The organism is Ruegeria sp. CL5, from assembly GCF_056536485.1.
In genome coordinates this window covers 675,012-731,146 of the sequence record NZ_JBQFPS010000001.1, presented here as the reverse complement: position 1 = coordinate 731,146, position 56,135 = coordinate 675,012, and the positions used below count along the sequence as shown (strand labels likewise).

At 57.5% G+C, this 56,135-nt stretch carries 56 protein-coding genes (2 of these 56 cut by a window edge); 17 read left to right on the top strand and 39 right to left on the bottom strand.

The window, feature by feature from the left end; translation table 11 throughout:
• A protein-coding gene (locus ACR0IU_RS03600) for an NADP-dependent malic enzyme (protein ID WP_480715276.1) crosses the window boundary here: on the bottom strand, positions 1-1,429 show its 5' portion. The gene continues 845 nt to the left of window position 1, outside the view; 1,429 of the gene's 2,274 nt are visible here — the first part of the coding sequence; it begins with the start codon at positions 1,427-1,429; its stop codon lies beyond the left edge, outside the window.
• 196 nt (positions 1,430-1,625) lie between these two features.
• Here ACR0IU_RS03600 and ACR0IU_RS03595 point away from each other — a divergent pair, with 196 nt between their 5' ends.
• The 7 genes from ACR0IU_RS03595 (at position 1,626) to upp (ending at position 8,018) form a co-directional block, all read left to right on the top strand.
• On the top strand, positions 1,626-2,330 hold the full coding sequence (locus ACR0IU_RS03595) for a hypothetical protein (RefSeq protein ID WP_480715275.1): 705 nt from the start codon (positions 1,626-1,628) through the stop codon (positions 2,328-2,330).
• Positions 2,293-3,396 (top strand): cupin domain-containing protein, encoded by a 1,104-nt coding sequence (locus ACR0IU_RS03590; protein WP_480715274.1) that lies wholly within the window; start codon positions 2,293-2,295, stop codon positions 3,394-3,396. Before ACR0IU_RS03595 ends, ACR0IU_RS03590 begins: the two co-directional genes overlap by 38 nt.
• A gap of 97 nt (positions 3,397-3,493) precedes the next feature.
• A complete protein-coding gene (locus ACR0IU_RS03585) occupies positions 3,494-3,886 on the top strand; it encodes a cytidine deaminase (protein ID WP_480715273.1) in 393 nt (130 codons plus the stop codon).
• Positions 3,887-3,890: 4 nt separating this feature from the next.
• Positions 3,891-5,198, top strand: coding sequence for a thymidine phosphorylase (locus ACR0IU_RS03580; protein ID WP_480715272.1), 1,308 nt, complete (start codon positions 3,891-3,893; stop codon positions 5,196-5,198).
• On the top strand, positions 5,195-6,406 hold the full coding sequence (locus tag ACR0IU_RS03575) for a phosphopentomutase (RefSeq protein ID WP_480715271.1): 1,212 nt from the start codon (positions 5,195-5,197) through the stop codon (positions 6,404-6,406). The genes ACR0IU_RS03580 and ACR0IU_RS03575 overlap by 4 nt, the downstream gene beginning before the upstream one ends.
• Positions 6,403-7,389 (top strand): adenosine deaminase, encoded by a 987-nt coding sequence (locus ACR0IU_RS03570; protein ID WP_480715270.1) that lies wholly within the window; start codon positions 6,403-6,405, stop codon positions 7,387-7,389. Before ACR0IU_RS03575 ends, ACR0IU_RS03570 begins: the two co-directional genes overlap by 4 nt.
• The gene (gene upp / locus ACR0IU_RS03565) at positions 7,386-8,018 is read left to right on the top strand and encodes a uracil phosphoribosyltransferase (RefSeq protein ID WP_010438870.1); all 633 of its coding nucleotides are present in this window, start codon (positions 7,386-7,388) and stop codon (positions 8,016-8,018) included. Before ACR0IU_RS03570 ends, upp begins: the two co-directional genes overlap by 4 nt.
• A gap of 3 nt (positions 8,019-8,021) precedes the next feature.
• Here the strand turns inward: upp and ACR0IU_RS03560 are convergent, their stop codons facing one another.
• The gene (locus ACR0IU_RS03560) at positions 8,022-9,035 is read right to left on the bottom strand and encodes a hypothetical protein (RefSeq protein ID WP_480650481.1); all 1,014 of its coding nucleotides are present in this window, start codon (positions 9,033-9,035) and stop codon (positions 8,022-8,024) included.
• A 148-nt stretch (positions 9,036-9,183) separates the two neighbouring features.
• Here ACR0IU_RS03560 and ACR0IU_RS03555 point away from each other — a divergent pair, with 148 nt between their 5' ends.
• Positions 9,184-10,128 (top strand): DMT family transporter, encoded by a 945-nt coding sequence (locus ACR0IU_RS03555; protein WP_480715269.1) that lies wholly within the window; start codon positions 9,184-9,186, stop codon positions 10,126-10,128.
• Positions 10,129-10,343: 215 nt separating this feature from the next.
• Positions 10,344-11,102, top strand: a complete 759-nt coding sequence (locus tag ACR0IU_RS03550; RefSeq protein ID WP_480715268.1) for a Hint domain-containing protein — start codon at positions 10,344-10,346, stop codon at positions 11,100-11,102.
• Between the two features lie 44 nt (positions 11,103-11,146).
• Here the strand turns inward: ACR0IU_RS03550 and ACR0IU_RS03545 are convergent, their stop codons facing one another.
• From ACR0IU_RS03545 to ACR0IU_RS03510, 8 genes are all read right to left on the bottom strand, one after another.
• Positions 11,147-13,348, bottom strand: a complete 2,202-nt coding sequence (locus ACR0IU_RS03545) for a 3-hydroxyacyl-CoA dehydrogenase NAD-binding domain-containing protein (protein WP_480715267.1) — start codon at positions 13,346-13,348, stop codon at positions 11,147-11,149.
• Positions 13,341-13,829, bottom strand: a complete 489-nt coding sequence (locus ACR0IU_RS03540) for a cupin domain-containing protein (protein ID WP_319546778.1) — start codon at positions 13,827-13,829, stop codon at positions 13,341-13,343. The genes ACR0IU_RS03545 and ACR0IU_RS03540 overlap by 8 nt, the downstream gene beginning before the upstream one ends.
• A complete protein-coding gene (locus ACR0IU_RS03535) occupies positions 13,829-15,040 on the bottom strand; it encodes an acetyl-CoA C-acetyltransferase (RefSeq protein ID WP_480715266.1) in 1,212 nt (403 codons plus the stop codon). The genes ACR0IU_RS03540 and ACR0IU_RS03535 overlap by 1 nt, the downstream gene beginning before the upstream one ends.
• 12 nt (positions 15,041-15,052) lie before the next feature.
• Positions 15,053-15,691 carry a glutathione S-transferase family protein gene (locus ACR0IU_RS03530; protein WP_480715265.1) on the bottom strand — a complete coding sequence of 213 codons (639 nt, stop codon included), beginning with the start codon at positions 15,689-15,691 and terminating at the stop codon, positions 15,053-15,055.
• Positions 15,692-15,757: 66 nt separating this feature from the next.
• Positions 15,758-15,970, bottom strand: a complete 213-nt coding sequence (locus ACR0IU_RS03525) for a hypothetical protein (RefSeq protein WP_010438892.1) — start codon at positions 15,968-15,970, stop codon at positions 15,758-15,760.
• Between the two features lie 53 nt (positions 15,971-16,023).
• Positions 16,024-17,805 carry an acyl-CoA dehydrogenase C-terminal domain-containing protein gene (locus ACR0IU_RS03520; protein WP_480715264.1) on the bottom strand — a complete coding sequence of 594 codons (1,782 nt, stop codon included), beginning with the start codon at positions 17,803-17,805 and terminating at the stop codon, positions 16,024-16,026.
• 37 nt (positions 17,806-17,842) lie between these two features.
• Positions 17,843-18,244, bottom strand: coding sequence for a MerR family transcriptional regulator (locus ACR0IU_RS03515; RefSeq protein ID WP_039536426.1), 402 nt, complete (start codon positions 18,242-18,244; stop codon positions 17,843-17,845).
• A gap of 174 nt (positions 18,245-18,418) precedes the next feature.
• Positions 18,419-18,787: a MerR family transcriptional regulator gene (locus ACR0IU_RS03510; protein WP_480714695.1), complete on the bottom strand. Its 369-nt coding sequence runs from the start codon at positions 18,785-18,787 to the stop codon at positions 18,419-18,421.
• 117 nt (positions 18,788-18,904) lie between these two features.
• Between ACR0IU_RS03510 and ACR0IU_RS03505 the strand changes: the two genes are divergently transcribed.
• From ACR0IU_RS03505 to ACR0IU_RS03495, 3 genes are read left to right on the top strand one after another with little or no spacing between them, the layout of a single operon-like run.
• The gene (locus tag ACR0IU_RS03505; RefSeq protein ID WP_010438901.1) at positions 18,905-19,324 is read left to right on the top strand and encodes a PaaI family thioesterase; all 420 of its coding nucleotides are present in this window, start codon (positions 18,905-18,907) and stop codon (positions 19,322-19,324) included.
• 1 nt (position 19,325) lies between these two features.
• Positions 19,326-19,841 (top strand): PaaI family thioesterase, encoded by a 516-nt coding sequence (locus ACR0IU_RS03500; protein ID WP_480715263.1) that lies wholly within the window; start codon positions 19,326-19,328, stop codon positions 19,839-19,841.
• Positions 19,842-19,843: 2 nt separating this feature from the next.
• Entirely contained in the window at positions 19,844-21,160 is a 1,317-nt protein-coding gene (locus tag ACR0IU_RS03495; RefSeq protein WP_480715287.1) for an MATE family efflux transporter, read from the top strand.
• Here the strand turns inward: ACR0IU_RS03495 and arsC are convergent.
• Genes arsC through ACR0IU_RS03475 form a run of 4 tightly spaced genes read right to left on the bottom strand, consistent with a single transcriptional unit; the run spans position 21,157 to position 23,316 of the window.
• Positions 21,157-21,498, bottom strand: a complete 342-nt coding sequence (arsC, locus tag ACR0IU_RS03490) for an arsenate reductase (glutaredoxin) (protein ID WP_480715262.1) — start codon at positions 21,496-21,498, stop codon at positions 21,157-21,159. The two genes, ACR0IU_RS03495 and arsC, sit on opposite strands and share 4 nt — an antisense overlap.
• On the bottom strand, positions 21,495-22,553 hold the full coding sequence (locus tag ACR0IU_RS03485; protein WP_170770120.1) for a quinone-dependent dihydroorotate dehydrogenase: 1,059 nt from the start codon (positions 22,551-22,553) through the stop codon (positions 21,495-21,497). The genes arsC and ACR0IU_RS03485 overlap by 4 nt, the downstream gene beginning before the upstream one ends.
• Positions 22,550-22,981, bottom strand: a complete 432-nt coding sequence (locus ACR0IU_RS03480; RefSeq protein WP_480715261.1) for a DUF1330 domain-containing protein — start codon at positions 22,979-22,981, stop codon at positions 22,550-22,552. Before ACR0IU_RS03480 ends, ACR0IU_RS03485 begins: the two co-directional genes overlap by 4 nt.
• On the bottom strand, positions 22,978-23,316 hold the full coding sequence (locus ACR0IU_RS03475) for a DUF952 domain-containing protein (protein ID WP_170468820.1): 339 nt from the start codon (positions 23,314-23,316) through the stop codon (positions 22,978-22,980). Before ACR0IU_RS03475 ends, ACR0IU_RS03480 begins: the two co-directional genes overlap by 4 nt.
• Positions 23,317-23,425: 109 nt before the next feature.
• Here ACR0IU_RS03475 and ACR0IU_RS03470 point away from each other — a divergent pair, with 109 nt between their 5' ends.
• Positions 23,426-25,009 (top strand): bifunctional metallophosphatase/5'-nucleotidase, encoded by a 1,584-nt coding sequence (locus ACR0IU_RS03470; RefSeq protein ID WP_480715260.1) that lies wholly within the window; start codon positions 23,426-23,428, stop codon positions 25,007-25,009.
• Positions 25,010-25,059: 50 nt separating this feature from the next.
• Here the strand turns inward: ACR0IU_RS03470 and ACR0IU_RS03465 are convergent, their stop codons facing one another.
• Positions 25,060-26,712, bottom strand: a complete 1,653-nt coding sequence (locus tag ACR0IU_RS03465; RefSeq protein WP_480715259.1) for a tetratricopeptide repeat-containing sulfotransferase family protein — start codon at positions 26,710-26,712, stop codon at positions 25,060-25,062.
• A 147-nt stretch (positions 26,713-26,859) separates the two neighbouring features.
• Here ACR0IU_RS03465 and mnmH point away from each other — a divergent pair, with 147 nt between their 5' ends.
• Positions 26,860-27,912 (top strand): tRNA 2-selenouridine(34) synthase MnmH, encoded by a 1,053-nt coding sequence (gene mnmH, locus ACR0IU_RS03460; protein WP_480715258.1) that lies wholly within the window; start codon positions 26,860-26,862, stop codon positions 27,910-27,912.
• Here mnmH and selD read toward each other — a convergent pair.
• From selD to ACR0IU_RS03425, 7 genes are read right to left on the bottom strand one after another with little or no spacing between them, the layout of a single operon-like run.
• Positions 27,903-30,062: a selenide, water dikinase SelD gene (gene selD / locus ACR0IU_RS03455; RefSeq protein ID WP_480715257.1), complete on the bottom strand. Its 2,160-nt coding sequence runs from the start codon at positions 30,060-30,062 to the stop codon at positions 27,903-27,905. The two genes, mnmH and selD, sit on opposite strands and share 10 nt — an antisense overlap.
• A gap of 5 nt (positions 30,063-30,067) precedes the next feature.
• On the bottom strand, positions 30,068-30,454 hold the full coding sequence (locus ACR0IU_RS03450; protein ID WP_480715256.1) for a Na+/H+ antiporter subunit G: 387 nt from the start codon (positions 30,452-30,454) through the stop codon (positions 30,068-30,070).
• A 7-nt stretch (positions 30,455-30,461) separates the two neighbouring features.
• On the bottom strand, positions 30,462-30,731 hold the full coding sequence (locus tag ACR0IU_RS03445) for a K+/H+ antiporter subunit F (protein WP_010438928.1): 270 nt from the start codon (positions 30,729-30,731) through the stop codon (positions 30,462-30,464).
• Positions 30,728-31,225 (bottom strand): Na+/H+ antiporter subunit E, encoded by a 498-nt coding sequence (locus ACR0IU_RS03440; protein WP_319547302.1) that lies wholly within the window; start codon positions 31,223-31,225, stop codon positions 30,728-30,730. Before ACR0IU_RS03440 ends, ACR0IU_RS03445 begins: the two co-directional genes overlap by 4 nt.
• Complete coding sequence (locus tag ACR0IU_RS03435; protein WP_480715255.1) at positions 31,225-32,772, bottom strand: monovalent cation/H+ antiporter subunit D; 1,548 nt, start codon at positions 32,770-32,772, stop codon at positions 31,225-31,227. The genes ACR0IU_RS03440 and ACR0IU_RS03435 overlap by 1 nt, the downstream gene beginning before the upstream one ends.
• Entirely contained in the window at positions 32,769-33,128 is a 360-nt protein-coding gene (locus ACR0IU_RS03430; RefSeq protein ID WP_010438934.1) for a Na+/H+ antiporter subunit C, read from the bottom strand. The genes ACR0IU_RS03435 and ACR0IU_RS03430 overlap by 4 nt, the downstream gene beginning before the upstream one ends.
• Entirely contained in the window at positions 33,128-35,998 is a 2,871-nt protein-coding gene (locus tag ACR0IU_RS03425) for a monovalent cation/H+ antiporter subunit A (protein WP_480715254.1), read from the bottom strand. Before ACR0IU_RS03425 ends, ACR0IU_RS03430 begins: the two co-directional genes overlap by 1 nt.
• 212 nt (positions 35,999-36,210) lie before the next feature.
• On the opposite strand from ACR0IU_RS03425, the gene ACR0IU_RS03420 reads away from it, so the two are divergent.
• Both ACR0IU_RS03420 and ACR0IU_RS03415 read left to right on the top strand, forming a co-directional pair.
• On the top strand, positions 36,211-36,681 hold the full coding sequence (locus ACR0IU_RS03420) for a rhodanese-like domain-containing protein (RefSeq protein WP_480715253.1): 471 nt from the start codon (positions 36,211-36,213) through the stop codon (positions 36,679-36,681).
• The gene (locus tag ACR0IU_RS03415) at positions 36,681-37,496 is read left to right on the top strand and encodes a CE1 family esterase (protein ID WP_480715252.1); all 816 of its coding nucleotides are present in this window, start codon (positions 36,681-36,683) and stop codon (positions 37,494-37,496) included. The genes ACR0IU_RS03420 and ACR0IU_RS03415 overlap by 1 nt, the downstream gene beginning before the upstream one ends.
• On the opposite strand, the gene mdoH is transcribed toward ACR0IU_RS03415, so the two are convergent.
• The 13 genes from mdoH to cbiE form a co-directional block, all read right to left on the bottom strand.
• Entirely contained in the window at positions 37,497-39,368 is a 1,872-nt protein-coding gene (gene mdoH / locus ACR0IU_RS03410; protein ID WP_480715251.1) for a glucans biosynthesis glucosyltransferase MdoH, read from the bottom strand. It abuts the gene before it with no gap.
• Positions 39,365-40,864 carry an OpgD/OpgG family glucan biosynthesis protein gene (locus tag ACR0IU_RS03405; protein WP_480715250.1) on the bottom strand — a complete coding sequence of 500 codons (1,500 nt, stop codon included), beginning with the start codon at positions 40,862-40,864 and terminating at the stop codon, positions 39,365-39,367. Before ACR0IU_RS03405 ends, mdoH begins: the two co-directional genes overlap by 4 nt.
• Complete coding sequence (locus tag ACR0IU_RS03400) at positions 40,861-42,078, bottom strand: OpgC family protein (protein ID WP_480715249.1); 1,218 nt, start codon at positions 42,076-42,078, stop codon at positions 40,861-40,863. Before ACR0IU_RS03400 ends, ACR0IU_RS03405 begins: the two co-directional genes overlap by 4 nt.
• Positions 42,079-42,113: 35 nt before the next feature.
• Positions 42,114-43,484: a tetratricopeptide repeat protein gene (locus ACR0IU_RS03395; RefSeq protein ID WP_480715248.1), complete on the bottom strand. Its 1,371-nt coding sequence runs from the start codon at positions 43,482-43,484 to the stop codon at positions 42,114-42,116.
• A gap of 180 nt (positions 43,485-43,664) precedes the next feature.
• On the bottom strand, positions 43,665-44,849 hold the full coding sequence (locus tag ACR0IU_RS03390) for a CaiB/BaiF CoA transferase family protein (RefSeq protein ID WP_480715247.1): 1,185 nt from the start codon (positions 44,847-44,849) through the stop codon (positions 43,665-43,667).
• Positions 44,836-46,455 (bottom strand): thiamine pyrophosphate-binding protein, encoded by a 1,620-nt coding sequence (locus ACR0IU_RS03385; RefSeq protein WP_480715246.1) that lies wholly within the window; start codon positions 46,453-46,455, stop codon positions 44,836-44,838. The genes ACR0IU_RS03390 and ACR0IU_RS03385 overlap by 14 nt, the downstream gene beginning before the upstream one ends.
• Before the next feature lie 79 nt (positions 46,456-46,534).
• Complete coding sequence (locus tag ACR0IU_RS03380) at positions 46,535-46,999, bottom strand: DUF302 domain-containing protein (RefSeq protein WP_480715245.1); 465 nt, start codon at positions 46,997-46,999, stop codon at positions 46,535-46,537.
• 76 nt (positions 47,000-47,075) lie between these two features.
• Positions 47,076-47,819 carry a precorrin-6A synthase (deacetylating) gene (gene cobF, locus ACR0IU_RS03375; protein ID WP_010438958.1) on the bottom strand — a complete coding sequence of 248 codons (744 nt, stop codon included), beginning with the start codon at positions 47,817-47,819 and terminating at the stop codon, positions 47,076-47,078.
• Positions 47,812-48,540 carry a uroporphyrinogen-III C-methyltransferase gene (gene cobA / locus ACR0IU_RS03370; RefSeq protein ID WP_010438961.1) on the bottom strand — a complete coding sequence of 243 codons (729 nt, stop codon included), beginning with the start codon at positions 48,538-48,540 and terminating at the stop codon, positions 47,812-47,814. Before cobA ends, cobF begins: the two co-directional genes overlap by 8 nt.
• A complete protein-coding gene (locus ACR0IU_RS03365; protein WP_480715244.1) occupies positions 48,537-49,859 on the bottom strand; it encodes a cobyrinic acid a,c-diamide synthase CobB in 1,323 nt (440 codons plus the stop codon). The genes cobA and ACR0IU_RS03365 overlap by 4 nt, the downstream gene beginning before the upstream one ends.
• On the bottom strand, positions 49,846-50,640 hold the full coding sequence (cobM, locus tag ACR0IU_RS03360; protein ID WP_480715243.1) for a precorrin-4 C(11)-methyltransferase: 795 nt from the start codon (positions 50,638-50,640) through the stop codon (positions 49,846-49,848). The genes ACR0IU_RS03365 and cobM overlap by 14 nt, the downstream gene beginning before the upstream one ends.
• Positions 50,637-51,005 (bottom strand): cobalamin biosynthesis protein, encoded by a 369-nt coding sequence (locus ACR0IU_RS03355; protein ID WP_480715242.1) that lies wholly within the window; start codon positions 51,003-51,005, stop codon positions 50,637-50,639. The genes cobM and ACR0IU_RS03355 overlap by 4 nt, the downstream gene beginning before the upstream one ends.
• Positions 51,002-52,201, bottom strand: a complete 1,200-nt coding sequence (gene cbiE / locus ACR0IU_RS03350) for a precorrin-6y C5,15-methyltransferase (decarboxylating) subunit CbiE (protein ID WP_480715241.1) — start codon at positions 52,199-52,201, stop codon at positions 51,002-51,004. The genes ACR0IU_RS03355 and cbiE overlap by 4 nt, the downstream gene beginning before the upstream one ends.
• Between cbiE and ACR0IU_RS03345 the strand changes: the two genes are divergently transcribed.
• The gene (locus tag ACR0IU_RS03345) at positions 52,200-52,931 is read left to right on the top strand and encodes a cobalt-precorrin-6A reductase (RefSeq protein ID WP_480715240.1); all 732 of its coding nucleotides are present in this window, start codon (positions 52,200-52,202) and stop codon (positions 52,929-52,931) included. The genes cbiE and ACR0IU_RS03345 overlap by 2 nt on opposite strands.
• On the opposite strand, the gene cobJ is transcribed toward ACR0IU_RS03345, so the two are convergent.
• The 4 genes in view from cobJ to ACR0IU_RS03325 are tightly spaced (each overlapping or abutting the next) and all read right to left on the bottom strand, a layout consistent with a single transcriptional unit that may run on beyond the window.
• Positions 52,922-53,686 carry a precorrin-3B C(17)-methyltransferase gene (gene cobJ, locus ACR0IU_RS03340; RefSeq protein ID WP_480715239.1) on the bottom strand — a complete coding sequence of 255 codons (765 nt, stop codon included), beginning with the start codon at positions 53,684-53,686 and terminating at the stop codon, positions 52,922-52,924. The genes ACR0IU_RS03345 and cobJ overlap by 10 nt on opposite strands.
• Positions 53,683-54,411 carry a precorrin-2 C(20)-methyltransferase gene (locus tag ACR0IU_RS03335; RefSeq protein WP_170779220.1) on the bottom strand — a complete coding sequence of 243 codons (729 nt, stop codon included), beginning with the start codon at positions 54,409-54,411 and terminating at the stop codon, positions 53,683-53,685. Before ACR0IU_RS03335 ends, cobJ begins: the two co-directional genes overlap by 4 nt.
• Positions 54,408-55,037: a precorrin-8X methylmutase gene (locus ACR0IU_RS03330; RefSeq protein ID WP_170779219.1), complete on the bottom strand. Its 630-nt coding sequence runs from the start codon at positions 55,035-55,037 to the stop codon at positions 54,408-54,410. Before ACR0IU_RS03330 ends, ACR0IU_RS03335 begins: the two co-directional genes overlap by 4 nt.
• Positions 55,037-56,135: the 3' portion of a cobalamin biosynthesis protein CobG gene (locus ACR0IU_RS03325; protein ID WP_480715238.1), read on the bottom strand. 41 nt of this gene lie beyond the right edge of the window; only the last 1,099 of its 1,140 coding nucleotides appear in the window; the start codon falls outside the window, past its right edge — the gene reads right to left on this strand; its stop codon occupies positions 55,037-55,039. The genes ACR0IU_RS03330 and ACR0IU_RS03325 overlap by 1 nt, the downstream gene beginning before the upstream one ends.

The window sequence follows — 56,135 nt, the reverse complement described above, 5'->3', positions numbered from 1 at the left end:
GGCGACCAATCAGGATCGGGGTTTCCGTGGTTTCTTCCAAAATAGCCTGAGCTGCACGCAATACCCGCTCGTCCTCGCCTTCCGCAAAAACGATCCGCCGGGAAGCAACTGCTGCGGCTTCAAATACTGGCCGCATCAGAAGAGCCGATTTAAACACAGTCTGATTCAGCCGTTCTTTATAGGCTTCGAGGTCATCAATGGGCCGTTTTGCGACCCCACTTTTCATGGCTGCTTGCGCAACAGATGACGAAACGACTCCGACGAGGCGCGGGTCGAAAGGTTTGGGGATCAGATAATCCGGCCCAAAGGTCAACTGCTCTCCCTTGTAGGCTGCCGCAGCTTCAGCGCTGGTTGTCGCACGGGCCATGTCGGCAATTCCGTCGACGCAGGCGATTTGCATCTCGTCATTGATTTCAGTCGCACCAACATCCAGGGCACCCCGGAAGATGAACGGGAAACACAAGACATTGTTCACCTGGTTCGGGAAATCGCTGCGGCCGGTTGCAATGATCGCATCTGGCGCAACTTCGCGTGCCGATTGTGGCAGGATTTCCGGAGTTGGGTTGGCCAATGCAAAGATGATCGGGGTTTTGGCCATCTTCTCAACCATCTCGGGCTTCAAGACGTTCGGTCCACTCAGCCCCAGGAACAGATCGGCGTCCGGGATCGCATCATCCAGAGTGCGCAGATCGGTTTTTTGGGCAAACTGGTCCTTGTGCGGGTTCATATCCTCGGCGCGGCCCTCATAGACCAGACCGTGAATGTCGCACAGCCAGATATTCTCGCGTTTGACCCCAAGCTTCACCAACATGCTGAGGCAGGCGATCCCTGCGGCGCCACCACCGGTTGAGACAACTTTGATATCCTCAAACTTCTTACCTGCCACATGCAGGGCGTTCTTGGCAGCGGCGCCAACAACGATCGCGGTGCCGTGCTGGTCGTCGTGAAAGACGGGGATATTCATCCGCTCTCGGCACAGTTTTTCAACAATGAAACAATCCGGTGCCTTGATGTCTTCAAGGTTGATCGCGCCAAAAGTCGGTTCCAACGCGCAGACGATATCTGCCAGTTTTTCGGGGTCAGGCTGATCCACCTCGATGTCAAAACAGTCGATGCCAGCGAATTTTTTGAATAGGACCGCCTTGCCTTCCATCACCGGCTTTGATGCCAGAGCACCGATGTCGCCGAGCCCCAGAACCGCAGTGCCGTTCGAAACGACCGCCACCAGATTGCCGCGCGCAGTATATTTTTCGGCATTGGCTGCGTCGCTTTTGATCTCGAGGCTGGCTTCGGCCACACCTGGCGAATAGGCGCGTGCAAGGTCCCGGCCGTTTGCCATCGGCTTCGTGGCCTTGATCTCAAGCTTTCCGGGCTTTGGATGGGCATGATATTCAAGCGCAGCCTGTCGCAGGTTCGGTGTGTCAGACATCGGCAATTCAACTCCGTTCCAATATTCGTTTGATGGTTAAACCATTTCTCAACGCTTGGCTATGTCGCCTCGGATTTGTGTCGAAATAAGGTCTCACGGATACTTTAAGGGGTCGCTGGTTGAGATTTGATGCTTTGCTTTTATGTACAGTCAATTCCCGACAATCTAACGGGCCTCAGAAGCGACGGATCTGATCATGCGCAATAAAAACAAAGCTTGTGCTGACGCGCAAATGACCACCGCTTTTGACAGGCTTGGCACCAATGGGGGTGCCTTGGTTGGTTCGCTTTCTTTGGCTGTTGTTCTGCTTTGCGTGATCATGATCTGGCCTTTGCAGGCCGCAGCATTCAACCAAGAGGGCGGCTTGATCGAGACAATTTCAGCCACTGCGTTGCTGGCTGCCGGGCTGGTCGCGCTGGTGCGTTTTCCAGGCCTCTCACGCTTATATATTGCACTTGTCTGCCTACTGTTGGCCGAGCGCGAGCTGGAAGCAGAGGTCTACACCGAAGGCAGCGTACTTTTCGTCGTGCTAGAATGGTTGGATTTATTGCTTGATGCAACCACAGTCCGGATCGCTTTGGGCGTGATTGTCATTGGTGGTTTGCTTTGGCACGGGATACCAAACGGAGTACAGGCACTTAAGATCCGCGCACCATTTCTGACGGTCTTTGTCCTAGCCGGAAGTGTTGCGGTACTGGCGCAGATACTCGAAGAAGTCAGTGGATTTTTCTCGGAAAGCCTTTCGGTCACGATGGCTACACGCCTGTTCGTGCTGGAAGAAACGCTTGAAATGTACTTTTCAATTGGCATTTTGGCCGCTGTTCTGATCGGATGGCCAAAAATCAGATCCGAAGAGATACAGAATGACAAGCGATCCGAAAGACTTCCAGACGCGCGCTGAAATCCGCCTGCCGACGCAGGAACTCCGCAACGATATTCCGTTCTATACCAAGGTGCTGGGAATGCGGATGGACATGATCTATCCAGCCGACGATCCAAATACCGCTGTGTTTTCCGGACATGGTTTACGTTTGCGGATCGAGAAAGACGCACCCGAGTCTCCTGGGACCTTGCGCATTTTGACGTCTGACCCCGACAGGTTCGCTGACGGCCAGCGCAGTCTTGTCGCACCAAACGGCACCCGGATCGAAATAGAGGAACTGGATCCACCGCTGGTTATGCCGGAAACGGTTCATTCATTTGTTGTTCGCCGCCTCAAGGATCAGGCGCCCTGGATCATCGGGCGGGCAGGGATGCATTATCGCGATCTGGTGCCTGACAGGTTGGGCGGTTCGATCATCGCCAGCCATATCCGCATTCCCGATGGCGGCCCGGTGCCGGATATGGTGCATTTTCACAAGGTCGGGTTTCAGCTTATCTTCTGCATCCACGGTTGGGTGGACGTGGTTTATGAGGATCAGGGTGAGAAAATGCGCCTGACAGCGGGTGATTGCTTTATTCAACCGCCCGAAGTCCGTCACCGAGTGCTTGAGGCATCGGACAACGTGCAGGTGATCGAGATTGGTGTACCGGCTGAACATGTGACCGAGATTGACCACGAGATGGACCTGCCAACACCACACTTCCGACCGGACCGGGAATGGCAGGGCCAACGGTTTGTCTATAATCAGGCCAAAAATGCGGAGTGGATACCTTTCCGCCTGCCCGGATATGTCTGTCGCGATACGACCATTGCCGAAAACACCAAGGGTGTCGCGGGTGTGCAGGTCGTCCGTCGCGGGCAAGGTCAACCTGAATGGGCCAGCCACGATACTGATATCCACTTTACCTTTGTGATGGATGGCGAGGTGACACTTGAGGGTGAGGGGCGCGAACCCTATCGGCTGGAACAGGGCGACGCCTTCGTCATTCCACCTGGCATGAGAACTCGTTTGTCTGATCCAACTGACGATGTCGAATTGTTGGAAGTTACGCTGCCCGGCACATTCAACACGACTCTGGGCTAAATGCTTGTGATTATCCGCGCACGGGGGCTTCAAATTCCCCGGCGCTTTCATTTAGGGTATGACATTCTGACCAAGTGATCAAAAATTGGGAATCGTCATGTCTTTGAAAGATGCTGCTTTGGCTGTTCGTGAATATGCGCACGCGCCTTATTCGAATTTCAAGGTCGGGGCGGCGATCCGGGCAGGTTCTGGAGCGGTTTACACCGGCTGTAATGTCGAAAACGTAGCCTACCCGGAAGGCACCTGTGCCGAGGCCGGGGCGATTGCCGCGATGATCGCCGCAGGCGACAAAGAACTGACCGAAGTTTACGTGGTTGCGAGCAGTCCGCATCCGGTGCCACCCTGCGGCGGCTGCCGTCAGAAACTGGCTGAATTCGGAAAAGGCGATGTGGTGGTCACTATGGCGACTGCCGACGGTCTGGAAACCAAAACCACAATAGCTGATCTGTTGCCGGGTGCATTTGGTGCCGCGCATATGAGGGACACCTGATCAGATGGATGCGCGTTCGATTATCGCCAAGCTTCGCCGTAACGAGATACCGACATCAGCCGAATTGCAGTGGTTCGCACAGGGGTTGGCCGACGGCGGCGTAAGTGACGCGCAGGCGGGAGCCTTTGCAATGGCGGTCTGCATGGGTGGGCTGGGGGCTCAGGGCAGGGCAGATTTGACGGTTGCCATGCGTGACAGCGGTGAGGTGCTGAACTGGGATGTTGATGGCCCGGTGATCGACAAACACTCGACTGGTGGAGTCGGGGATTGCGTCAGCCTGGTTCTCGCCCCGGCCCTGGCCGAATGCGGGGCCTATGTACCAATGATCTCGGGCCGGGGGCTGGGCCACACCGGCGGCACTTTGGACAAACTCGAAGCAATCCCCGGCGTGACAACGCAGATCGGCCAGACAAGGCTGGCGCAGATACTGAATGAGACCGGCGCTGCGATTGTCGGCGCTACGGGGCAGATCGCACCGGCGGATAAACGGCTATATGCGATCCGCGATGTGACGGCGACGGTGGAAAGTCTTGATCTGATCACTGCGTCGATCCTGTCAAAGAAGCTGGCCGCCAGCCCGGATGCGCTGGTGCTGGATGTCAAGGTGGGCAGCGGGGCGTTCATGAAGACGCTGGATGAGGCGCGCAAGCTTGCTCGGGCGCTGACCGAAACGGCAAATACCGCGGGGTGCCGGACCTCAGCGGTGATCACCGACATGAATCAACCGCTTGCTCCAGCACTTGGCAACGCGCTGGAAGTTGCCGAAGTGATGAAGGTCATGACCAGCGGGCAAACCTCACCCTTGGCCGAAATTTCTGCTGAACTGGGTGGCGTGTTGATGGCAGATGCGGGTATGTGCGCATCGGCGGAAGAGGGCCGGGCGCGGATCGCAGAAGTAATACGTGACGGGCGCGCCGCCGAACGGTTTGGCCGCATGATGGCCGCTGTCGGAGGCCCTGTGCACTTCGTCGATACCTGGGCGCGATTCCTGCCCGAAGCAAACGTGATCCAAGAGGTGCCTGCGCCCCGCGATGGCTACATCTCTGCGATAGATGGTGAGGCACTAGGACTGGCGGTGGTTGCCCTGGGTGGTGGACGCCAAGTTGAGAGTGATGAGATCGACCCGGCGGTTGGATTGTCGAATATCTTGCGGTTGGGTCAGCACGTTCAGAAGGGCGCGCCATTGGCCGTGGTCCACGCAGCCCGAGAAGATGCAGCGCGACTTGCGTCCGGGGTGGTATTGAATGCCGTAACGCTTGGCGATGCGTCAGTAGAACAACCTCCGCATGTACACGAAAGGATCAGCGCATGAGCCGCGCTTTCCTTGTTGTTATGGATTCGGTTGGTATCGGCGGCGCGCCAGATGCCGATCAGTTCTACAACGGCACCACGCCCGATACGGGTGCGAACACGGTGGCTCATATTGCGCAGGCCTGTGCCGAAGGGCGCGCAGAAGAAGAACGCTCCGGCCCATTGCATTTGCCAAATCTCGACGCTCTGGGCCTGGGCGCTGCAACGCGACTGGCCTCAAATGATGTCACGCCGGGGTTAGAAGCCACACCAGCAGGTCTCTGGGGATGCGCGCGAGAGTATTCGCCGGGCAAGGACACGCCTTCTGGCCATTGGGAATTGGCAGGCGTTCCGGTGCCGTGGGACTGGCACTATTTCCCGGATACGACACCTGCCTTTCCCGCCGAACTGAGCCGGGCAGCAGCCCAGGCTGCAGGTACCGAGGGCATTCTGGGCGATTGCCACGCTTCTGGCACGGCGATCATCGCTGAATTGGGGGCCGAGCATATGCGAACCGGCTGGCCGATCTGTTATACATCTGCCGACAGTGTGTTCCAGATTGCCGCGCATGAGGAGAGCTTTGGCCTCGACCGTTTGCTGGATTTGTGCAAGGTGCTTGCGCCGCAGCTTCACGAAATGAAAGTTGGCCGTGTGATAGCTCGGCCATTCATCGGAACACCGGAAACTGGATTTACCCGCACCACCAACCGCAAGGATTTTGCCATCGTACCCCCAAGCCCGGTGCTGACAAACTGGGCGCAGGACGCGGGTCGGCACGTGTATGCAGTTGGCAAGATCGGCGACATCTTCTCGATGCAGGGGATCGATACGTTGCGCAAAGGTTCGGATGCCGAACTGATGGCCCACCTCTCTGATCTGGTGGATGAGGCCGAAGACGGCAGCCTGACATTTGCCAACTTCGTCGAGTTCGACAGCATCTATGGCCACCGTAGGGATATCAGCGGCTATGCCCGCGCGTTGGAGTGGTTTGACCGCGAGGTCGGGGTCATCCTGCGAAAACTGCGCCCGGGTGACCTGATGCTGCTGACCGCTGATCATGGCAATGATCCCAGCTGGATCGGAACCGATCACACGCGCGAACAAGTGCCGGTATTGATTGCCGGACATGGCACAGGTGAAATCGGCCGGATCAACTTTGTCGATGTCGCTGCCAGTATCGCGCATCACCTGAATATCCCGGCGCAAGGACCGGGGCGGAGTTTTCTATGACAGCGGCTGACCAACCCAAGATCGAACTTCACCTGCATCACGAAGGTGCAGCGCCACCCGCCTTTATTCGTCAGTTGGCCCATGAAAAGCGCGTGGATCTGAGCGGGATCTTCAAGCCAGATGGTTCGTATGATTTTCGCGACTTTGCACATTTCCTCAGTGTCTACGAGGCAGCCTGCGAGGTTCTGAAATCGCCAGAGGATTTTCGCCGATTGACGTTGGCCATTCTCGAAGAGAGCGCAGCCAACGGGGTGGTGTATTCTGAAACTTTCCTAAGCCCCGATTTTTGCGGCGGAGGAGATTTGCATGCATGGAAGGACTATTTGACCGCGATCCAGGATGCCGCTGATGAGGCCGAGCGCAAATTCGGGATTACGCTGCGCGGTGTCGTGACCTGTGTGCGCCATTTCGGACCCGAGCAAGCCAAGCGCAGTGCACATTGTGCGGCCGAAACTGCTGGGAACTGGATCACCGGATTTGGCATGGGCGGCAATGAATCCGTTGGAACGCAGGGTGATTTCAAATGGTCCTTTGAGTGCGCGCGCGAGGCAGGGCTGCAGTTGACCACACATGCCGGTGAATTTGGGGGTCCCGATAGTGTGCGGGACGCAATTCGCGATTTGGGGGTCGAGCGTGTGGGCCATGGTGTCCGTGCCATCGAACACCCGGACCTAGTGCATGAACTGATCGACCGGGATATCACGTTGGAAGTGTGTCCGGGCTCGAACGTGGTTCTTGGCCTATTCCCCGATTTCGCGGCGCATCCCATTGCGAAACTGCGCGATGCAGGTGTCAAAGTGACCGTGTCTACTGACGATCCACCGTTTTTCCATACCACGATGCGGCGCGAATATGAGATGTTGGGTGCAGCATTCGGCTGGCAAGCCGAAGATTTTGCAGCCCTTAATGTAACGGCCCTGAATGCGGCCTTTTGTAATGAAGAGACCCGCGCGCGGGTCAAGAAAAGACTGGAGACATCATGAGCGATCACCTGACCGTCGTCGACCACCCGCTGGTGCAGCATAAACTGACGCTCATGCGGGACAAGGGCACCTCGACCGCCGTGTTCCGGCAGTTGTTGCGCGAGATCACGTTGCTGTTGGCCTATGAGGTCACCCGCGAGATGTCGCTGACGACGCGCCACATCGAAACCCCGATGGAAGAGATGGACGCACCCATATTGGCGGGCAAGAAGCTTGCGTTGGTTTCGATCCTGAGGGCCGGAAACGGGATGCTGGACGGGGTGTTGGAGCTGATCCCCTCGGCGCGGGTCGGCTTTGTGGGTCTCTATCGCGATGAAGAGACGCTCAAACCTGTTCAGTATTATTTCAAAGCTCCCGAAGGGCTGAAGGACCGTCTGGTCATTGCTGTTGATCCGATGCTGGCAACTGGCAACAGCTCGGCCGCAGCGATCGATCTGCTGAAAGAGCAGGGGGCTGCAGATATCCGTTTCCTTTGTCTTTTGGCTGCGCCCGAAGGCGTGGCACGCATGAAAGAGGCACATCCGGATGTCAAAATCGTGACTGCTGCGCTGGATCGTGAGTTGAACTCCAAGGGCTACATCATGCCGGGCCTGGGCGATGCCGGGGATCGGATGTTCGGCACCAAATAGGCGCTATTGCCCGCAGATATTCTGCAGCCGGACCCAATCGCGGTCCGGCAATACCTGTTCCAAAGTTCGACCTGCCATGGGATCTGCCTCGATCAACCCGAGAACGGACTCGCCTGTGATGTCAACAGCATAAGCGTATGGTGTTGAGGGAAGGGCGGCCTGAGCGAACATTGCCAGCAGATCATCATCACTAATCTGTGTTTGAGGTTCTGCCAGGATTTCTTCGGTGTAGGTATCGACGATTTCAGTGGTCAACTCACCAGTCGTCAACAGTCGAAACGCGGTTGTTGGGCCCGTCCGATCTAACAGGTCGTCCAACGGTGCCTGTTGTGCCGCGCGAGCGCGCGCGGCGATAACATACCCCGCGGCAACGGCGGGGTCTTCATGATCCTCCACCAGCGCGCGATTCAGCAATACAGTCCCCCCCGGCAGGCTTAGGCTGTTGGACAAACCTGCGGGCAGAATCACGATCTGTCGAACACCAGTTCGTTTTGCAAGCCGGTCCAATGAGTCCTGCGCCTCGGGTGAATTGCATGCCTTGCCTGATACCCTTTCTATGCGCTGCAGGATCGTATCGCCGATCTCTTGCTGTTTGATCTCTGGCACGACTGAAACGACATGGCGCTGCAAAGCGCCGGGCAACCACAGCAAAAGAACTGCCACAACGGCCAGCGCCACCCCCGCAACGCTGAGCCAGCGCAGACGACCGGGGTGCGGTCTGGCGCGGTCGATGGCACGTTGCAGACGATCGATGGCCTCGATCATCGTGGTTTCCGTTTCTGCAAGTTCCAGCGTTTCGCCAGGATCGCCGTCGGGACAATAGATGGCAGGATACGCACCCGGGTTTTGACGCTCTAACGCAGCCAAAGACCAATGCGTGAGCGCGCTGTCATTGAAATCCGAGATCGTCAGAGTGGCTTCGCCAATCGAAACCACAACCTCACGCCGCTGTTCATCGGGCGAAGGGCGCCACAAACCGGTGGCTTCGATCCGCTGGTACTGTTTGAGTGCGGTCATCGGTTAATGCTGCTCGAGTATTATTTTGCGCTAAGCTTAGCATGGCAAAAACCAGTGGCGCAAACCTGTTGCGTCAGGTTTGTGAAATGTGCTGATTGTAGCGGGTAGTTTTCTGGCCAGCACTGGCTAATCAAGCGCAGAGGCGGGAATGCAGTTACAACAACAATCCCATTCGATGCTGGCGTCTTTACTGATGGTCGCCTCGATGGCCATTATCGGCGTCATCGATAACTTTGTGATCCGGGTCGCCGAAAGCATTGGGCTATGGCAGTTTCATCTAAGCCGCGCGACGTTGATGTTACCCCTGATTGCGCTTCTTTCGGTTCTTGGCTTGGGCGGTTTGAAACCGCGCCGGTACGGCATCGTCGCGGTGCGTAGCGTATTGATAACCATGGCGATGCTTTTTTATTTTTCGGCTCTGGCTCTGATGCCGATTGCGCAGGCGTTGGCAGGGCTGTTTACCTCACCGATTTTTGTGCTGCTGATTTCCGCGCTTTTTCTGAAGCAGCATATCGGCCCCTGGCGGATCGTGGCCGTTCTTTTGGGCTTTGCCGGAATACTCAGTGTTTTGCAGCCTGACCCCAATTCATTTGATCTCAAGACGCTGATCCCAGTAGCTGGAGGTTTTTTCTATGCTCTCAGCGCCGTTGTAACCCGCACGCATTGCCGTGATGAAAGCACCGTCGCCCTGCTGGCCGCGATGGTGGTGACTCTGGGATTGGCTGGGTTGATTGGTCTGATATGGCTGGCTGTGTTTCCGATTGATGTGCCCGAAGGCCCAGAGGGGTTTGCCATGCGCGGTTGGGTCTGGCCGATACATGAAGCCCTGCCTTGGGTGGTGATGCAGGCGATCGGGTCTACGATCGCCGTTTTCATGCTGATAAAAGCTTACCAATTAGGAGAGCCTTCCTACGTCGCCGTGTTCGAGTATTCGGTCATGATATTCGGACCCTTCTTTGCATGGATCGCCTTTGGACAATCGGTAGGAATGATGCAGATCGTCGGTATTGGCATGATCGCAACTGCAGGAATTTTATTGGCATGGAGAGAGAAGCGCACCGCCAGAAAGCTGCCCAAAGCTCTGCCAAATTGAGGACGTGTGTAGATAAAGCAAAGTTACTTGCACATCGCCTATAGTTTCCAGGTGTCGTGCAAAGCGATCTTCACCGCCCATATTGTTCCGGAACGTCACGTGAAATATGGCCAAAAGGTCCTTATTTCGCCTCAATTGTGGCAAAACTTAGTCAGCTCGTGGCACATAAGCATGGTCAATCTGAACTATGTCGAAGTGCCAAGAGGGGGGCGCAAGTGTTAGAGTTAGTGAGTGTTTCGGGGTATTCGAAACGTGAGGGTCAAGGCCCGCAACCTGTTCAAGAGTCAGCCGTTTCAGTGCGCCGCGGTGGATTGCTGCATGGGACCAGGGTTGCAACAACCAGTGGCTGGAAGCCGGTTGAAAATCTGGTTACTGGCGAACTGGTGCGAACGCTGGATCACGGGTTTAGAGAATTGCGCCGTGTCTGCGCCGACAGCGTCGTGGTTCCAGGGGGGGAACGCAGGCCAGAGTATCTGCCGGTCCTTGTCCCGGCTCGCGCCGCGTATAATGGGCGGCCGGTCTGGCTGATGCCAGAGCAGGGAATGGCGCTGGATCAGACTAAACTGGATCTGGGAATTGAGGGGCTCTCAATTGTCCCTGCGCGTTTGCTAAGCGGTGTTGGCAATCTCAGATCAAATACTCCGGCGCAAAACTTCGATGTGACGTCGTTGTATTTTGATCAGGATGAGATTGTCTTTATCGAGGGGGGATTCCAAGCCTACTGTCCTGCGGGAGGTATGGGACCGGTCTGCACATACGAAGTTGCCGACCAAGAAGATGCTGATCTGTTGATCGAAGCGGTGGCCATGAAAGGCGACATATCGGTTTTTGCAAACCCATTGGGTGCGCTGCCTGCGCCCATCCCGCAGGAACCAATATTCCCTATTCGCCCCCCCAAGGGCATGCGTCGGCCAGGGCGGCCAGGGCGGCCTAATGCCCCGATCTTGTTTCTGCGATCGGACTGGCGCATCTGAACGTAATCTGCTGGCGCAAAACAGGTTGCGCCAGCAGTTCAATATCAGGCAGCTTTGGCCGCTGGGTTGAAGCGACCATAGAAACTCTGACCTTTCTCGGCCATTTCGCGCAGGAGCGGTGGGCACGCAAAACGCTCGCCATAGGCCTCGGTCAGTTGGTCGCAACGCTCAGCCGCATAGGGCGTGCCGATGATGTCCAGCCAACTGAGCGGACCACCGGACCAAGGGGCAAAACCCCATCCAAGGATCGCACCCACGTCGCCTTCGCGGATGTCCTCAAGAACACCTTCTTCCAACGCGCGAACCGCTTCCAAAACCTGCGCGAACATCAGGCGTTCCTGCACTTCGATCAGGTCGGGTTGTTCGGCAGCCAGCGGGTATTTGTCCTGCAAACCCTTCCAGTATTCGACGCGTTTACCCTTGTCGTCATAGTCGAAGAATCCGGCATTGGCCTTGCGGCCCAGACGCCCCTGTTCCTCCATCCAGAAGATCAGATCGTCCGAGGGGCTATCAGGATAGGCATCGCCCATCGCTGCTTTCGTTGCCCGTGCTATCTTGGCCCCGAGATCGATTGAGGTTTCGTCCGTCAACTGGATCGGTCCTACCGGGAAACCCAACTGCCGCGCGGCATTGTCTATCAAGATCGGACTGACGCCCTCGGTGATCATCCGAGCACCCTCGTTGATATAGGGGATGATGCAGCGGTTGGCGTAGAAGAAGCGTGCGTCATTGACCACGATCGGCGTTTTGCGGATCTGGCGCACGTAATCTAGCGCTTTGGCCACCGCGCGATCGCCAGTTTCCTTGCCTTTGATGATTTCGACCAGGAACATCTTCTCTACGGGCGAGAAGAAGTGGATGCCGATGAACTGCTCGGGCCGCACCGAAGCTTTAGCCAGATCGGTGATCGGCAGGGTCGAAGTGTTCGAGGCAAAGATGCAATCTTCGGGGATGATCGCTTCGACGCGTTTGGTCATCTCGGCCTTTACACTCGGGTCTTCGAACACGGCCTCGATGATCAGATCGCAGCCTTTGAGGTGTTCCAAATCCGGCGTCGCGGTGATCTGGCCCAGCATGGCCTCTTTCTTCTCAGCCGTAACCTTGCCGCGCTTGATACCCTTGTCCAAATAGGCCTCGGAATAGGCTTTGCCTTTGTCGGCTGCTTCCTGATCACGGTCGATCAGAACAACTTCCATGCCCGCTTGAGCCGAGACCAGAGCAATGCCTGCGCCCATCATGCCAGCACCCAGAACACCGATCTTCTTGACCCTCTGATCGGGCACATCCTTGGGCCGCACAGCGCCTTTTTCTAGCGCCTCCTTGTTCAGGAACAGCGAGCGGATCATCGCCGAAGACGAAGGGTTCATCAGCACGTTGGTGAACCAACGGGCTTCGATCTTCAGGGCGGTGTCGAAGTCAACCAGCGCGCCTTCGTAGATGGAACTCAACAGAGCCTTGGCCGCCGGGAATGCACCTTGTGTCTTGCCATTCACCATCGCGCTTGCGCCGACGAACGTCATGAAGCCAGCTGGGTGGTAGGGTGCGCCGCCGGGCATTTTGTAGCCTTTCGCATCCCATGGTTTGACCAGATCGGAATCCTTGGCGTTCAGAACCCATTCCTTGGCCGCGGCAACCGGATCGTCCGCCACGGCGTCGATCAGTTGCGCGCCTTTGGCCTTCTTCGAGTCCATCATCTTACCTTCAAGCAAGACGGGTGCCGCCGCCATTGCGCCGACCATACGGCTGTAGCGCATGGTGCCGCCTCCACCGGGGAAGATACCCAGCAGAATCTCGGGCAGGCCGATCTTGGATTTCGGATTGCTGGTCATCACACGGTGATGACAGGCCAATGCGATCTCGGTCCCGATCCCTGCGCAGGTGCCGTTGATGGCACAGGCGACCGGCTTGCCGCCTTTTTTGGACTTGGGGTCCATGCCTGCCAGTTCCAGCCGACGCAGGATGTTATGGCCACTCATGACGAAATCGAACAGTGCCTGCGCGGGTTCGTCGCCGGCCTCCTGTCGGATCGTGGCGAGCGTGCTCAAGTCCATGCCGCCTGCAAACGACCCTTCTTTGCCACTGGTGATAACGATGCCCTTGATCTCATCATCCGCCAGCGCCTGATCGATAAGATCACCGACCAGAGTGAAGGCCTCACGCGACAGGACGTTCATGGATTTGCCCGGAACGTCCCAGGTGATGAAGGCGACGCCATCGGCGTCTTTGCTGAGGGTGAAATCAGTCATTGTCATCTCCAATCTGGTCAGCCGTCAGCGGGCTGCCATCCTTGCGAGTGAAAGAGAATCCGTTCTCATCATCTTTCACCATCATGTCTATATCGCTGTAGTAGCCGGTCTCGGTCGGGGTCCGGGTGCCCACCACCAGAAAGGTTGCGGGCGCATCGGTTTTGTTCACAAGGTGATGGCCATTGGCCTCACCTGCAGGCCAAGCGGCGCAGTCACCGGGCAGCATCTCATGCTCGCCATCATCATCGATCAGCATGCATTTGCCGCTAAGCATGATGGCAAACTCGTCCTGCTCCATGTGGTAATGGCGCAGCGAGGATAGCCCTGAGGGCTCCAAACGTACGATGTTGACCCCGTATTGGGTCAGCCCGCCTGCATCTCCGACGCGCTGGATAAAACGACCAGAGGTGGCCTCGGCTAGCTTGCCGGGGTAAGAAGAACCGCCTTTGAATGGTATCTGAGAAAGATCCAGTTTGGGCATCAGACGCGCTCGATAATTGTTGCCGCACCCATACCGGATGCGATGCAGAGCGTAGCCAGACCGGTTTCCTTGTCCTGACGCTCCAGCTCGTCCAGCAGCGTACCTATGATCATTGCACCAGTCGCACCCAGCGGGTGACCCATCGCGATCGAGCCGCCATTGACGTTCACCAGCGCAGGATCGACATCAAATGCCTGCTGGAACCGCAGTACGACCGAGGCGAAGGCTTCGTTGACTTCAAACAGGTCCAGATCGCTGATCTTCATGCCATTGTCGGCCAGGATCTTCTCGGTCACCGGAACCGGGCCGGTCAGCATGATGGTCGGGTCGGTGCCGATTTTTGCGGTCGCCTTGATGCGCGCGCGCGGTTTCAGACCATATTTCTCGCCAAACTCTTTGTTGCCGATCAGTACAGCCGCCGCTCCATCCACGATGCCCGAGCTGTTGCCCGCGTGGTGGATGTGGTTGATCCGCTCGAGATGCGGGTATTTGATCATCGCGACCTTGTCGAAACCCGGCATTTGTTCACCCATCATCTGGAACGACGGATTCAGTGCTCCGAGGCTTTGCATGTCTGTTCCGGGGCGCATGTATTCGTCGCGATCCAGAATGGTCAGGCCATTTTGATCTTTGATGGTGATGACCGACTTATCAAAGCGGTTGTCTTCCCACGCAGCAGCCGCGCGTTTCTGAGATTCAACGGCCAGCGCATCCGCATCGTCGCGGCTGAAACCATATTCGGTTGCGATAATGTCGGCCGAGATACCTTGCGGCACAAAATAGGTTTCCATCGCCAAAGACGGGTCAACGGCAATCGCCGCACCATCGCTGCCCATGGCCACCCGGCCCATCATCTCAACACCGCCTGCGATATAGGCTTCACCCGCGCCGCCTTTGACCTGGTTTGCGGCCAAGTTCACGGCCTCCATGCCCGAGGCACAGAAACGGTTGATCGCCAGGCCGGGGATCGATTCATCCAGATCCGAAGCCAGAACTGCTGAGCGTGCCAGACAGCCGCCTTGCTCCATCACCTGCGTGACGTTGCCCCAGATCACATCCTCGACGGCGTGACCTTCCAGATTATTGCGCTCTTTCATTGCGTTCAGGGTCAGGGCCGACAGACGCACCGAGGTTACCTCGTGCAGGCTGCCATCCTTGCGGCCCTTGCCGCGCGGAGTACGCAGGGCGTCATAGATATAGGCTTCGGTCATGGGGTCTTCTCCTTAAGCTCGATCCGACGGGTTGCCGGGCATCAGGTCGTAGGGGTGTTTCCAGCCGGGCTGTTCGCTGAGGCGCGTCAGCCAGGCGTCAATGTTGGGCCAGTCAGCACGATCAAAGCCGAATGGTTCGGGGTAATAAAGGTAGCCACAGCAGCTGATATCGGCGTTGGTTACGCCGTCGCCGACGATCCAGTCACGGCCTTCGAGATGAGCGTCCAGCGTCTGATAAGCCGCCTTGAGGCGACCCTGATTGAACGCGATAACATCCGGGTTGCGGTGCTTTTCGGGCAGGAAGTTGATCAGGAAACGGGTCAGCCCGGCCATCGAGCTAAGCTTGTGGTTGTCCCACAGAACCCATCTAAAGATCTCGTAATTTTCATCACGATCTTTGCCGCCGAATTTTCCAGATTTTTCCGTCACATAAGCTTGAATCGCGCCGGACTGACTGGTGCGAAAATCACCGTCCACCATCACGGGGGCTTCACCCATCTCATTCACTTCTGCCCGAAATTCAGGGGTGCGCGTCACACCCCCGAAGAAATCAACAAAGACCGGCTCCCAGTCCAGACCGGACATTTCCAACGCAAGCGCGGCTTTGTAGCTGTTTCCGCTTTCACCAAAGCAATGCAGTTGAATGGTCATGAGTGCGCCCCTCCCAAGGCATAAAGATATGTTTTCGGTGCTACCTTCAGTGGCCAGCACGAAGTTTTAACGTTTTCGAGCTTCCAGCTCTGAATTAAATATGCGCAGCCTATGCGTCAGGTTTTCGTGATCGATCACGCTGTTGAAGTTCTCAAAAAGGAACGACAAAGCCTCACCTTCATCCAATCCCGCTTCTCGTGCGAAACCACGGAGCTTACGGTAGCCGTCCTCGGTCATCGCGACCGGAAATCGGCGGGTCAGGCGAAAGCGTTTTGGCATCTTGTCTCCTCCGTTGGTGGGCTCGGGTTGCTTTAACCGAGCCCACACTGAGATCAGAAGTTCGCCGCGTCCAGTGCCATTACCGTGTCTGCTCCGGTCTGGATGCGGGCCAGATGCATGGCTGTCGCGGGCAGGCGGCGGGCCATATAGAAGCGACCGGTATTGATCTTGGTCTCGTAGAACTCTTTATCCGAGGCACCGCCGTCCAGTGCGTCCTGAGCGGCCTTTGCCATCTGCGCCCACATCAGGCCCAGGCAGACATGGCCGAACATGTGCATGAAGTCGTATGACCCGGATAGAGCGTTGTTTGGATTCTTCATGCCTTCCTGCATGAAGTACATGCCAGCGGCCTGCAGGTCCTTGGAAGCGGCCTTCAGCGGTTCGATGAAGGCTTTATCGTAAGATTCTTCCTTGCCGCCGTTTTCCTTGCAGAAGCTTTTGACCATCTCGAAGAAGGCCATGACATGCTTGCCGCCTTCCTGGGCCAGCTTCCGACCCACTAGGTCCAGCGCTTGAACACCGTTTGCGCCTTCGTAGATCATGGCAATCCGGGCATCGCGGGTGTATTGCGACATGCCCCATTCTTCGATGTAGCCGTGGCCGCCATAGACCTGCTGCGCCTGAACAGTCATGTCGTAGCCTTCGTCAGTCAGGAAGCCTTTGATGACTGGCGTCAGCAGTGAGATCAGCCCGTCCGCGTCTTTGTCTCCCGAGCGGTGCGCCTTGTCGATCATGGTCGCGCCCCACAGGATGAACGCACGTGCACCCTCGGTGAAGCTTTTTTGATCCATCAGGTTGCGGCGGATGTCGGGGTGCACGATCAGCGGATCGGCGGGGCCGTCCGGGTTTTTCACGCCTGTAACATCGCGGCCCTGCAGGCGATCTTTTGCGTATTCCAAGGCGTTTTGATAGGCCGCTTCGGCCTGAGACAGGCCTTGCATGCCCACACCTAGACGCGCTTCGTTCATCATGGTGAACATGGCGCGCATACCTTTGTGCTCTTCGCCCAGCAGCCAGCCGGTTGCCTCGTCATAGTTCATGACGCAGGTCGAGTTGCCGTGGATGCCCATCTTCTCTTCGATTTTGCCGACCGAAACACCGTTGCGTTCACCCGGGGTGCCGTCTTCGTTCACGATGAATTTGGGCACGATGAACAGCGAGACACCCTTGATTCCCTCGGGTCCGCCGGGGATTTTGGCCAGAACCAGATGGATGATGTTGTCAGCCATGTCGTGATCGCCCGCCGAGATAAAAATCTTCTGACCGGAAATCTTGTAGCTACCATCGCCCTGCGGCTCGGCCTTAGTACGCATCAGGCCCAGATCGGTGCCGCAATGCGGTTCGGTCAGGTTCATGGTGCCGGTCCATTCGCAGCTGACCATATTGGGCAGGTACTTGTTCTTCTGCTCGTCAGTGCCATGCGCCAGGATGGCTGAGGCTGCGCCGTGGGTCAGGCCCTGATACATCACAAACGCCTGGTTCGCGCCCGAGAACATCTCACCCACCGCAGTACCCATCACGTAGGGCATGTTCTGGCCGCCATACTCTTCCGGCATGTCGAGACCTGTCCAGCCACCTTCCTTCATCTGCTCGAAGGCGTCTTTGAAACCTGTAGGGGTGTACACAATCCCGTTTTCCAACCGGCACCCTTCGGTGTCGCCGACCACGTTCAGCGGGTGCAATACGTTGGAGGCAACCTTGCCGGCCTCTTCCAGAACCGCGCCGGTAAATTCGGCTTCCAGCTCGTCATAGCCGGGGATATCCGACTGCGAGACTTTCAGAACGTCGTGCAGGATGAACTGCGTGTCTTTGGTTGGCGCGTTGTAGACGGGCATGTGAAGCTCCCTTAATTCATATGTCCGAAAGGCGGGTTTATTCAGCCGCCTTCTTTTCCTGTTTCATCGAGGCGATTACCTTCTCGCCCCAGCGCAACTGCTCTTTCAACTCGTCGATGGCCTGTGTCAGTTCTTCGCGGCGCGATTCCATGTCAGCAAGACGTTCACACGCGATTTCATAAGTGCGGGACATCTGGGTCAGCTGTTGGTCGCCCACGTGATACAGATCCAGAAGCTGGCGGATTTCTTCGAGGCTGAAGCCAAAGCGCTTGCCGCGCAAGATCAGTTTCAAGCGTGCACGATCCCGTTTGGTGAACAGGCGCTTTTGGCCCTCGCGGATCGGAAACAAAAGCTCTTTGGCCTCGTAGAACCGCAATGTGCGGGGCGTGACATCATATGTCTCGCACATTTCGCGGATGGTCAGCAGATCTTCGGTCATGGTTCAAACTCTCATCACTGGCGTCATGCAACCTGAGTTGCGCAGTCGATAAGCGTTTTACAACACACAAGTGACGTTTACGTAATGCGGACGCTGCGTCACAAATAAGTTGACGTAACATCCGGTCGCGTAAACAGGGGTTTTCGCAATTTTGTTGCCGTTGGGGAAGGCAGTTTACTTCAGCAGTTTGACTGTCTGGTCACGTAGTTGCTGCAACGCGTCCATCGCCTCATCCAGTTGCGCGCGTTGCTGGCGCAGCTCTTCCATCTGGCGATCTGCCATCTCTATGAAAGTCGCCATCTGCGCCTGATTGCCCTGATCTTCGTAGATCAGCAGCCACTGCCGGATCTCTTCCAGAGGAAATCCAAACTTACGGCCACGCATGATCAGTTTCATCCGGGCGCATTCTCGGGGGCCGTAAAACCGCGACCTACCTTCACGGTCAGGCTGCAGCAATTCGATATATTCGTAATAGCGCAGGGTGCGCGGGGTTACGTCGAACTCGGCGCACATTTCTTTGAATGACAAACGGGTGTCGGACATTCCGGGTCTCCTTGGCTGCAACCTAGGGCGTCGTTGCGGCAAGCGCAACAGGTGGGCTTGCCCTTGGTGTAAACGCAGGCCCATAAAGGGGCAGGTAGAAGGACAGGACCCAACCCCATGGTCGATAAGACAGTTTTAGCGCGGCAGTTCATCGAGGCGATTCCGCATGCGAAAGCCCTGGGGCTTGATCTGACCCACATTGGAGAGGGTGAGGCCGAAATCTCGATGCCCTATAACGAGCAACTGATCGGCGACCCCAGAACCGGCGTGATCCATGGCGGGGCCGTGTCGGCTATGCTGGATACCTGTTGCGGTGCCGCAGTGATGAGCCATCCTTCGGCCCCCGGAGGGACCGCCACCATCGATCTGCGGATTGATTACATGCGGGCTGCGACGCCTGGGCAAAGCATCCGAACTCGCGCGACCTGCTATCACATCACGCGCAACGTGGCCTTTGTTCGGGCGACGGCGACCGATGATGACAGCGACCGGCCGGTTGCGACCGCATCGGGTGCCTTCACCGTGGAGGGTCGCTGAGATGGCAAGACCTCGCCCCGAACCTATGCAGGTGGTCAAGCAACGCCGTGATGCCGCTCTGACCGCTTTGGTCGAAGGTGTGCCGTATATTCGGTTCCTCAATATCACATTCGACCGGCGTGGGGACGAACTGACAGGTGTACTGAATTTCGATGAGAAGTTGATCGGTAATCCTTTTCTGCCTGCCATCCACGGCGGTGTGACGGCGGCGTTCCTGGAAGTCACGGCCGTTATCACGCTGAGTTGGGAGCATATGTTCCCCAGGATTGAAAGCGGTGAGATCGGTGCCGAAGATATCTTGACCGACGAGAATATCCGCTTTCCCAAAACCATCGACTTCACGGTCGACTACCTGCGATCTGGCCTGCCGCGCGACGCCTATGCGCGCGCATTCATCAACCGCGCTGGTCGGCGTTATGCTTCCGTCCGGGTCGAGGCTTGGCAGGACAACCACGCCAAACTCTTTGCGCAAGGCACCGGGCATTTCTTAATGCCGCAGCCTCCGACAAAGCCGTGAGCTTGGAGGAGGCCAACGCGCCCATCACCCATCGGCGCGTCCTGAAAATCGCGATGCCGATCGTGCTGTCGAACGCGACCGTACCGATCCTCGGGGCAGTGGATACCGGCGTTGTCGGTCAGATGGGGCAGGCCGCCCCCATCGGGGCTGTGGGTATGGGCGCGGTGATCTTGTCGGCGATCTACTGGATATTCGGCTTTCTGCGGATGGGCACTACCGGGCTGGCGGCACAGGCGCGCGGTGCAGGTGACACTGCAGAAACCGGAGCGTTGCTCATGCGAGGCTTGCTGTTGGGCGGAACAGCAGGATTGGTCTTCATTGCCGCGCAGGTTTGGGTATTCCTTGGAGCTTTTGCACTGTCGCCCGCCAGCGCCGAAGTCGAGTCTCTGACGCACGCCTATCTGGAGATTCGCATCTGGGGCGCTCCGGCCACGATTGCCCTTTATGCGGTGACAGGCTGGCTGATCGCAGTCGAACGCACGCGAGGTGTATTCATCCTGCAGATATGGATGAATGGGCTGAATATAGCGCTGGATCTATGGTTTGTGCTTGGCCTGGGCTGGGGTGTCGAGGGCGTTGCCATCGCGACACTGATTGCCGAGTGGACGGGTCTTGCCCTGGGTTTGTGGCTTTGTGGTGATGCGTTTGGCGGCAAGCAATGGCGGGATTGGCCGCGTATTTTTGATGCCGCACGGCTGCGCCGGATGATGCAGGTGAATGGCGATATCATGGTGCGCTCGGTTCTATTGACCGGGGCTTTCACCACGTTTTTGTTTGTCGGTTCCGATCTGGGCGACGTGAATTTGGCGGCCAATCAGGTGCTGTTGCAGTTTCTCGAAATCACCGCGTTCGCTTTGGACGGATTTGCTTTCTCGGCAGAAGCGCTTGTCGGAGGAGCCGTCGGTGCTCGCGACCGCCGGAAGGTCCGGCGCGCGTCGGTCATGGCGTCTCAATGGGGCGTTGGCGGGGCCATCGGGCTTGGGCTGGTGTTTTACCTGGCAGGGCCCGCGCTGATCGATCTGATGTCGACATCGCCTGAAGTTCGTATGACGGCACGCGAGTATCTGCTCTGGGCTGCTCTGGCACCGATCATCGGAGTGGCAAGCTGGATGTTCGACGGTATCTATATCGGCGCCACCTGGACCCGCGATATGCGCAACGCGATGATCCAGTCAGTCGCGCTGTACGTGGTTGCGTTGTTCGTGCTGGTGCCAACGATGGGCAATCATGGGCTTTGGGCCGCGCTGATGGTGTTGAACATCGCACGGGGCCTTACGCTTGGTTGGCGCTATCCGCGACTTGAGGCACAGATCGCCTAAAGCAAGTCCAGCAGGTTCTCGGGCGGGCGTCCGATAGCGGCTTTGTCGCCCGCGATGGCCAGCGGACGCTCGATCAGGATCGGGTGGTTGGCCATGGCCTGAATAAGCTCCTCATCGGGCGAGGTCTTGGCCAGACCAAGCTCTTTGAACGTTTTCTCTCCGGTGCGCATCATGCTGATCGCCGGGATATTCAGCTTGGCCAGAACTGTCCGGATTTCACCAGCCGAGGGCGCGTCTTCAAGATATTTGCGCACCTCAGGCTGTGCACCGTTTTCCTTCAGCAATGCCAACCCCGCGCGGGACTTGGAGCAGCGCGGGTTGTGCCAATATTCGATCATAGCCAGTCCTCTCGTTTGCTGCCGACAGCTTGCGCGACCGAGGTGTATCCGTCGCGTGCCAGCAGGTCATCCAACCCCTGCGCGATTTCAGCGGCCAGAGATATCCCGCCATAGACCATCGCTGTGTAGAACTGCACTGCGGACGCTCCGGCACAGATCTTTGCATAGGCCTGATCTGCCGTGCTGATGCCGCCAACCCCGATCAGCGGGATATCTGCGCCTGTCAACTGGCTGAGCTGCGCCAGCACTTGCGTCGATTTCTCGAACAGGGGCGCGCCGGATAGGCCACCAGCCTGATCCTTGTGTGCACTGCGCAGGCCATCGCGCGACAGCGTGGTGTTGGTGGCGATCACCGCGTCCACGCCGGTTTCACCGGCGACATCGGCGATATCCTGCAATTCGGCCTCGGTCAGGTCCGGGGCGATTTTCAAGAAGATCGGGATCGGGCGAGGCAGGGCGTTTCGGGTTTCGATCACACCGCTCAGCAACGCGCTCAGCGCCGCTTTGCCCTGCAAATCTCGCAGCTTTTCGGTATTGGGCGAAGACACATTGACGGTGGCAAAGTCCAAGTGCGTAGCGCAATGGGCAAGCACTTTGGCGAAGTCTCCGGGCCGATCATCACTGTCTTTATTGGCCCCGAGGTTCAACCCGATGACAGCGTCCTCGGGACGCTGCGCCAGACGCGCGGCCATGATCTCCATTCCCTCGTTGTTAAAACCAAAGCGGTTGATCGCCGCGTGGTCTTCCGTCAGGCGGAAGAGGCGCGGTTTTGGATTGCCGGGCTGTGGGCGGGGTGTCACCGCGCCCACTTCAATAAACCCGAATCCAGCACGCGAAAGTGGTGCCAGTGCCTCACCATTTTTGTCAAACCCCGCAGCTAGTCCAACGGGGTTTGGCAATTCCAGGCCTGCAACACGGGTTTTAAGCCGATCCGATGTGACCGGCCCGGGCGTTGGTGCCAGCCCCGAGGTCAGGGCCTTGATCGAAAGCCCATGCGCGATTTCAGGGTCAAGGCGGTGCAGGGCGGCCAACCCCAGTTTCTCAGTCATTTTCATCCGAAGGAATCTCCACCTTCTGTCGGCGCACAACGGATCAGGCGCGAGGTTTCAACGGCGGCTTGCCGGTGCATCACGGCAGCGCGATAAGCTGGGTCGGTCACCATCTCAAGAAACGCATGGGCGGTGGGATAACGGGCGATGAACACTTCGTCCCATTCTTCATCCTGCGGCCCGATAAGCGTAGTCTGAAACGTACCGCGCCAAAGGATCGTTGCACCTATGCGGGCGATGATTGGGGCAGTCTCTGCCCCGTAGTTGCGGTAGGCTTGCGCTCCGGTCAACCCAGCATTAGCCAGCGGATGATCCGACGGATACTGTGCTGTCTCGCGGAACTTCACCAGGTTGAGCATCTCGATCGGATGGTCACGGTTGAGGTCTTTGAATGCCTCAAACTGTTCCCGATCCGGGTCGATGAAGCGGGTCATTCCATCCCCTCCGGGAACCGGTGGGCTTGACCATCAAAGGGCAGGTCTTGCGACCAAATCACGTCCGACATTCGAATTTGACGATAAAGGTGAGGAAACAGCGCGCCGCCGCGCGAGACCTCCCATTTCAGATCGTCGCCCATAGCATCGGCATTACATGCCAGAAGTGTTAACCCCGCGATACCAGCGAAATGCTTGGCGGCAGTCTCCTCAGCCTGCTTTGCGGTTGAGAAATGGACGAACCCATCTGTCACATCAATCGGAGCCCCGTTCGAGGCTCCGTGTGCCTGCAAGTCGGCCCACTCGTCGGCCCGGAAAATCTTGTAAATCAGCATATCGGTCTGATGCCTTGCGCGGCTGATGGAATCAAGCTGGATTTCCCCCTTTGACTCTTTGCTGCGCAACGCGCACGATCACGACAAAACAACGATAGGGAGTTTTGAGATGTTCACCCGATTTTTAACTTCGGTCGCTGTATTGGGCCTGACAGCCGGTATGGCAGCGGCCGAATACAAGCTTACGATTCTGCATACGAATGACATTCACAGCCGCATCGAATCCATTAACAAATACGATTCGACCTGTGACGCCGAGGGTGAGGCCGAAGGCAAATGCTTTGGCGGCGTTGCGCGCCTGAAGACAATTGTGGATGCCAAGCGCGGCGAATTGGCGGACGAAAATGTCCTGCTGCTGGACGCGGGCGATCCGTTTCAGGGTTCGTTGTTCTATACGACCTATAAAGGTGCTGCCGAAGCAGAATTTATGGAAGCCATCGGTTACGATGTGATGGCGGTTGGCAATCACGAGTTCGATGACGGCCCTGCGGGCTTGGCCGCTTTCGTAGATACGGTCAGTTTTCCTGTGATTTCTGGCAATCTGGACTTGTCTTCTTCGACTGAACTGAAGGGCAAGGTGGATAACCACGTTGTACTGGACGTCGGCGGTCAGAAAGTAGGCATCATCTCAGCCCTCGCAACGGATACCGTTGAAACTTCGAGCCCGGGCAAAGACGTCGTTTTTCAAGACGAAATTGAAAGCCTTCAGGCCGATGTCGCTGCCCTGCAGGACGAGGGTGTGAACATCATTATCGCGCTGACCCATGTGGGGCTGCCCAAAGATATCGAGATCGCCGAGAAAGTGCCGGGTCTGGACCTCGTAGTTGGCGGGCATTCGCACACATTGCTGTCGAACACGAATGAAGACGCCGCAGGCGCCTACCCGACAATGGTGGGCGACGTCCCGGTGGTTCAGGCCTATGCGTATTCGAAATATCTGGGTGAGATCGTGCTGACATTTGACGATGACGGCAACCTGATTTCGGCAGAAGGTGAGCCGATCCTGCTGGATGCCTCGGTCACTCCAGATGCAGATATCGCGGCGCGTGTCGCGGAAATGGGCGCCCCGATTGAAGAGATGAAGCAGCGTGTTGTTGCCAATTCTGGCGCGACCATCGAAGGATCTCGTGATGTTTGCCGTGTGCAGGAATGCGAGATGGGCAATCTGGTTGCGGACGCGATGCTTGCGCGTGTGGCAGATCAGGGTACTCAGATCGCTATCGCCAACGCTGGTGGGCTGCGTGCTTCAATCGATGAAGGCGAAGTGACCATGGGCGAAGTTCTGACGGTTCTGCCGTTCCAGAACACGCTCTCGACCTTTGAGATCAGCGGCCAGGGTGTCATCGACGCACTTGAGAATGGCGTGAGCCAGGTTGAAGAGGTCAAAGGTCGCTTCCCGCAAGTGGCGGGCATGACTTTTACCTGGGATCCATCGGTCGCACCGAATGAAGGCCGGATTGTCGAGGTCATGGTCGCCAACGGTGACGGCTTTGCGCCTATCGATCCGGCGGCGACATATCTGGTTGTCACAAACAACTATGTCCGCAATGGTGGTGACGGGTACAGCGTATTCTCGGGCGATGACAAGAACGCTTATGACTTTGGCCCCGATTTGGCGGATGTAACAGCCGAATACCTTGCCGAAAACGCCCCATATCAGCCCTATCTGGACGGTCGTATCAAACAAAAGTAATGCTCGCACAACAAACGGAGAGGCCGCCCACTACAGGCGGCCTTTTTGATTCAGTCGAACTTGTACTCAGGCCAAAGCGCTTGGTCGAAGCCGTCTAACATAGGTTGAATGTGGTCTGTGACATCACGCCAGCCGCCTATGGAACGGGTCGAGATTTTCTGGCGTACCTGATCGACACTGGCAGTGCGCACTTGCTGTGTGTTTCTTTCAGGGTGCATCATCTGTTCGTCCCATCCGATGCCGCAAAACGCTGTAATGTTCTTGCTATGAGTTTCAGGATCGGCGACCAGCTCTTCGTAAGATACCGACAGGATACGGTCCCCGAAGATGTTGTTCCAGTGCGCCATATAGCGCCTGTACAGGTTGGCTGAATGCGCAATTGCCTTAAGATCAGACGCATAGCGCAGCCCCGGTTCAGGAAAACGCCTGATCCATTTGGATAGGCCCACATCCCGCGGATCGCGGATCATGTTGATAACCCGGGCTTCAGGGAAAGCCGCTAATAAAAATCCAACCCGCTGATAATTATGAGGCATCTTGTCGACAAATGCGGTTGTACCCTTGGGGGTCGGTGGCATTAGTCTGCGGAATACCTGTGCAAAGTCTGCGGCTGCTTTCGCGTCAAAAGGCGTGTTCGAATCCAGATAGGAATTTGAAAGATCAGCCCCCAGCATAAGCTCTCCGCAGCCAACAACACCGGGTAGGGAACTCAACATCATTTCCATCAATGTCGTGCCCGACCGGGGCTGCCCCACCACAAAAATCGGTCTCGGGTCGCCGTCAGGCATCGAACCAATTGAAGACATATCATCGGTGAACAGGCTGCAAATTTCGCTTTGCTTTTTCTCTTCAATTGCAAAGTCATACGGGTTTGTCGCATGTTGTGCCGCATTGGCGCGCGCGAATAGAGGCAACGCCACATGCAACCCCTTGCGTGCCAAAGTCACGTTTGCCTTTGCAAAGCCAAGCAATGAATCGTCGTGATCGCTTTGTGAAATCGCGGTTTCAATGGTGTCGGCAAGTTCGTCTGCTTGCTTTTCATCTGCTACCATGGACATTTGGTATAGCGCCACAGCTGAAACAGGATTTGCCGCAAGAACAGAGAGCAAGATCTGCCTTGACCCGTCCTTGTCGCCAGCCTGATGCAGGTTCACTGCTTTTCGGATGGCGATGTCTTCTTTTTCAGGTGCTATCTCAAAGGCGCGTGAAATATCTTCGGTGCTTTGTTGCGCAAAGCCGATCTGCCCATAGGCCCGGGCACGCGATGATAGCAGATCAGCGTTATCAGGATCAGTCGCTAATTTTTGCGTGGCATGTTCGATGATCAAGCGCCAGTTCTGCCCTTTGAGCTGGATTTCGTCGATGACACGAACCAGTTCTTTGCTGTTGGGGAAACGCGCCAGCTTTTGTTCGGCATACGTAAGCGCGCGTGGGATTTGCCCTGTTTGCATCAGCGCATTTGCCAGATTTTCAACAAATTGCACATCGTCTGGCTTCATGCGCGATGCTTCGGCGAAATGGGGAATGGCTTGCTTGTACCGCTTCATCTCGGTGAGCACAAAACCAGCAATGGCTTGATAATCTGAATCCTTGGGGAATTTCTTGATGCCCAGTTGCGCCTTTTTCAGTGCCTGAGGCAGCTTTCCCGCCTCAAGGTCACTTAGTGCTTTGCTTTTGAGAGAGTTCGGGGTCTGTTGTGCCATTCGAGCGCAGGTCCCATGAATGAAATCTATTTAGAATAGTTCATTACCCAAGCGCACGCGTATTGCAATGGCTCATCAATGCGGCGTTCCGGTGTCACTGATGGCCGCTTGCTTTTCTTCTGCCGATAGGCGCGATAGACCGTTGGCATGACATTGAAGTTCTCCAGTCTGGCACAGCTTTACAGCCACGAGTTTGATACGGTCATTGACGTGCGAAGCCCAGCTGAGTTCGCCGAGGATCACATGCCCGGCGCCATCAACCTTCCCGTTCTGAACGATGAAGAGCGTGCGCGGGTTGGCACCATGTATGTCCAGCAAAGCCCGTTTCTGGCCCGCAAGTTGGGTGCGGCACTGGTGTTTCGCAATGCAGCGGGTCACATTGAGAACCGACTTAGCCACCATGAGGGAGACTGGAAACCCTTGGTTTATTGCTGGCGTGGTGGTCAGCGATCCGGGTCCTTCGGCTGGATGCTGCAACAGATTGGCTGGCGTGCCGAGGTGGTTGAAGGCGGATACCGGTCCTACCGCCGGATGGTGAAGCAATATCTTTATGATGATGCGCTGCCCTATCGGCTAGTCGCGCTGGACGGATACACCGGGACGGCCAAAACTGACCTGCTGGCGCACTTGCGGACGCTAGGTGTTCAGGTGGTTGATCTGGAAGGGTTGGCCAATCACCGAGGATCATTGTTGGGCGAAATGCCCGGCGGCCAACCCAGTCAGAAAGCGTTTGAATCCGCTTTGACCGAAGCTCTGGTTGAATTGGACGAGACGCGGCCCATAGTGGTTGAGGCGGAATCGTCGAAAATCGGAAGCCTGATCTTGCCACCCAGCCTTTGGTCTGCCCTGTGGTCGGCACCTAGAATTCAAATCAATGCGCCGATCGAGGCGCGCACGGCGTATCTGGTCTCAGCCTATGACGACATCCTGTCGGACGGCGAAAGGTTACGAGACCGGTTGTCCCCGCTGCGGTTTCATCGTGGCCATGATGTTGTCGATGGCTGGTTGGATTTGATTGACGTGGGGGACAAAAGGGCTCTGACTCAGGCACTGATGGAGCAGCACTATGATCCAGCTTACGCCAAATCCCGTAAAGCACAACACGCTGAGGTAATCGCCCAGATTGATGCCTCGTCACTTGATGGCAAGGGGTTGTCCGCGACAGCGGAACAGATCGTAAGGATACTTGATCAGTTGTGAACGTGCAGGCCCGGTGTCGTGTTCAGGTGGCCGATCAGAGCAGCAGGATAGCCGACGGCCTGCAGTTGGGCACATAGATGTTCAGCCTCCTCGGATGCAACGGCTGCCAACAGGCCTCCGGCTGTTTGGGGGTCGAACAACAGGTCAGCCTTGCCTCCGGTTGGAAGTTCAGGGGTTATGGCGCGGTTATCGGCGTAGATTGTGGATCGGATGCCCTGATCACTTAGTTCAACTGCACCTGTCATAACCGGGATCTGCGCCAGAGACAGGGTCGCGCCACATCCCGAAGCCTCACACATGCCCTGCAGATGACCTGCCAGACCGAATCCTGTGACGTCGGTCATCGCGTGGGCGCCTCTTAAGATGTGGGATGCCTCGCCTTGCGGCTGAATCAAGTGCTCGAAAGCGGAAACGACCCAATCTCCTTTTGCTTGCCCGGCCATTTCAGCGGCCATCAACACACCGCTGCCTAGTGGCTTTGTCAGGATCAAGGCATCACCGGATTTCGCACCGCCTAGCGTGATGGGTTCGGCTTCGCAAAGACCTGTCAACGTGAAGCCAATGGTCAATTCATCACCCATCGAACTGTGCCCGCCGACAATTTCAGCACCGGCCTGATGCATGACGGTGCTGGCAATCTGCATGATCTCGGCCATCGTGCGTTGCTGGAGTTCAGCGGACATGCGGGGCAGGATGATTGTGGCCGTCGCGGCCTGTGGCTGCGCGCCCATCGCCCAAACATCACCAAGTGCGTGAACGGCGGCAATCCGGGTCATCAATGTCGGATCATTGGTGAAGCTGCGCAGATGATCCGAAGTTATAACCTGTCGTACACCACCGGTCTTCAGCAATGCCGCGTCGTCGCCGGGCAGGTGAGTGATGTCAGGCTTTTCAAGCCGCGGCAGTTCGGCCAGCGCGGTTTGCAGCGCTCTTCGACCGATTTTGGCACCGCATCCACCGCACATCGGCTTTTCTCCCAGTGCCTCTTGAATCCCAGCAGTGTGATACCGAGGCAGAGGGGGGGCGGGCATTTGGGGCAGTTCACGAAATTTGTTCATGAAACGCTGATCGATGCGGTTCTTCCACTTCCACATGAGCGGTCCGCTGAACGAGGTTCCCAATCGTTCGGCCAGCGCAGATTTTTGGCCGAGCGAGATGAGCTTCAGGTAATCCTTTTGAGGGGCATATCGCCTCATCTTCCCGGCACCGAGTGCCGCGCGCAGATTGTCATACAAGATCGGTGCCTCGCGCACCGCGTATACCCCGGCTTTGGGGCGCGGGTTATCTGAGAGGTGCGCACAATCACCGGCGGCAAAGATCGCAGGATCACTGGATTGCAGGAACGCGTTCACCTGGATGAAGCCGTCTTGAAGCGCGAGGCCGCTGTTGGAAATCCAATCATATGGCCGTGCGCCTGCCGCTCCGGTGATGAATTCGGCAGCGATCTGATGACCGTTTGACAGATCAATTCGCCCCTTTGAAATTTGCTGAATCGAAGCGTGCTCAAGAACTTCGATCCCTAGTTGCGTCATGGCCTGACGGATGGTTGCTGAGGCTTTTGGAACTGTTGCGGACAGGGCGGTTGCATTATCGATCAAAGTGACTTTTGCCGTGCGCCCCTTGGTATGCAGGGCATGGGCAATTGCCATGACCAATTCAGCACCGGCAACACCGCCACCGATCACCGCGACCGAGGCGGGGCCGGGCTCTGAAAGATACTCCTCCCATTGTGCGGCGAAGCGGCCAAGGGGTTTGGCGGGGACCGCATGGTCGGAAAACCCGGGCAAGGCAGGCATATCTGACGTGATACCCACGTTGACCGAGGCGACATCAAACTCCACCGGCGCGCGTCCGGGAACATGGATTTGACGTCTGTCCGGATCGATCCCCTCAACTGTGCCCAATATTACCCGAGCCCCTGCGTAGCGGGCGAGACGGACCAGATCGATATCAAGTTCCCAACGCTGATAATGGCCAGCAACAAAGCCCGGCAACATTCCCGAATAGGGCGCGGTCGGGCCGGGATTGATCACCGTAACACGTGCGCCCGGCAACGGGTTCATCCCCCATTTGCGTAGCAGTAGCGCATGGGTGTGACCCCCGCCAATCAGAACCAGATCGCGGGTCAGGGGCAGCGGTGGTGTGTGCATTGTAACTAGTTCGCGCTGTGTTCCGGGACGTCTTCAACCTGCTCAACGGCGTGGGTGGCCCAAAGCTCATCCTCGCCCGCATCAGGCAAATCACTGGGCTTTTCATGTCGATGAATGTGCCATTTGGCAATGAACAGGGCCGTGATCGGTGCCGTCAGGAAAAGGAACAGCGTAATCAACAGCTCATGCAGTGAAAGTTTGCCCTCAAGCAGTACTGAATGTGCGATCGAAGCCAGGAGTACACCTCCCACACCCAGCGTTGTCGCTTTGGTTGGTGCGTGCAATCGCGACATCGGGTCTTTCAGCTTAATCATTCCAAAGGAGCCGACAAAGCCGAATATGCCCGAGACGATCAGGAAGAAGGCAATGAGCAGTTCGAAGATGAATGTCATGCCGCCCTCACTCGATGATGTTGCCGCGCAGCATGAAGCGCGCATAGGCCACGGTTGAGACAAAGCCCAGCATGGCGATGATCATCGCGGCCTCAAAGAAAATCTCGGTTTCGATGCTCAGCCCATACAGTATCAGCAATGCGATGGTGTTGATCACCATTGTATCTAGTGCCAGTACACGGGTGCCCACGCCATCTGCAGTGATGATCCGCCAAAGACACATCATGATCGCCGCTCCGAAACAGGCGAATGCAAAATATATCGCATATTCGATCATTCGAAAATCTCCTTAAGGCGGCGCTCGTAGCGGCTTTTGATCTGGTCGCGCACTTCCTCGGGGTTTGGCGCATCCAAGCAGTGTACCAGCAGATTGTGCCCTTGCGCGGACAGATCACAGCTAACGGTACCGGGTGTCATGGTGATAGTTCCAGCAAGTACTGTGATCGCTTCTGGCGTACGCAGTTCGAGCGGGACACAAACGAAACTAGGTTGGCGGTCGGCATCCTTTTTAAACAGGATAATTCGAGCGACTGCGATATTGGCCATCACGATATCCCACAGCACGACCAGCATGTACTCCACGACCATTGGCCAATTGCGCAGCTTGGGACGGTCAGGCCAATAGGGTTGCGTGATGAACGGAATAATGATCCCCAGCAACAATCCGAATACAAGCGAGTTCAGCGACGGCGAATTCGCCAGTAAAATCCAGACGATCGTCAGAAGTACGGTCAGATGAGGGTGGGGGAATATCCGGTGTAGCAGCTTAATCATTCTTCCCTCCCCAGCACAGCCGAGATGTAGTTCTCGGGGGTAAACAACTGTTCTGCGGTTTTACTGGTGTACTGCAGTGCCGGGCCAGCAAATAATGTGAGCAGTACCAGACCAAGAACCGCGCCAAAGACTGAGGTAAACGCAAGGGCTGCGTGTGGTTCAGGCGCAATTGCGGTGGCACCTGGTTCTTCTTCGGAATCTGGTTCAGTTGGCGGGATTGCCTGTACGTCGTGGCACTTCCAGAAAATGAGCGTGCCGGCACGGGCCAATCCGACAATGGTCACGAATGATCCGATCAAGATCACAGCCCAGACCGCATTGGCATCCGGTGCCCCGCGCGAGGCGTCAAGAACAAGCAATTTGCCGATGAAACCGGATAGTGGGGGCATTCCTGCCATCGCAATGGCACCAACAAAGAAGAGGGCCGAGATCAGCCCGGTTTGCGGCATCGGTGCAGTCGGCGTGATGGCACCTCCACGACGTTCCATCACCATATCCGCCACCAGGAACAGCAAAGCGGTCGCCAGTGTCGAATGGAAGACGTAATACAGAGCTGCCGCCGTTGCGACCTCGCTGAACAGCGAGATAGCGATGAGCAATGTTCCCATCGAGGTAATGGCGCAGAAGGCAACCATCCGTGCGATATGCTGTGAGCCCAGAATACCTACGGCACCAACCGCCAAGGTGACCAATGCTGCAGGTTGCAACCACGCACCAACCAGGCCTTCGGTTGCGGCAACGTCCGGCCCGAAGACCAGAGTATAGACCCGCAGGATAGAGTAGGCCCCGACCTTTGTCATGATTGCAAACAGGGCGGCCACAGGTAGAGGCGCATTGGCATAACTTGCAGGAAGCCAGAAATGCAGCGGCAGCACGGCAGCCTTGATACAGAACACCAACAGCAGCAGAACGGCCCCAACCCGTAGCAGGGCGGTATCCTCGGGTGGAATTTCTGCGACCCGAACAGCCAGATCAGCCATGTTGAGCGTGCCGGTGACGGCGTAGATAGTTCCAAGCGCAAACAGGAAAAGGGTTGAACCCAGCAGGTTGTAGGTGACGTATTGCACCCCTGCCTTCAGCCGGACCGCTCCGCCTCCGTGTGTCATGAGCCCGTAGGAAGCGATCAGAAGGACCTCGAAAAACACAAAAAGGTTAAAGGCGTCCCCTGTCAGAAAGGCCCCGCAAACGCCCATGAGCTGGAAATGGAAAAGGGCGTGGAAATGCTTGCCCCTATCATCCCACCCGGATCCGATGGCGTAAAGAACGATGGGCAGGGCCAGCAACGCAGTAAGCAGCACCATCATGGCCGACATCCGGTCCAATACCAGCACGATGCCGAATGGCGCAGGCCAATCGCCCAGCTCATAGACCTGGATTTCCCCGGTTGTGGCTTGCGCTGTGATGGTCAGTGCGATCCCCAGCAGCCCGACCACCCCCGCGACCGAGAATATGCGTTGCAAATCCAGATGATATCGCAGGACCATGATGATGAACGGGGCCAGGATCGCGGGCAGGACGATCGGCGCAACGATCCAGTGGTTCATGCGTCTTCTCCCGGTGCATCCACGCTGTCGCTCGCACTCATGTCAATATGGTCATCCTTCGAGGACAGATAGGCAGACAGGGCGATCATCACGATCACCGCGGTCATCCCAAACGAGATCACGATTGCCGTCAGAACCAGCGCTTGCGGTAGTGGATCGGTATAGGGCACATCTTCGTATTTGTTCAGAACGGCCGGGGCGTCCAGCGCCAAACGTCCTGTGGCGAACAGGAATACGTTCACGGCATAGGTGATCAGAGACAGGCCCAGAATAACCGGGAAGGTTCGGCGGCGCAGGATCAGGAAAATCCCGGCGGCGGTCATCACACCTACTGCAGAGGCTACGAGCGCTTCCATCAGGCCTGCTCCTTCTCATTTTCATCTTCCGGAGGATTGTCTCGCAACGGATTGATATCCATCGGGAATTCCTGCGCCATGCCCGGCTGCCAGGCGAACCGCGACAGGCTGTCGAGCGCCAGCATCACCGCCCCCAATACGGCGAGGAACACTCCGGTATCGAACAGAATTGCAGTGGCCCATTCGAACTCTTCCAGAGGTGGCCAGTGGATATAACCGAAATCACTTGTCAGGAACGGGCGCTCATTAAACCACGCGCCTAAACCGGTGGCGGCGGCAATCAGGACACCCCAGCCGATCGTGCCGTGGTAATAGAACCGTTGCCGTTCGATGGCCCATGTGTATCCGCTGGCCATGTATTGCATCAGATATGCGATGGCGACGATGAGGCCTGCGATGAAGCCACCTCCGGGCTGGTTATGGCCACGGAAGAAGATGTAGGCACCAACCATCAAGGCAATTGGCATCATTACCCGGGTGGCGACAACCATCATCAGAGGATGCGAGTCACCTGACTGCGGCCAGTGCGGTTTGCGGTTCAGCAAATAGCCGCGCACGTTGGTGCTCAGAACCGCTTCGGTCAGGGCAAAGATGATCAGGGCCGCAATACCCAGCACGATGATCTCGCCAAACGTATCAAATCCCCGGAAGTCGACGAGGATTACGTTCACCACATTGGTGCCGCCACCGCCTTTGTAGGAATTCGCAAGATGGAAATCTGAAATCGTCGGAAAGGCGAAATCCCGCATCATCAGCGCGTAGATCAACGCGCCTGAGCCGATCCCGGCAACAACCGAAATCGCTGCATCGCGCCAGCGCCGTGCGGCGCTGCTGTCCCAAGGCGTTTCGGTGGGCAGGAAGTTCAGCGACAGCAACAACAGGATCATGGTTACAACTTCAACTGAAATCTGCGTCAGTGCCAGATCGGGGGCCGAGAGATAGTTGAACGCCATGGATACGATCAGACCGACAACCCCAATCAACACCAGTGAGAGCAGGCGGTTGCGGTGAAACCACATGATGGCAAGTGTCGCCGCGACAAGGCAAATCCAACCGATGATGGGAATGATCTGGGCCGGGAGCGGCACCCTGGTTTCTATGCCTATCGTGCCAGTTGCAAAGGCGTAGTAACCGATGCCGACCGTGAAGGCGATCAGGATGATGGCATAGCGGCTGATCACGCCGTTGTGCAGCTCATCCGTGATCCACTGGCTAAGGCGGGTCAACACGCTGATGACTGCTTCGAAGATCACCTTGGCCTCGGGGCGGGGCAGGGCATTCCAGATCTGCTCACCCCTGCGATGCAGGGACAGCAGGAATAAACCACCCAGTGTTGCTACCGCTGACATGTAAAGCGCGGGCGTGAAACCATGCCACAGTTTCAGCGAATAATAGGGCAGCTTCTGACCACCAATCACGGCGCTGGAGACAACCGCGACCAGAGGGCCGACGATCGCCGCGGAATAGAGGCCAATAAGGACCACCAGAACCACAAGGAACGCAGGCGCCAGCCACAACCCGATAGGGGGGTCATGCGGGTGAGCTGGATAATCTTTGCGTTCAGCACCCAGGAAAACATGCGCGACAAAGCGGAAGGAATAAGCGGCAGAGAACAGCGCGGCCAATAGCGCCAAACCGGGAACCAGATAATGCGAGTGCAGCCAGGTAGTGTGCACCGTCTCTTCCAGCATCATCTCTTTCGACAAGAAACCATTCAGCGGAGGCAGGCCAGCCATCGACAGCGCTGCAATGGTTCCAATGGTGAAGGTGATCGGCATCAGGTGACGCAATCCACCCAAGCGCTTGATGTCTCGTGTGCCGGTTTCGTGGTCAATGATACCAGCGGTCATGAACAGAGCGGCCTTGAATGTAGCGTGGTTGATGATGTGGAAGATGGCTGCCACAGCCGCGATCTTGGTGCCAAAACCCAGCAGCATGGTCACCAATCCAAGGTGTGAGACTGTCGAAAATGCAAGCAGTGCCTTGAGATCGTCCTTGAACAGCGCAATCACTGCACCCAGCAGCATGGTGATCAGCCCGGTGGTGGCGACGATGTAGAACCACGCATCCGTCCCAGCCAGAACTGGCCACATCCGGGCCATCAAGAACAGACCGGCTTTTACCATCGTGGCAGAGTGCAGATATGCTGAAACTGGTGTCGGTGCAGCCATGGCGTGCGGTAGCCAGAAATGAAACGGGAATTGTGCCGACTTGGTGAAACAGCCCAGCAGTATCAGGATCAGCGCGGGCAGGTAGTAGGGCGACGCCTGTATCAGTTCTTTGTTCTGCAGGATGACGCTTAGATCGTAGGAGCCAACGATGTTGCCCAGGATCAGCATCCCGGCGATCATCGCCAGCCCGCCTGAGCCGGTGACAGCCAGCGCCATCCGGGCACCTTGCCGCCCTTCGGGCAGATGCCTCCAATAGCCGATCAAAAGGAATGAGCTTAGGGATGTAAGTTCCCAGAAAATAAGAAGAAGTAATATGTTGTCAGACAGAACGATACCGACCATCGCGCCCTGAAACAACAGTAGATAGGTGTAGAACTGCCCCATCGGATCTTCGCGTGACAGGTAAAACCGCGCATACAGGATTATCAGCAAGCCGATCCCTAAGATCAGCAGCGCGAACAGAAAACCCAGCCCGTCGAGCATGAAATTCGCGTTCAGCCCCAGCCCCGGTATCCAGTCAAATCGCGCAGTCACCACCTCGCCGCGCATGACGCTGGGAATATGGATCAATAGTCCCATGAGGGCGAGGAATGTGGTCAGCCCTGCCGCGGAAGCTGCTGCGTTTCGTCCTGCCCGAATCAAGAGGGCTGGAAAAACAGCTCCGAGGAAGGGAAGGGCCGCGATAAGGAATAGGGACAAGTGCGATACTCCGGTCTGTGCGGTCAAGTTAGTCCTGATTTTGTAGGGAAAAATTCCGAACTGTCCAGAGATTGGGCTGTTTTTTCGACGAGATTGACCATCGCAAAGTTGTTCGGGGGGCGATGACAATATCTTGAACAACGCGCGCGAACAGGGGCGCGAAATGGTGGCGTGCTTGTGATATGACCCAAATTTACATCAGGAGGCGCAATTTGGCAGAACACGCGATCAAAACCCGTCGATGGGTCTTGCTTGGAGCAGGAACGGTGATAGCCGGAGGCTTGGCGCTCCGAGAATACCTTTTGATTCCACAGGATTACGCAGGACATCAGATCGCGGTTTCCACTGCCCACCAGCACGTGCGGCAGGGGAATATTGTTCTGATCGACATCCGTACCCCTCGCGAATGGCGCGCAACGGGGATCGGTGAAGGTGCCCATCCGCTCGACATGCGACGCGAAGATTTTGTGCCCGTTTTGGATCAATTGCTCGAGGGCGATCGCACCGCGCCGGTGGCATTGATTTGCGCGCGTGGTGTACGTTCTGCCCGGTTAAGCAACCAACTGACCGAAGCGGGTTTCACCAATGTCATCAATGTGCCTGAGGGTATGTTGGGGTCGGCCGCCGGACCAGGTTGGGTTCGTGCGGGTCTGCCAGTCAATGATTACAAAGAGGATACGTAATGCGAGCGAGATTATTGCTGGCTTTGGGCCTTGCCTTTACGGGGGAAACCGCTCTGGCCGTTTGCGGTGATCAAGATGGGGTTTGCAAGACAGATGCAGGCGCGTATCAGATCGAGTTGCCGGCAGCTGACAATCCGCCGCTAGTCGTATTCATGCATGGCTACGGTGGCACGGGTACTGGGACACTCAAGAACAGGGCAATGGTCGATCCGCTCCTGAATCGCGGCTACGCCGTGATGGCCCCGGAAGGTTCCGAGCGGAATGGTCGTCAAAGCTGGAACTTCTTCCCTGGTTGGGACGGGCGTGATGAGGCCGCATTTTTGACCGAAGCCGTTCAGGATGCGGCCAAGCGGTTTGACGTAGACCCCGGTCGCGTGGTGCTAAGCGGTTTTTCAGCGGGTGCATTTATGGTTTATTATCTTGCTTGCGCGGCGCCGGAAACGTTCTCGGCCTATGCACCGGTTTCAGGCGGCTTCTGGAGGCCACATCCCGAGACTTGCGAAGGACCGATCCGTCTGTTCCACACCCACGGTTGGACAGACAATGTGGTTCCGTTGGAAGGGCGCATACTGGGCGGAGGCCGGTTCCATCAAGGTGATATCTTTGCTGGATTGGAGATCTGGCGCGTTGCCAATGAATGCGTCGATACCAAACCCAGCGGGTTTTCAACCACTGGCCAGTTCATGCGTCGGAACTGGATGGGATGCGCTGAAGGAAGCGCGCTGGAATTCGCGCTGTTTTCAGGTGGACATACAGTGCCCAAAGGTTGGGCCGATATGATGGTGGATTGGTACGAGGGCTTACCCGGCAGTTGATTATTCTGCTGGGGTGACTATGCCCTTGCCTTCGATCAGGTGCTTCAACTCCTCACGATAGCGCCGTGCCGACCGGGTGATAGCAGGCTCGCTGACGTCTTCGCGCATCCCGACCATGCGACGCGCAGCGCCCGCTGATACGCCGCTCAGCGCCGAAAGCGGGATTGCCAACGCAAGACTGATCGCGATTGGGGCCAACCAAACTGAGACGAGACCAGCAAGAATACCAACGCTCAATGCCACACCGCTTACGGTTTCCAGCGCGTGGCACAAGATCAAGGTCCGCACCCCATAGCTGCCGCCATCGCGGGCCTGCGGTGACCAGCCTTTTTGAATGCCCAGAGCAGTCCGGAAAACCGCGATCATCTGCTGCACCATTAAGATCGGAGCATAGAGAACGGACAAAACGACCTCGGACAGGAATGAAGTAAAGAACTTACGGGTGCCGCCGAAATCGGAATATCGTACGCCGCTGAGGGGCAGTGCGGCCACGCCCAGAACCTTGGGGGCCAGCAGCATTGCGTACATCACCAAAATGATCAGTACGTGGCGTGTTTCGGACATCTCAGGCCATTGCGGGAAAAGCGGATTATCGGGGCTGAAGTAATGCAGAACCGAGGCATCCTTGCCCTGGCCGATCAAAGCCCACATCACCAAAAGCGCAAACCATAGCGGCGACATCAGATATCCGACCGCACCGTGAAACATATGGAACCGCGAGACTGCGCGGAAGCCGGTCGAACCAAGCAGTTTCAGATGCTGCAGGTTGCCCTGACACCAACGGCGGTCGCGCATGGCGTGGTCGATGAGGGTGGGTGGTGTTTCTTCATACGATCCGCGAATGCGTGGCAAAAAGCGCACGGCCCATCCGGCGCGACGCAGCAGTCCGGCCTCGACGAAATCGTGGCTCATGATCAGCTTGTCCTGCCCATTGAGAGATTTCAGCTTCGGCAAGCCCGCGCTAGAGGCAAAAGCGCTTGTGCGGATGATGGCGTTATGGCCCCAGTAATTACCTTCTTGCCCGCACCAGCGGGCCAGACCTTCGGCAAATGCGATACCATAGACACCATTGGCAAATTGCTGCATCCGGGCGAAAACCGACTGCGCGCCGATCAGTTGCGGATAGCTCTGGATCAGGCCTGCACCCGGATCACGCGCCAGCGCGTCGGTCAAACGGCTGATCGCGCGACCTGTCATCAAGCTGTCGGCATCCAGCACCAGCATCGCATCCCAATCCGCGCCCCAGCGGCTGACCCAATCGGCAATGTTCCCGACCTTGCGATCCGTGTTTGTAGGGCGGCGGCGATAGTAAAGCTCCAAACCTGGTGCCAAGGTTGTCCGCAACGCCTCAACGCTGGCCTGTTCCTGCGTGGCGATCTCGGGTTCGCGCGTGTCGGACAGGATGAACATTGCATAATGGTGCTGACCGCCGCGTTGCTGCAGGTCTTCAAGCATTGTGCGAGCATTGCCCAGAACGTTCCAGGGCACCTCGTTGTAGACCGGCGTCAACAGCGCCACGCGCAGCGGTTGCGGTCGGCCTTCGCGATTGGGCTGCTCCTGACGGGACAGCGAAACCATGCCCAGCAACACGGTACAGACCGTGAATGAAATCCAGAAGAAGTTGAAAGAGATCAACGTTAGCAGGATACCTTCGACCAGGTTGATCCCTTCGGCGCTGAACCAGTCAGACATGACCCAGAGCAGGCCCAAAGTTGCCGCCATCGCCGGTGAAAAGGCCAGCGCACGCCAGAATCCGGCTGATGGTCTCCGATCACTAGTCGGGGCCTGCGCATCGCGGAACCCCTGCGCAAAGTTCTGCGCGGGCATCGCCAGAGGGGCCTCGGGCGGCATGATATGAAGATCGCGGCTCATGAGGTCCAACGGTATAGCCAAACTTCAGAGGCCGGCTGTTTGTCTTTCAGCAATTGCGCGCGCAATTCGACATGGTTGCGTTCACCAGGTTCAAACGAGAACGCCAGTCGTAATCCACCTGTATCTGGATTACGCTGCAACACTCCGTCCGACGTCTCAGCATGAGGCGAGTCGACAAAAACAGTCATCTCCTCGGGGTCGTCAAACAGATCGCTTGGTTCAAAGTCGATCACGGCCAACCGTCCTTCGCCAAAGGTATTATCGCCCATGGCCGTATTGATGACCCGCGCGACGGGTGTGCGCTGAGGTTCTTCGCCCCAGATCAGGCGATAGGACATATCAACTTGGCTGCCTGCCGCGTACGGTTCCATCGGCCGCCAGTAGGCGACGATATTGTCATAGATTTCCTGATCTGCGGGTATTTCTACCAGCGTGACAGAGCCCTTGCCCCAGTCCCCATTGGGCTCGACCCACAGGCTCGGGCGCTTGTGATAGTTGGCCTCAAGATCAGCGTAGTCTGAGAATTCGCGCTTACGCTGCATCAGGCCGAAGCCACGTGGATTCCTATCCACAAATGAGGCGATCTGCAGGCGGATTGGGTTGGCCAATGGCCGCCATAGGACTTCGCCCGCACCATTCCGGATCAGCAACCCGTCGCTGTCGTGAACTGCGGGGCGAAAATCATCGAACCGGCTGTGATTGGTCTGATCGAACAGGAACATGGATGTGCCTGGTGCGATGCCGACATGGGTCAGTTCGGTGCGTGGAAACAGCGTTGCGCTGACGTCCATGATGGTGTCGTCACCTTGCGTGATTTCAAATCGGTACGCACCACTGACGCTGGGGCTGTCCATCAGGGCGTGGACCACCATGTTCCGCTGTCCCGATGCCGGCTTTTCGAGCCAGAAGCGAATGAAATCGGGAAATTCCTCCCCATCGGGATCGCCGGTTTTCAGCGCCAAACCGCGTGCTGACAAACCATATGCTTCGTGCAAACCGATCGCGCGGAAATAGCTGGCACCCTGAAAGACGCAGAACTCGTCGGTTAACCCGGGCCGATGCATCTCGGCACGCAGGCGGAACCCCGAAAAGCCCAGTGTTTCATCTGCAGGCAAAGAGGGAACGTCTTCGCTTTTTGTGAACATGTCCAGATCAAAGGCAACAGGTGTCACATGACCATGGTCGACGGTTGAAATTTGCACTGCGCGAGGGAAGTAAAGTCCGGGTGCGAAGAAATCGACTTCGAACGGTGACTTGGTGTTGTACCAAAGGCCTTTTTCCAACTGGAAACGGATCGAGCGATATTGCACATAATTCAGATCCTGCCATTCTTGCGGCACCATCTCGCGTTCTACATAAGGTCGGCTCGCCAGATCGCGCGCCATTTCGATAACTGTGTTGCGGTCAAAGGCGACCTCACCGCCGGTCGCATGAGCTGCCGGAGCGAGGATCAATGCCGTTGATGATGCGAGGAAAGCGCGGCGTGTAAAATTCATTTCTTAGTCTTCCAAGGGTGTGACTTAAACCACGCGGCCAGATAGGCCACGCCGATGATCATGGCAAAGCCAATCATGTTGGCGACAAAGACACTGGCAACATCCCGCCCACTCAGGTCCAATCCGACGCCGATAAGTCGTGCTGCAGCCATGGAAAATACAAAGACCGCAAGCGACTGCTGCCCGACTTTGGTGATGACACTCAGCAGCAACTGCCAAACCTTCGCTGCGGCTCCCTGACCGGTGGCGATCAGGCGATGGCCATGCTCACCGGCAGCAACCCAGCCCAGATAGGCCAGTGAGAGGAAATGCAAATATCGGAAAAGGCCAAAGTCTGTCTTGTTGCGGAACTCTTTGGTTACCGGCCAGACTTTGCGGATTTCATCAGCCAGATCGGGTGCTGCGGAATTTATCCAGGTAAAAACCTTCCACGAACCAAACGGCATCGAGAAGATCAGGAATAATGAGGCCGCCCAGATCAACGTTTTTGAAACCGGCGGGGCGGGAATCCAGCCGCGCATGAACGCGAAGCCAGTGAAGAACAGCAATTGCCAGCCAAACGGGTTGAAGAACCATTGCCGATCCGACCAGGGCTCAGCAGGCAGATCAAGATAGTCGTATTGCGCAATCAGCCAGATCGTGACCGATGCCAGCGCGACTGCCCAAAACCCGATGCGATGCAGCCCCATGAACAGCGGCATCATCGCAAGCACCACCAGATACATCGGTAGGATGTCAAAATAGTTGGGCACATAGGTCAGCGTAAACAGCCCCACGATCTGCGGTGCAGGATCATTGAAGAAATGCTGCAGATTCAGCGACGAGATATAGTTTTTCTCGAACAGCCCGCTTTGGTTCAGCGCTGCCATAGTCATAGCGACGAAGAAAAACAGACAAATATGCGCCCAGTAAACCTGCCAGATACGGAACGAGACGCGCGCGGTGCCCATCAACCAGCCCTTGCGCATGAACGCTCCGCCAAAGGCGATGGCCGAGGCCATGCCGGAGCAGAAAACAAAGATTTCGGTTGCATCCGAAAACCCGAACCGGGCAGGAATCCACTTGGCCCAGGGATCGTTCGGGATATGGGCAATAAGGATGATGAACATCGCGATACCGCGATAGAAATCAAGGCGCGGGTCGCGCGTGCGGGCAGGGGCAGCGCTTTGAGAGGCCACCGGAGCAAAATCAGAAGCGGGCGATGCAGTCGCCATACGGTTTCTGTCCTTCTTGGTCTTTTTTATTGTTCTTATTCGGCGGGGACGCTTTGTGCGTCGCCATTGTCGCGTGCGGCCTCGATCAATGCGCGGCGGGCGAGGGCATAGTTGTCTTCGCCACCGGAGCGCTTGGCGCGGCGATCGTCAAGAATGCGCTCGACAGCATCCAGACGGCCGGCGCGCAGGCCGGAATCAATTGTGATGCGCTCGAATACATCACGTTGGGCGTGGCTGCCGCCAGCCAGCTGCATTCCACCACGTGCGTCTGACAAAAAGTCAAAGGCTTGGCCATAGAGACCTTCGCCAAAGGCCTCAAGCCCCTTGGCCGCAGCAACGCCGGGATCAGACATGCGGATCGGCGTATCGCCCAGGTTGCGCTGGGCATCGCTCTGGATGCGGTGCAGTATTTTGCTTGTCGCATCCGAACGGTTGTCGCCAGTCAGGGCCAGCAAGTAATGCAGGTCGGCAAAGATTAGGCAGCCGTCTTCGGTGCGGGCGGCACTGAGATCGGCCAGTTCTTCCCAGCGATTGCCGACATCCACGCCCTCAAGTTCCAATCGGGACAACAGCGAAGTGGCGTTCGAGATATCACGGTAATCGTCGGTCTTGTCCTGACGGATGTGGTGATCATACAAAGCCATCACTTGATCGACCTGACCCAGATCCAGATGCATCAGCGCCTTGTGCCACCACACATGATAGCGGAAATTGTTGCAATGCGCCCAGGCATCCTCGCGCCCCGCAAGCCAGTCAAGACCCAGCTGTGCGTTGCCCGTCATCTCATGCACATGCGCCACGGCGTGCAATCCCCACGCATCGTCGGAAACCATCCAAAGAGCCTGACGCCCGGCGATCTCGGCTTTCTCGTAGGCACCCGTTTCCTCAAGAGCAAATGAATGGCAGCCCAGCAGATATCCACGCCCAGCGTGGTCGGGTTCGTAAGCGGGCATCACGCGCTCAATCGAACGGCGCATACCTTGCGAATCTCCCAAAACGAACCGAGTGGCGTGGCTGAGTTTCATCGCCAGAGTGTCAGTGGGGTGAGTCCGCAGGATCTCTTCGAATTTCTGCACCGCTTGCGTGGGGAGGTCAGCCATATACATAGCCAATGCCTCGACATACAGCCTTTCACGGGCCGAAACCGGTTGACGCTCCATCGCAGCATTGGCTGCGGTCAATGCTTCGGCTGCGACCGCGATCATCTCGCGCCGTCCCAGCAGGACCATGAACAGACCTTTGATCGCGTGACCCAGGGCAAAGTCCGGCTCAAGCTCCAGCACCTTGCCCAGATGTTGCGGCGTGACAGCTGCGTGCGCCATGAACCCAAGGAGAACACCATCCCACGCCTCGACGCTTGCGGGCTGGGTCAGGGTGTTCATCTGTCCAAAGACGTCTTGTTTCATGCTTGGGTCCAATCTGATTGCGGCATTCTATAGTGTTTGATGTAACAGAGTGTGTCGCGGGGTCGTAACAGTATCGACCCTGCTCTCGAATTGGTGAAAACGCGTGTGTGGAAAACGCGAAAAAAACCGCCGATTCAAGGGCATGTTTCAGCAACTTGCCGCCTAATCGGGCAGAGTGTTTCAATCTTCGAAGGGATTTTCTGCGTTTAGAACAGCTTGTGTGTCAGCCCCGCAGACCGGAGGCGCACTGCGATATGTCACAGGCGTACGTGACAAGTTCAGGGGATTCCCGATCAAACGGACTTCACCGGGGTCGGCCTGCATGGAGACCTGCATCTGCCGGGCGGCGACCTGATCAGAGGCGAAGACCTGATCAAGTGTTTGCACAGGACCAACCGGTACTTTCAGCTCCTCCAGTCCTGCAATTACGCTGTTGGTATCCAGCGCCTGTACGGCAGGGCGAAGAATTGCATTCAATGCGTCACGATTTTCAAGACGGGCAGGATTGGTGGCAAATCGCGGATCGTCAGCAAGCTCTGAGTGTTGGATGAAACTGCAGAATCTTTTGAACTGGCTGTCGTTTCCGACCGCAAGAATCACGTGCCCGTCGCTGGTTTCGTATACATCGTAGGGGACAATGTTTGGATGCCCGTTGCCGCGCCGTTGAGGCACATTGCCCGAGGTCAGGTAGTTCACACCCTCATTGATCAGCCAAGCCACTTGCGAATCCACCAGCGCAAGGTCGACCTGCTGGCCTTCGCCGGTTAGATCGCGATGCCGCAGAGCCGCCAGAATACCGACGCAGGCGTACATGCCGCACATCACATCGGCGATGCCAACGCCCACCTTCATTGGTGCGCCCTCAGGATCTCCAGTCAGCGACATAACCCCGCCATAGCCTTGTGCCATCAGGTCATAACCGGGTTTCGACGCGTTCGGGCCGGTCTGCCCGTAACCCGAGATCGAGCAATAGATGAGGCTGGGAAACTCTTTGGACAGCGTGGCGTAGTCGAGTCCGTATTTCGCCAGCCCGCCGGGTTTGAAGTTCTCAATCAAGATATCCGCATGAGACGCCAGTCGCCGGATTTCCGCTTGCCCTTCCGCCGAGGCGATATCCAATGCGACCGATTTCTTGTTACGATTGGATGACATGAAATAGGCGCTCAAATCCGAGCGGTTGCCATCCGCGTCTTCAACGTAAGGAGGGCCCCATTGCCGTGTATCGTCCCCCCCGGTCGCGGGGTTTTCGATCTTGATGACGGTGGCGCCCAAATCACCCAGCAGTTGCGTGCAGGTCGGGCCAGCCAGAATGCGCGACAGATCCAGTACCTTGACGCCCTTCAGGGGTCCTTCAGATGCGGCCATCATATCCTCCACGATCGATTTCCGCAGCAATGACAGTGAATTTGTCGGCTTTCAACGCCTGATCCAGCGCTGCCCGCAATTCGTCGCGGTTGCGCACCGTATGACCGTACCCGCCAAAGGCGCGCCCCATGGCTGCAAAGTCGTGGCGGTCGAAATCGACACCTCGATTGCCCATCTGGCGCTGGCGTTGCTTCAATTCAATCAGGGCAAGGCTGGCATCGACAAACACAAGAAAGATCGGGTTGCCGCCTATTTCGGCGGCGGTCGAAAGCTCTCCGGCGACCATCAGAAACCCGGCGTCGCCCGAGAAGCTGATCACGGGGCGGTCCGGTTCAGCCAGTTTCAAGCCAATCGCCATTGGAACAGCGCACCCCATTGTGCATAGCGCCGAAGACTGGATCAGCCCGCGTTCCTCTGAACATTCCCACATCTGGCTGAGCAGAATGCGATGGGCGCCACTGTCGGCTGTGGCGAGCGTTTCTGCCGGTAACGAGGCACGGGTTTCCGCGATGATCGCCGCTGGCCCCCAGTCTTCATCGGTTGGGAAGGCTTCTGCCAGTGCTGTCTTGACTTGATCCGGTTCACCATTCGGCCACGTATTTCGGGCGGGGTTGCCTTTCGCGATAGCCTCTAGCGTTGCGCCGGTGTCGGCGACTAGATTTAGTCCGGCCTGATGCATGTAGTGATCGTTCACAACGGCTGATATGTCGATCACGCGCTTGTCTTCAGGATCCCAAATCTCGCGCCAGCCGGGGCGCATCTCGATAGGGTCGTAGCCCAGGCACAGTACCAGATCAGCCTGTTCTACCAGCGGAACCAGATGCTTGTCGGCCAGCGGAGACAGACCCGCCCCACCCAGGCACAGCGGATGATCCTCGGGCACCACACCCTTTGCCTTGTAGGTGGTGACGAATGGAATGTTGAAATGCTCCAGAAACGCCCGCACGACGCAGCGCGAGTCGTCGTAGAGAATATCGAGACCAATGATCGCCAAGGGGCGTTCGGCCTCGGCCACCCAACGGCGAGCCTTTTCCAGACATTCAGCGCCAGGTGCGACGGGTGCGACTTTCGCGAGACGACGGTGTTTAACCCCCGATACGCGCGTATCGGCCACCGAGATTGGCACATCGATGTGCACCGGACCGGGGCGCGGCTGGTTCGCAAGCGATACCGCCTTGTCGGCGATGATATCGGCCCCGTCAGCAGTTAGCCTGAAAGTGCCCTTGGTGATCGAGCGGTAGACTTGCGAGTGATCCATCACCTGATGAGTGTAGGTCAGCGCTTCGTCCGCATCGACGCATCCGGTCAACACGATCATCGGCACCCGATCCTGCAGAGCGTTCGCGACCACGTTGATCCCATTCATCGCGCCGGGGCCAAGCGTGGCCACCAGAATCGCAGGCGCGCCATCGCGATGATGAACGGCTTCGGCCATGAAGCCGGCTGCGTTTTCATGTTTGGTCAGATGAAAGGTGATACCTGCGCTTTCCAGCGCATCCACCAAGGTCAGAACCTCGCCACCGGGCATTCCGAACGCGTGGCGGCATCCGGCCTCGAAAAGGCGTTGTGCCAACAGATCCGCAGCGCGGGGGGACAGGTCCTGCATCAATCAAGCTCCGACAAGTTTATCTTTCAGCAGATTGCGGAGGACGCGCCCGGACGCAAGCAGCTTCACGTCAGTGTGACTATTTGACGGCGCTTTCCGCCACGGCCTGAAACTTTTCGTCTAATTCGGCGGCAATATCGCGCAGCGCCTCACCGCCTTCATCCGTATATGGGGCGAACACAAAACTTGGCGTTTTGTAGGACAGGGTCGCAGTGCCATCCTTGTTCTCGGTCACGTAGAAACGGATGGGCGCTTCGATCATCGCATTCGTCGAGGTTTCAAGGACCCGAACTGCGTAGTCGTTGTTGAATGCGCCGATCACTCGGTTGCCCGGAATGGTAATGCCGCGCGAGGCCGCTGCTTTGGTCGGTCCGGCCTGAGTGACCACGATCAGGCCGTTCTCTTTTACCGCGGCCTTTGTGTCTTCCATGAGGCTCTCATAGCTTTTTCCGCTGGAGTAGATCGCCCATCCTGCAAGAGGTTCGATGCCGTCGGCCCACGCAGGCATGGCCAGCAGGCAGATCGCAGCACAAAGCGCCCTCATGTTCTATCCCTTCCTGTTGATTGGAGAATAGATGACAGAAAACCGCTGAAACGGGGCTCACAATCCTGTGCGCGCGTCAGGCCGTACGTTTCTTCAGCAGATAGATATCCATGATCCAGCCGTGATCAGAACGGGCTTGCGCGCGCGAGTCCAGAATGTCTTGCGCCACATCCGCCAATGGGCCTTTGATCAGAATCTCTTCTTTCATGCCCACATATGCCCCCCACCAGATGTCATAATCGGCCATCTCTAGGCTTTGGAACGAGCATTCGCCATCCAGCATAACAGCCACTTTCGATGCCGTTTCAGGCCATCCCTCATCGCGGATGCGGCGACCGGTGGTCACGACATAGGGTGCCCCCAGATCATTGATCGGGATCGCATGGGCCGCAGTTAACGCCTGCAACGCGGTGATGCCCGGCACAACCTGGACCTGCGGCTGTGGGTCCAGTCGAGCGGCGATCCTGAGCGAACTGTCATACAGCGACGGATCACCCCAGATCAGCAACGCGACCTTCTGCGCGTCGGGGTGGGCTGAAATCGCTTCGTGCCAGCGCAGGGCAATTGCGTCGTGCCATTCGTCGACACCTCGTAGATAACCGTCATCTGCCCGGCGTTTGGGAACGTCGAAATAGACGATCCGCGCAGGTTTATCGGTGACCTGCGCGATGATGTCTTCGCGCAAACCGGCCAGATCAGCTTTGTTCTCTCCCTTACGCGGGATCAGGATCAGGTCTGCTGATCTGATTGCCTGCGCCCCCTGAAAGGTCAGGTGGTCGGGATTGCCGGTGCCGATCCCGATCAGTGTGAGATCAAACATCGCCGAACTCCGCCAGCGGGCCATACAGGATCAAGGCAGGAGCAGTACCGATCTCGGTGCGCAGTTTGTCGGAAAGCTCTCCGATGGTGGAACGATGCAAAGATTGTTCGGGGGTTGAAACGGATTCGGCCATCAAGGCAGGTGTGTCCAGCGGCAGGCCATGCGCGCTCAGCGCTTCGACCAGCAATGGAAAAGTGCGCTTGCCCATAAATACGACCGTTGTCGCGCCAGCATCAGCTAGGGCGGGAAGATTCAGATCGGCAGGCAGTTTTCCACTCGCATCATGCCCGGTGACGAATTGAACACGACGCGCAGTCAGGCGTCGTGTCAGAGGAATTCCCGCAGTCGCAGCCGCCGCGACTGCCGAAGGGATGCCGGGAATGATCTCGTATTTGATACCGGCGGCCTGCAACGCGACCAATTCTTCCTCCAATCGGCCGAACAATCCACCATCCCCGGATTTCAGTCGCACGACATGCTGGCCGGTCTGCGCATACTCAACCAGCAACCGGCTGACGTGATCCTGTTTGGGCGAGGGGCGACCGGCGCGTTTACCTACGCCCACCAGATCAGCGTCGTCACGTGCATGGGTCAAGATCGGGCCACTGCTGAGATCATCAAACAGCACCGCATCGGCCTTCTGCATCCGGTCCACGGCCTTGAGCGTTAGCAGCTCCGGATCACCCGGACCGGAGCCGATGAATGAGACAAACCCGGTCATACAGTTGCCTCCGCGATCAGGTGAAAGAACGTACCGGTGACATTGCCGCGTCGCGATCCTGTCTGAGGGCCTTCAGCCCCTTCGGCATCGAAGACACGCGCAAGAGGAGCGTCAGGTTGCTCGATGATCGAGGAATAATGGAACTCATGTCCGCGCAGCGCGGTACCTGTCGCAAAGCCGGGCATCGGAGCCAAAAGTTCAGCCCTACGATAGCCAAGGTTGAATTTGCGCTTCTGATACGAGGTTTGCAGACCCAACAATCCCGCCATCTGATGCGGGGTGCCATCTTTGTCGACCAGTACTTCCCCCAATGCCATGTACCCCCCGCATTCACCATGCACGGGCCGCGTTTCCGCGTGTTTTCGTAGCTCGGTCAAGAAGGTATCTGCCGCCGCCAACGTTCCCGCGTGCAGCTCAGGATAGCCCCCCGGCAGCCAGACCAGATCGGCGTCTGCAGCTGGCGCTTCATTGGCCAGCGGGGAAAAGGGCAGTATCTCTGCACCCGCGCTGCGCCATCCTTCCAGAAGATGCGGATAGGTAAACGAAAACGCGGCGTCTCGGGCAAGTGCGATCCGCTGAGCCGGGGGGTGCGGCATTGCGGCCGACGATGGCCCATTAGGGCCTGAGGAGGCCGCCTTTTTGATCGTATCCAGATCAACATGTTCACGCAGGAATGCGGCGTAACCGGCAATTGCGGTATCCAGATCAGGGTGCTCAACGGCCTGAATCAAACCCAGATGCCGCTCGGGCAGGGTCAGCTCACCCCGGCGCGGAAGAACCCCCAGAACGGGTAATCCGGCGCGCTCCATGCCCAAACGCGTCAAACGCTCATGTCGGGGGCTGGCACAGCGGTTCAGGATAACACCGGCAAAAGGCAATTCGGGGTTATACATCCGAAACCCGAGCGCGGTCGCCGCCGCCGATTGCGCCTGCCCGCCGACATCCAGAACCAAGACGACCGGCCATCCCATACGCAGCGCCGTTTCAGCGCTTGATCCATGTCCCAGCTCTCCGGATTTGGCGACGCCATCAAACAAACCCATTGAGCCCTCGGCCACCACGATATCCGCGCCCGTGGCTTGCTCTGAGATCGCGCTGAGCAGCGGCTCTCCCATCGCCCAGCTATCCAAATTGAACGAAGCGCGGCCTGCCGCAGCGCGGTGAAAGGCCGGGTCTATGTAGTCGGGCCCGCTTTTGAACGGCTGCACGGTCAATCCGTCCTCGGCCAGAGCCCGAAGCAATCCCAGCATGACCGTGGTCTTGCCCGTGCCCGATGACGGCGCGGAAATCAGTATTCCGGGAGGGTTAGTCATCACCATGACTCCAGCTCGACCAAGGGCTGTCGGCGCTTTGAGGGCGATAGCGGCGGTCGTATGTTTTTGAATACAGACAGCTTTCGTCAAACCCTTCGCCCGCCAGCGCCGGACCAACCATGATCAGTGCGGTACGCGAGATGCTTTCGTCCAGCGCCTCTTTCAGGGTGGCCAGCGTCGCGCGGATGATCCGCTCGTCCGGCCAGCTGGCGCGATAAACCACGGCCACGGGACAGTCCGCACCATAAGCAGGGGTCAGGTCGGCGATGACGTTATCCAGATTTCCGATCGACAGGTGAATGGCCAGAGTGGCACCTGTTTTAGCGAAGTTTTTCAGCGTTTCACCTTCAGGCATCGACGACGCGCGCCCGGGCGTCCGGGTCAATACTACCGATTGCGCCAGTCCCGGAAGGGTGAGTTCAGTTCCCAGAGCAGCAGCTGCGGCGGCGAAAGACGGGACACCGGGCGTGACGCTGACCGGGATTCCCATCTCTTTCAGACGTCTGATTTGTTCTCCCATCGCCGACCAGACAGACAGGTCCCCGGAATGCAGCCGCGCCACGTCTTGCCCAGCTTTATGCGCCGCTTCGATCTCGGCCATGATCTGATCCAGATCCATGGGCGCGGTATTAACGATCTTCGCGTCGTCGGGGCAGTGGCTCAGAATCTCTTCGGGAACAAGTGAACCGGCATAGAGGCACACCGGGCAGGAGGCGATGATATCGCGCCCGCGCAGGGTCAGCAGGTCGGCGGCACCCGGTCCGGCGCCGATGAAATGAACGGTCATGTCTGTCCTCCGATGGCGACGGCGCAGGTTGCAAGCCGGTCGTCCGAGATTTGTCTGGGTGAAATCAGCCGCGCGCCATGCCCGGCGGCAGCAAGAGCGGATGCTTCAGCTACGCTGCCGGTGCCGTATGTGGCACGACTGCGGGGCGAGCATGTGAGGGTACGTTGCCCGGCAAGATCAACAGCCGGGACGAAATGAACCGGCAGATCAGTTGCCTCTGCAAGTGCGACAAGTGCGGCATGTCCGTCCTTGTCTGCAACGGTTGCCAGGGCATCGACTGTTTTTCCTGTCGAGGCCAGATCAAAGGCAGCGCGCAGACTGGCCAGCGTAGCAGATGACGAGAATCCGAGCCCGGCGACGATCATAACGTGAGGCTCCACTGAACAACTGGGTAAGCAGATTTCCAACCCCGCCGTGGACCAAGCGAAGCAGATTGCGCCAATTCTATACGCAACAGGTCTCCGCCCAGCTTGTCGTGCCACGCAGCCAGCAAGGCTTCGCTTTCCAATGTCACTGCGTTGGCGACAAGCCGCGTACCGGCGCGGAGATTTGCGTGTAGCCAGTTCAACAGCTCCGCGCTCAGGCCGCCTCCGATGAAAACGACATCTGGTTGGTCAAGGTCAACCAACGCCTCAGGTGCGATACCATGAACGACCCGCAACCGATCCTGCCCGAGCGCATCGGCGTTTCGGCGAATGCGCTCGACCCGATCTTCACGCGGCTCGATTGTCGTTGCAGTCAGCGTCGGATCGCACATTAGCCATTCGATGCTGATCGATCCTGTGCCGCCGCCAATATCCCACAGATGTTCTCCTCTACGTGGGGCAAGGGCCGACAGGGTCAGTGCGCGGATAGGGCGCTTGGTGATTTGCCCGTCGGTTTCGAAGATGTCATCCGGCTTGCCTGAGGCTTTGGGAAAGGCGCGTCCTGTGCCCGCGACGTCCAGCCCGACACAGACCGGATGTTCGAATGTTCCCAGCAGCGCTTCGGTCAGCGACACGCTCCGCGCGCGTTCACGGGGGCCGCCAAGAGCCTCCATCACATGCAGGGTACAATCGGCAAAACCAGTCTCGCCCAAATACGTTGCAAGTTCAGCCACCGCTTTTCCATCGCGCAGCAAGAGAATGGCGCGGAGGCCCGGCGCCAGGTGGGGGCGCAAACGGGTCAGGGGGGCGGCGTGCAGTCCAAAGGTTAACGTGTTTTCAAGCGGCCAACCAAGCCGCGCAGCGGCTAGCGAAAAGGTCGACTGGCCGGGTAGGGCGATCCATTCGCTCGCATCGAAATTTCGCGCGATGACGGAACCGGCCCCGAACCAGAACGGATCACCCGAGGCCAGAACAACAGTTTGCCGACCGTGTAATCTGGTCAGTATCGGAAGACCATCGGCAAATGGAGCTGGCCATTCAATCTGTTCGGCTTTGTTTTTGGGAATCAAAGATAGGTGGCGCGACGGACCCATGATGATCTCGGCGCGATCCAGCACTTGACGGCTTGCGGGAGACAGGCCATCCAGTCCATCTTCGCCCAAACCCAATACGGTTAGCCAAGGAGTTTCAGACATGCCCAACCTCCTGATTCTTGGCGGGACGACCGAGGCAAATGCTCTGGCAAAAACCGTTTCCGAACAAGCTATTCCGGCCACGTATTCCTACGCGGGCCGTGTCGACACGCCACGCCCGCAGCCCGTTCCAACACGCGTGGGCGGTTTCGGAGGAACGGAGGGGCTGGCGCGCTACATCCGCGATCATGAGATCAGCCATATCGTAGATGCTACCCACCCCTTTGCCGCGCTGATGAGCCGAAACGCTGTGGAAGCCTGCGCCTCGACCGCCACTCCGCTGGCGGCGCTGACGCGGCCTCCCTGGGTCGCTCAAGATGGCGACAGTTGGCAGCATGTTCCGGACATCGACGGTGCCGTCGACGCGCTTTCCGGTCCCGCTCAGCGCGTGTTCCTTGCCGTTGGTCGCATGCATCTTCAGGACTTTGCAGCACAGCCTCAGCATCACTATCTTTTGCGGTTGGTGGATGAGCCTGAAACCGTGCCGTTTCCTAATAGAGACGTCATTATTTCGCGCGGTCCGTTCACTGAAATTGAAGACCGGGGGCTGATGGAGCGTCACGGGACGCAGTTGGTTGTGTCCAAGAACGCGGGTGGCATCGGGGCGCGCGCAAAGCTGGATGCCGCACGGGCGCTGGGTCTTCCGGTTCTGATGATCGACCGTCCGCTGTTGCTGCAGCGGACTGAGTTCGAAAAGGTTTCGCAGGTCTTGGACTGGCTGGTTCATACCTGATCCTTGTCAGGCGTGAATCTCGGCGTGTAAACGATCGGTTTGTCGTCGCGCTCGATCACACGGGTCAATGACGAGCCGACGATCACGACCGTCTGCATGTCCGCCATGTCTGGCGTGGCCTCGGCTAATGTTGAAATCCGCAACTCTTCATCCGAACGCGACACTGCGCGGGCAAACAGGATCAGGCGTTCTGGCTCACATTCCTCGCGAAGGATTTCCAGTGTTTTTACAAAGCCTTCCGGGCGTGACTTCGAGCGGGGGTTATAGAACGCCATCGCGAAATCTCCCTGCGCGGCAAGGCGCAGGCGTTTTTCGATCAAAGACCATGGTTTCAGATTGTCGCTGAGGTTGATGGCGCAGAAATCGTGCCCCATCGGCGCGCCCGCACGGGCGGAAGCGGCCAGCATCGCAGTGATCCCTGGCAGCACGTCGATCTGAATGCTTCGCCATTTAGCGGGACCATTCTCCAAGGCCTCGAACACGGCAGCGGCCATCGCGAACACGCCTGGGTCTCCGGAGGAAACAACCACGACACGCTTGCCCTCGGCCGCCATCCGTAATGCGTGCTGCGAGCGGTCGATCTCGACCCGGTTGTCACTGGAATGTAGGGTCAACCCTTCACGCTCAGCAACGCGCGCGACGTAGGGGATGTATCCAACAACATCCGTCGCCTCGGCCAGAGCAGCGGTAACCTCGCGCGTGACCAGAGCTTCGTCTCCCGGTCCGAGGCCGGCTATTTTGACCCAGCCACTCATGGGCGACGGCCCTGACCGTGAACCAGGATGATCGAGAAATAGGGTGTGATACCCTCGCAATTGTCCGAGAGTTTGCAAACCCGCTGGTTGGGCATCTGGGCGTATTCGACGATCCATGCACGGTCATATAGATCGGCCCGTTTCAGGGCGCGTTTTACCTTGTCAAAGTTGCGACCGATCTTCATGACTACCAACGCATCGGTTTGGGCCATGCGTTCGGTCAGCGTGTCCTCGGACAATGTACCGACCAGAACCGTCAGGACGTCATCACCCCAGGTTATTGGATCGCCGGTAGCGGTCCAGGCACCCGACATTCCGGTAATGGCTGGTACGACCTCGACCTTAGATATATCCCGTAATCGATTGTAAAGATGCATGAATGACCCGTAGAAGAAAGGGTCTCCTTCGCACAGGACCACGACATCCTCACCATTCTCTGTCAGCGACTTCAGGTGTGCGGCGCAATCCTCGTAAAACACGGAAAGCAACTCGTTGTACCTCGGGTCCGTCACCGGGATTTCGGTTGTTACAGGATACTCCATCGCAAACTCGATAGCGTCGCCGGGGATCATTCCATTGACGATCTTGCGGGCCTGCCCCGTGCGGCCCGGCTTGCGGAAGAACGCCACGTGTCGGGCATTGCGCAACAGGCGGTCTGCGCGGACGCTCATGAGATCCGGGTCACCAGGGCCAAGGCCCACGCCGTAGATCCTGCCCCCGCTCATTCCGCGCGACTCGCGATGGCGTTGATGGCAGCAACGGTGATTGCACTGCCACCCAAGCGACCTTTGACGATGCAGGAGGGCACAGGCTGCGCTTCCCACAAGGCGTCCTTTGATTCGACTGCGCCGACAAAGCCCACAGGGCAGCCGATGATGGCGGCCGGGCGCGGACAATCTGGGTCTTCCAGCATGTTTAGCAGATGGAATAGCGCAGTCGGAGCGTTACCGATCGCGACCAGCGCGCCGCCAAGATGCGGACGCCACAACTCTAGCGCAGCGGCAGAGCGCGTGTTGCTCATCTCAGCGGCCAATGGGCGCACGCGTTCGTCATGCAGAGTGCAGATTACCTCATTATCCGCAGGCAGGCGGAAGCGGGTCACACCTTCGCTGACCATGCGCGCGTCGCACAGGATCGGTGCGCCATTTTCCAGCGCGGTGCGGGCAGCTGTGACGAAGCCGGGCGAGAAATGAACGAACTCCTCCAGCCCAACCATTCCAGCGGCATGGATCATGCGCACGGCCACTTGCTCTTCATCGGCATCAAACCGAGCGAGATCGGCCTCCGAGCGGATGGTGGCAAAGCTCTGTTTGTAAATCGCCGCGCCGTCGGTTTCGTATTCATAGGGCATCAGGTGAAGTCCATGGTCATAAGTTTTTCTTCGGTCAGGCCGCGTTGGCAGGGCTCATCCCCTGCGCGGCCTTGTTTGACAAGGTCAAATCGTCCATTGCATCCTACTAAGGTGACATCTGCAGGGCCCATCCGGGCGCAACCCTTTGCACACCCCGAGACATGCAGAGATCCGGGCACTCGAGCCGCCAAAACGCGCGCGATCTCTCGTGTTTCCACTTGCGCCTGCGGACAGAACGGCATGCCAGGGCAGGCGTCGGTGGTCATCAGCGGGTCAGTACCGTCTGTGACGAAGGCTGGTGCGAGAGTATCTGCTCCGCCTTCCAGCAGGATCAACCGCCACGGTGTAACTCGCAGGGCAGACGCACCGCTGCTCTCGATCAGTTTCGAGAGCGGGCCTGCGGGCAATTGCCCAAACGTCGCGCCCAAAAGTGTTCCCAAATCGCAAGCGCCAGGCTGGAGAGGGGTACTTATTGGGCCAGGCGGGCTGCCTTGCCATTCGAGCGGAAGGTCTTGCGCAGAGATCACGCGGGCCATTCGGCGGGTCTCAGGCGTATAGGTGTCAGAGAACCACTTTGCCAGTTCGATCAGTCGATCGATGACATCAGATTCAGAAACAGTCCGCCCGGTCTCTGCACCATCTGCACGCAGAATCAGGCCGTTTTCGCCGGTTTCGACACGAATGTCAGCCGAGTCTCCGGCTAACATGCGCTCAGGTCCCGTATCGATTGCAAACCCGAACTTGGCGGGCAGCGAGGGCAACTCTGCTAGGCGGTCAATCAGATGCTGCGTTAGTCGCGCTGTCAGATCACCTGCACGGTAGAGCGGTGTGACCAAAATATTCCGTCTAATCTCGATGCCGGGCTCGGCATCGAGAAGGTTCAGATCAGACAGCTCGGCCAATAGCGGCTGGTGGTCGGCTTCCTTGACGCCGCGCAGTTGCAGGTTCGCACGGTTGGTCAGGTCAATAGTGCCATTGCCGAAACGGTCGGCCAATTCGCACAGACCCAAAGCCTGCTGAGCGCTAAGCCGCGCCAACCGCGGGCGTACGCGCACGACCAGCCCATCGCCGGACATCATCGGGCGATGGGCGCCGGGG

Bases quoted from the DNA above. Each gene is read 5' to 3' on its own strand.
- ACR0IU_RS03595 (WP_480715275.1), top strand. From the start codon at position 1,626: ATGCGCAATAAAAACAAAGCTTGTGCTGACGCGCAAATGACCACCGCT.
- ACR0IU_RS03590 (WP_480715274.1), top strand. From the start codon at position 2,293: ATGACAAGCGATCCGAAAGACTTCCAGACGCGCGCTGAAATCCGCCTG.
- ACR0IU_RS03585 (WP_480715273.1), top strand. From the start codon at position 3,494: ATGTCTTTGAAAGATGCTGCTTTGGCTGTTCGTGAATATGCGCACGCG.
- ACR0IU_RS03580 (WP_480715272.1), top strand. From the start codon at position 3,891: ATGGATGCGCGTTCGATTATCGCCAAGCTTCGCCGTAACGAGATACCG.
- ACR0IU_RS03575 (WP_480715271.1), top strand. From the start codon at position 5,195: ATGAGCCGCGCTTTCCTTGTTGTTATGGATTCGGTTGGTATCGGCGGC.
- ACR0IU_RS03570 (WP_480715270.1), top strand. From the start codon at position 6,403: ATGACAGCGGCTGACCAACCCAAGATCGAACTTCACCTGCATCACGAA.
- upp (WP_010438870.1), top strand. From the start codon at position 7,386: ATGAGCGATCACCTGACCGTCGTCGACCACCCGCTGGTGCAGCATAAA.
- ACR0IU_RS03560 (WP_480650481.1), bottom strand. From the start codon at position 9,035: ATGACCGCACTCAAACAGTACCAGCGGATCGAAGCCACCGGTTTGTGG.
- ACR0IU_RS03555 (WP_480715269.1), top strand. From the start codon at position 9,184: ATGCAGTTACAACAACAATCCCATTCGATGCTGGCGTCTTTACTGATG.
- ACR0IU_RS03545 (WP_480715267.1), bottom strand. From the start codon at position 13,348: ATGACTGATTTCACCCTCAGCAAAGACGCCGATGGCGTCGCCTTCATC.
- ACR0IU_RS03540 (WP_319546778.1), bottom strand. From the start codon at position 13,829: ATGCCCAAACTGGATCTTTCTCAGATACCATTCAAAGGCGGTTCTTCT.
- ACR0IU_RS03535 (WP_480715266.1), bottom strand. From the start codon at position 15,040: ATGACCGAAGCCTATATCTATGACGCCCTGCGTACTCCGCGCGGCAAG.
- ACR0IU_RS03530 (WP_480715265.1), bottom strand. From the start codon at position 15,691: ATGACCATTCAACTGCATTGCTTTGGTGAAAGCGGAAACAGCTACAAA.
- ACR0IU_RS03525 (WP_010438892.1), bottom strand. From the start codon at position 15,970: ATGCCAAAACGCTTTCGCCTGACCCGCCGATTTCCGGTCGCGATGACC.
- ACR0IU_RS03520 (WP_480715264.1), bottom strand. From the start codon at position 17,805: ATGCCCGTCTACAACGCGCCAACCAAAGACACGCAGTTCATCCTGCAC.
- ACR0IU_RS03515 (WP_039536426.1), bottom strand. From the start codon at position 18,244: ATGACCGAAGATCTGCTGACCATCCGCGAAATGTGCGAGACATATGAT.
- ACR0IU_RS03510 (WP_480714695.1), bottom strand. From the start codon at position 18,787: ATGTCCGACACCCGTTTGTCATTCAAAGAAATGTGCGCCGAGTTCGAC.
- ACR0IU_RS03505 (WP_010438901.1), top strand. From the start codon at position 18,905: ATGGTCGATAAGACAGTTTTAGCGCGGCAGTTCATCGAGGCGATTCCG.
- ACR0IU_RS03500 (WP_480715263.1), top strand. From the start codon at position 19,326: ATGGCAAGACCTCGCCCCGAACCTATGCAGGTGGTCAAGCAACGCCGT.
- arsC (WP_480715262.1), bottom strand. From the start codon at position 21,498: ATGATCGAATATTGGCACAACCCGCGCTGCTCCAAGTCCCGCGCGGGG.
- ACR0IU_RS03485 (WP_170770120.1), bottom strand. From the start codon at position 22,553: ATGAAAATGACTGAGAAACTGGGGTTGGCCGCCCTGCACCGCCTTGAC.
- ACR0IU_RS03480 (WP_480715261.1), bottom strand. From the start codon at position 22,981: ATGACCCGCTTCATCGACCCGGATCGGGAACAGTTTGAGGCATTCAAA.
- ACR0IU_RS03475 (WP_170468820.1), bottom strand. From the start codon at position 23,316: ATGCTGATTTACAAGATTTTCCGGGCCGACGAGTGGGCCGACTTGCAG.
- ACR0IU_RS03470 (WP_480715260.1), top strand. From the start codon at position 23,426: ATGTTCACCCGATTTTTAACTTCGGTCGCTGTATTGGGCCTGACAGCC.
- ACR0IU_RS03465 (WP_480715259.1), bottom strand. From the start codon at position 26,712: ATGGCACAACAGACCCCGAACTCTCTCAAAAGCAAAGCACTAAGTGAC.
- mnmH (WP_480715258.1), top strand. From the start codon at position 26,860: ATGACATTGAAGTTCTCCAGTCTGGCACAGCTTTACAGCCACGAGTTT.
- selD (WP_480715257.1), bottom strand. From the start codon at position 30,062: ATGCACACACCACCGCTGCCCCTGACCCGCGATCTGGTTCTGATTGGC.
- ACR0IU_RS03450 (WP_480715256.1), bottom strand. From the start codon at position 30,454: ATGACATTCATCTTCGAACTGCTCATTGCCTTCTTCCTGATCGTCTCG.
- ACR0IU_RS03445 (WP_010438928.1), bottom strand. From the start codon at position 30,731: ATGATCGAATATGCGATATATTTTGCATTCGCCTGTTTCGGAGCGGCG.
- ACR0IU_RS03435 (WP_480715255.1), bottom strand. From the start codon at position 32,772: ATGAACCACTGGATCGTTGCGCCGATCGTCCTGCCCGCGATCCTGGCC.
- ACR0IU_RS03430 (WP_010438934.1), bottom strand. From the start codon at position 33,128: ATGGAAGCGCTCGTAGCCTCTGCAGTAGGTGTGATGACCGCCGCCGGG.
- ACR0IU_RS03415 (WP_480715252.1), top strand. From the start codon at position 36,681: ATGCGAGCGAGATTATTGCTGGCTTTGGGCCTTGCCTTTACGGGGGAA.
- mdoH (WP_480715251.1), bottom strand. From the start codon at position 39,368: ATGAGCCGCGATCTTCATATCATGCCGCCCGAGGCCCCTCTGGCGATG.
- ACR0IU_RS03405 (WP_480715250.1), bottom strand. From the start codon at position 40,864: ATGAATTTTACACGCCGCGCTTTCCTCGCATCATCAACGGCATTGATC.
- ACR0IU_RS03400 (WP_480715249.1), bottom strand. From the start codon at position 42,078: ATGGCGACTGCATCGCCCGCTTCTGATTTTGCTCCGGTGGCCTCTCAA.
- ACR0IU_RS03395 (WP_480715248.1), bottom strand. From the start codon at position 43,484: ATGAAACAAGACGTCTTTGGACAGATGAACACCCTGACCCAGCCCGCA.
- ACR0IU_RS03390 (WP_480715247.1), bottom strand. From the start codon at position 44,849: ATGGCCGCATCTGAAGGACCCCTGAAGGGCGTCAAGGTACTGGATCTG.
- ACR0IU_RS03385 (WP_480715246.1), bottom strand. From the start codon at position 46,455: ATGCAGGACCTGTCCCCCCGCGCTGCGGATCTGTTGGCACAACGCCTT.
- ACR0IU_RS03380 (WP_480715245.1), bottom strand. From the start codon at position 46,999: ATGAGGGCGCTTTGTGCTGCGATCTGCCTGCTGGCCATGCCTGCGTGG.
- cobF (WP_010438958.1), bottom strand. From the start codon at position 47,819: ATGTTTGATCTCACACTGATCGGGATCGGCACCGGCAATCCCGACCAC.
- cobA (WP_010438961.1), bottom strand. From the start codon at position 48,540: ATGACCGGGTTTGTCTCATTCATCGGCTCCGGTCCGGGTGATCCGGAG.
- ACR0IU_RS03365 (WP_480715244.1), bottom strand. From the start codon at position 49,859: ATGGTGATGACTAACCCTCCCGGAATACTGATTTCCGCGCCGTCATCG.
- cobM (WP_480715243.1), bottom strand. From the start codon at position 50,640: ATGACCGTTCATTTCATCGGCGCCGGACCGGGTGCCGCCGACCTGCTG.
- ACR0IU_RS03355 (WP_480715242.1), bottom strand. From the start codon at position 51,005: ATGATCGTCGCCGGGCTCGGATTCTCGTCATCTGCTACGCTGGCCAGT.
- ACR0IU_RS03345 (WP_480715240.1), top strand. From the start codon at position 52,200: ATGCCCAACCTCCTGATTCTTGGCGGGACGACCGAGGCAAATGCTCTG.
- cbiE (WP_480715241.1), bottom strand. From the start codon at position 52,201: ATGTCTGAAACTCCTTGGCTAACCGTATTGGGTTTGGGCGAAGATGGA.
- cobJ (WP_480715239.1), bottom strand. From the start codon at position 53,686: ATGAGTGGCTGGGTCAAAATAGCCGGCCTCGGACCGGGAGACGAAGCT.
- ACR0IU_RS03335 (WP_170779220.1), bottom strand. From the start codon at position 54,411: ATGAGCGGGGGCAGGATCTACGGCGTGGGCCTTGGCCCTGGTGACCCG.
- ACR0IU_RS03330 (WP_170779219.1), bottom strand. From the start codon at position 55,037: ATGCCCTATGAATACGAAACCGACGGCGCGGCGATTTACAAACAGAGC.